The organism is Lysobacter sp. (assembly GCF_035655815.1).
Classification (GTDB): Bacteria; Pseudomonadota; Gammaproteobacteria; order Xanthomonadales; family Xanthomonadaceae; genus Lysobacter_J.
The window spans coordinates 1-49385 of the sequence record NZ_DASRTS010000005.1 but is presented as its reverse complement, the minus strand read 5'-3'; the positions used below and the strand labels follow the sequence as shown (position 1 = coordinate 49385).

50 protein-coding genes, 5 tRNA genes and 1 other RNA gene are annotated in these 49385 nt (G+C 67.7%); 16 read left to right on the top strand and 40 right to left on the bottom strand.

Annotated elements, in window-relative coordinates:
- From lepA to rpoE, 4 genes are all read right to left on the bottom strand, one after another.
- On the bottom strand, positions 1 to 1294 hold a 1294-nt coding region (gene lepA / locus VFE83_RS00865), incomplete at its 3' end, for a translation elongation factor 4 (RefSeq protein WP_324902970.1).
- Positions 1295 to 1413: 119 nt separating this feature from the next.
- On the bottom strand, positions 1414 to 2931 hold the full coding sequence (locus VFE83_RS00860; protein WP_324902969.1) for a DegQ family serine endoprotease: 1518 nt from the start codon (positions 2929 to 2931) through the stop codon (positions 1414 to 1416).
- An 87-nt stretch (positions 2932 to 3018) separates the two neighbouring features.
- Positions 3019 to 3936, bottom strand: coding sequence for a sigma-E factor negative regulatory protein (locus tag VFE83_RS00855; RefSeq protein WP_324902968.1), 918 nt, complete (start codon positions 3934 to 3936; stop codon positions 3019 to 3021).
- Positions 3933 to 4553: an RNA polymerase sigma factor RpoE gene (gene rpoE / locus VFE83_RS00850; RefSeq protein WP_324902972.1), complete on the bottom strand. Its 621-nt coding sequence runs from the start codon at positions 4551 to 4553 to the stop codon at positions 3933 to 3935. The genes VFE83_RS00855 and rpoE overlap by 4 nt, the downstream gene beginning before the upstream one ends.
- A 222-nt stretch (positions 4554 to 4775) precedes the next feature.
- Between rpoE and VFE83_RS00845 the strand changes: the two genes are divergently transcribed.
- On the top strand, positions 4776 to 6860 hold the full coding sequence (locus VFE83_RS00845) for a 3-hydroxyacyl-CoA dehydrogenase NAD-binding domain-containing protein (protein WP_324902967.1): 2085 nt from the start codon (positions 4776 to 4778) through the stop codon (positions 6858 to 6860).
- Positions 6861 to 6922: 62 nt separating this feature from the next.
- Here VFE83_RS00845 and VFE83_RS00840 read toward each other — a convergent pair whose 3' ends face one another.
- From VFE83_RS00840 to VFE83_RS00775, 14 genes are all read right to left on the bottom strand, one after another.
- Positions 6923 to 7252: a low molecular weight protein tyrosine phosphatase family protein gene (locus tag VFE83_RS00840; RefSeq protein WP_324902966.1), complete on the bottom strand. Its 330-nt coding sequence runs from the start codon at positions 7250 to 7252 to the stop codon at positions 6923 to 6925.
- Positions 7253 to 7254: 2 nt separating this feature from the next.
- Positions 7255 to 7620 carry a PilZ domain-containing protein gene (locus VFE83_RS00835; protein WP_324902965.1) on the bottom strand — a complete coding sequence of 122 codons (366 nt, stop codon included), beginning with the start codon at positions 7618 to 7620 and terminating at the stop codon, positions 7255 to 7257.
- The gene (locus VFE83_RS00830) at positions 7617 to 8594 is read right to left on the bottom strand and encodes a DNA polymerase III subunit delta' (protein WP_324902964.1); all 978 of its coding nucleotides are present in this window, start codon (positions 8592 to 8594) and stop codon (positions 7617 to 7619) included. Before VFE83_RS00830 ends, VFE83_RS00835 begins: the two co-directional genes overlap by 4 nt.
- Positions 8591 to 9229, bottom strand: coding sequence for a dTMP kinase (gene tmk, locus VFE83_RS00825; RefSeq protein ID WP_324902963.1), 639 nt, complete (start codon positions 9227 to 9229; stop codon positions 8591 to 8593). Before tmk ends, VFE83_RS00830 begins: the two co-directional genes overlap by 4 nt.
- Positions 9226 to 10305, bottom strand: a complete 1080-nt coding sequence (mltG, locus tag VFE83_RS00820) for an endolytic transglycosylase MltG (RefSeq protein WP_324902962.1) — start codon at positions 10303 to 10305, stop codon at positions 9226 to 9228. Before mltG ends, tmk begins: the two co-directional genes overlap by 4 nt.
- Positions 10302 to 11117, bottom strand: a complete 816-nt coding sequence (gene pabC / locus VFE83_RS00815) for an aminodeoxychorismate lyase (protein ID WP_324902961.1) — start codon at positions 11115 to 11117, stop codon at positions 10302 to 10304. Before pabC ends, mltG begins: the two co-directional genes overlap by 4 nt.
- Positions 11117 to 12478 (bottom strand): aminodeoxychorismate synthase component I, encoded by a 1362-nt coding sequence (locus VFE83_RS00810; RefSeq protein ID WP_324902960.1) that lies wholly within the window; start codon positions 12476 to 12478, stop codon positions 11117 to 11119. Before VFE83_RS00810 ends, pabC begins: the two co-directional genes overlap by 1 nt.
- Before the next feature lie 111 nt (positions 12479 to 12589).
- A complete protein-coding gene (gene fabF, locus VFE83_RS00805) occupies positions 12590 to 13840 on the bottom strand; it encodes a beta-ketoacyl-ACP synthase II (RefSeq protein ID WP_324902959.1) in 1251 nt (416 codons plus the stop codon).
- 164 nt (positions 13841 to 14004) lie between these two features.
- Positions 14005 to 14244 (bottom strand): acyl carrier protein, encoded by a 240-nt coding sequence (gene acpP / locus VFE83_RS00800; RefSeq protein ID WP_031373652.1) that lies wholly within the window; start codon positions 14242 to 14244, stop codon positions 14005 to 14007.
- A gap of 130 nt (positions 14245 to 14374) precedes the next feature.
- Positions 14375 to 15118, bottom strand: coding sequence for a 3-oxoacyl-ACP reductase FabG (fabG, locus tag VFE83_RS00795; protein WP_324902957.1), 744 nt, complete (start codon positions 15116 to 15118; stop codon positions 14375 to 14377).
- Between the two features lie 122 nt (positions 15119 to 15240).
- On the bottom strand, positions 15241 to 16197 hold the full coding sequence (fabD, locus tag VFE83_RS00790; protein WP_324902956.1) for an ACP S-malonyltransferase: 957 nt from the start codon (positions 16195 to 16197) through the stop codon (positions 15241 to 15243).
- Positions 16198 to 16387: 190 nt separating this feature from the next.
- Positions 16388 to 17368, bottom strand: a complete 981-nt coding sequence (locus tag VFE83_RS00785; RefSeq protein ID WP_324902955.1) for a beta-ketoacyl-ACP synthase III — start codon at positions 17366 to 17368, stop codon at positions 16388 to 16390.
- Between the two features lie 183 nt (positions 17369 to 17551).
- Entirely contained in the window at positions 17552 to 17746 is a 195-nt protein-coding gene (gene rpmF / locus VFE83_RS00780) for a 50S ribosomal protein L32 (protein ID WP_206861083.1), read from the bottom strand.
- 18 nt (positions 17747 to 17764) lie between these two features.
- Positions 17765 to 18283, bottom strand: a complete 519-nt coding sequence (locus VFE83_RS00775) for a YceD family protein (RefSeq protein WP_324902954.1) — start codon at positions 18281 to 18283, stop codon at positions 17765 to 17767.
- Positions 18284 to 18418: 135 nt separating this feature from the next.
- Here VFE83_RS00775 and VFE83_RS00770 point away from each other — a divergent pair, with 135 nt between their 5' ends.
- Both VFE83_RS00770 and VFE83_RS00765 read left to right on the top strand, forming a co-directional pair.
- Positions 18419 to 18778 (top strand): hypothetical protein, encoded by a 360-nt coding sequence (locus VFE83_RS00770; protein WP_324902953.1) that lies wholly within the window; start codon positions 18419 to 18421, stop codon positions 18776 to 18778.
- On the top strand, positions 18775 to 19359 hold the full coding sequence (locus VFE83_RS00765; RefSeq protein WP_324902952.1) for a Maf family protein: 585 nt from the start codon (positions 18775 to 18777) through the stop codon (positions 19357 to 19359). The genes VFE83_RS00770 and VFE83_RS00765 overlap by 4 nt, the downstream gene beginning before the upstream one ends.
- 3 nt (positions 19360 to 19362) lie before the next feature.
- Here the strand turns inward: VFE83_RS00765 and VFE83_RS00760 are convergent, their stop codons facing one another.
- The gene (locus VFE83_RS00760) at positions 19363 to 21210 is read right to left on the bottom strand and encodes an ArnT family glycosyltransferase (protein ID WP_324902951.1); all 1848 of its coding nucleotides are present in this window, start codon (positions 21208 to 21210) and stop codon (positions 19363 to 19365) included.
- A gap of 178 nt (positions 21211 to 21388) precedes the next feature.
- Between VFE83_RS00760 and VFE83_RS00755 the strand changes: the two genes are divergently transcribed.
- The 4 genes from VFE83_RS00755 to VFE83_RS00740 are packed head-to-tail and all read left to right on the top strand — an operon-like array spanning position 21389 to position 25780.
- Entirely contained in the window at positions 21389 to 22342 is a 954-nt protein-coding gene (locus VFE83_RS00755) for a MoxR family ATPase (RefSeq protein WP_324902950.1), read from the top strand.
- 54 nt (positions 22343 to 22396) lie between these two features.
- Positions 22397 to 23326 carry a DUF58 domain-containing protein gene (locus tag VFE83_RS00750; protein WP_324902971.1) on the top strand — a complete coding sequence of 310 codons (930 nt, stop codon included), beginning with the start codon at positions 22397 to 22399 and terminating at the stop codon, positions 23324 to 23326.
- Positions 23319 to 25295 (top strand): DUF3488 and transglutaminase-like domain-containing protein, encoded by a 1977-nt coding sequence (locus VFE83_RS00745; protein WP_324902949.1) that lies wholly within the window; start codon positions 23319 to 23321, stop codon positions 25293 to 25295. The genes VFE83_RS00750 and VFE83_RS00745 overlap by 8 nt, the downstream gene beginning before the upstream one ends.
- On the top strand, positions 25295 to 25780 hold the full coding sequence (locus VFE83_RS00740; protein ID WP_324902948.1) for a Slp family lipoprotein: 486 nt from the start codon (positions 25295 to 25297) through the stop codon (positions 25778 to 25780). The genes VFE83_RS00745 and VFE83_RS00740 overlap by 1 nt, the downstream gene beginning before the upstream one ends.
- A 145-nt stretch (positions 25781 to 25925) precedes the next feature.
- Here the strand turns inward: VFE83_RS00740 and VFE83_RS00735 are convergent, their stop codons facing one another.
- From VFE83_RS00735 to dnaX, 4 genes are read right to left on the bottom strand one after another with little or no spacing between them, the layout of a single operon-like run.
- Positions 25926 to 26276 (bottom strand): histidine triad nucleotide-binding protein, encoded by a 351-nt coding sequence (locus VFE83_RS00735; RefSeq protein ID WP_324902947.1) that lies wholly within the window; start codon positions 26274 to 26276, stop codon positions 25926 to 25928.
- Positions 26277 to 26334: 58 nt separating this feature from the next.
- Positions 26335 to 26934 carry a recombination mediator RecR gene (gene recR, locus VFE83_RS00730; protein ID WP_324902946.1) on the bottom strand — a complete coding sequence of 200 codons (600 nt, stop codon included), beginning with the start codon at positions 26932 to 26934 and terminating at the stop codon, positions 26335 to 26337.
- 48 nt (positions 26935 to 26982) lie between these two features.
- On the bottom strand, positions 26983 to 27303 hold the full coding sequence (locus tag VFE83_RS00725) for a YbaB/EbfC family nucleoid-associated protein (RefSeq protein WP_324902945.1): 321 nt from the start codon (positions 27301 to 27303) through the stop codon (positions 26983 to 26985).
- Between the two features lie 60 nt (positions 27304 to 27363).
- Entirely contained in the window at positions 27364 to 29220 is a 1857-nt protein-coding gene (gene dnaX / locus VFE83_RS00720) for a DNA polymerase III subunit gamma/tau (protein WP_324902944.1), read from the bottom strand.
- Positions 29221 to 29368: 148 nt separating this feature from the next.
- Here dnaX and VFE83_RS00715 point away from each other — a divergent pair.
- Both VFE83_RS00715 and ffs read left to right on the top strand, forming a co-directional pair.
- Positions 29369 to 29461: transfer RNA gene (locus VFE83_RS00715), tRNA-Ser, on the top strand.
- A gap of 56 nt (positions 29462 to 29517) precedes the next feature.
- Positions 29518 to 29614: signal recognition particle sRNA small type (gene ffs / locus VFE83_RS00710), an RNA gene on the top strand.
- A gap of 564 nt (positions 29615 to 30178) precedes the next feature.
- Here ffs and VFE83_RS00705 read toward each other — a convergent pair.
- From VFE83_RS00705 to VFE83_RS00675, 7 genes are all read right to left on the bottom strand, one after another.
- On the bottom strand, positions 30179 to 31186 hold the full coding sequence (locus tag VFE83_RS00705) for a gluconolaconase (protein WP_324902943.1): 1008 nt from the start codon (positions 31184 to 31186) through the stop codon (positions 30179 to 30181).
- 19 nt (positions 31187 to 31205) lie between these two features.
- Positions 31206 to 31631, bottom strand: a complete 426-nt coding sequence (locus tag VFE83_RS00700) for a molybdenum cofactor biosynthesis protein MoaE (protein ID WP_324902942.1) — start codon at positions 31629 to 31631, stop codon at positions 31206 to 31208.
- A 653-nt stretch (positions 31632 to 32284) separates the two neighbouring features.
- Positions 32285 to 32524, bottom strand: coding sequence for a MoaD/ThiS family protein (locus VFE83_RS00695; protein WP_324902941.1), 240 nt, complete (start codon positions 32522 to 32524; stop codon positions 32285 to 32287).
- On the bottom strand, positions 32521 to 33012 hold the full coding sequence (gene moaC / locus VFE83_RS00690; RefSeq protein ID WP_324902940.1) for a cyclic pyranopterin monophosphate synthase MoaC: 492 nt from the start codon (positions 33010 to 33012) through the stop codon (positions 32521 to 32523). Before moaC ends, VFE83_RS00695 begins: the two co-directional genes overlap by 4 nt.
- Positions 33013 to 33089: 77 nt before the next feature.
- The gene (gene moaA / locus VFE83_RS00685; protein ID WP_324902939.1) at positions 33090 to 34121 is read right to left on the bottom strand and encodes a GTP 3',8-cyclase MoaA; all 1032 of its coding nucleotides are present in this window, start codon (positions 34119 to 34121) and stop codon (positions 33090 to 33092) included.
- On the bottom strand, positions 34118 to 34876 hold the full coding sequence (locus tag VFE83_RS00680; RefSeq protein WP_324902938.1) for an MBL fold metallo-hydrolase: 759 nt from the start codon (positions 34874 to 34876) through the stop codon (positions 34118 to 34120). The genes moaA and VFE83_RS00680 overlap by 4 nt, the downstream gene beginning before the upstream one ends.
- A 2-nt stretch (positions 34877 to 34878) precedes the next feature.
- Positions 34879 to 35628 carry a 3-deoxy-D-manno-octulosonic acid kinase gene (locus VFE83_RS00675; RefSeq protein ID WP_324902937.1) on the bottom strand — a complete coding sequence of 250 codons (750 nt, stop codon included), beginning with the start codon at positions 35626 to 35628 and terminating at the stop codon, positions 34879 to 34881.
- 22 nt (positions 35629 to 35650) lie between these two features.
- On the opposite strand from VFE83_RS00675, the gene VFE83_RS00670 reads away from it, so the two are divergent.
- Complete coding sequence (locus VFE83_RS00670) at positions 35651 to 36754, top strand: glycosyltransferase family 9 protein (RefSeq protein WP_324902936.1); 1104 nt, start codon at positions 35651 to 35653, stop codon at positions 36752 to 36754.
- Positions 36754 to 37104, top strand: a complete 351-nt coding sequence (locus VFE83_RS00665) for a hypothetical protein (protein ID WP_324902935.1) — start codon at positions 36754 to 36756, stop codon at positions 37102 to 37104. The genes VFE83_RS00670 and VFE83_RS00665 overlap by 1 nt, the downstream gene beginning before the upstream one ends.
- Positions 37105 to 37317: 213 nt before the next feature.
- Here the strand turns inward: VFE83_RS00665 and VFE83_RS00660 are convergent, their stop codons facing one another.
- Positions 37318 to 37725: a DUF6165 family protein gene (locus tag VFE83_RS00660; protein ID WP_324902934.1), complete on the bottom strand. Its 408-nt coding sequence runs from the start codon at positions 37723 to 37725 to the stop codon at positions 37318 to 37320.
- Positions 37726 to 37823: 98 nt separating this feature from the next.
- Between VFE83_RS00660 and VFE83_RS00655 the strand changes: the two genes are divergently transcribed.
- Positions 37824 to 37914: transfer RNA gene (locus VFE83_RS00655), tRNA-Ser, on the top strand.
- A 344-nt stretch (positions 37915 to 38258) separates the two neighbouring features.
- Complete coding sequence (locus tag VFE83_RS00650; RefSeq protein WP_324902933.1) at positions 38259 to 38963, top strand: PP2C family serine/threonine-protein phosphatase; 705 nt, start codon at positions 38259 to 38261, stop codon at positions 38961 to 38963.
- 37 nt (positions 38964 to 39000) lie between these two features.
- Here VFE83_RS00650 and dnaQ read toward each other — a convergent pair whose 3' ends face one another.
- From dnaQ to VFE83_RS00635, 3 genes are read right to left on the bottom strand one after another with little or no spacing between them, the layout of a single operon-like run.
- Positions 39001 to 39741 carry a DNA polymerase III subunit epsilon gene (gene dnaQ / locus VFE83_RS00645; RefSeq protein ID WP_324902932.1) on the bottom strand — a complete coding sequence of 247 codons (741 nt, stop codon included), beginning with the start codon at positions 39739 to 39741 and terminating at the stop codon, positions 39001 to 39003.
- 37 nt (positions 39742 to 39778) lie between these two features.
- Positions 39779 to 40282: a ribonuclease HI gene (gene rnhA, locus VFE83_RS00640; protein WP_324902931.1), complete on the bottom strand. Its 504-nt coding sequence runs from the start codon at positions 40280 to 40282 to the stop codon at positions 39779 to 39781.
- On the bottom strand, positions 40279 to 40989 hold the full coding sequence (locus tag VFE83_RS00635) for a hypothetical protein (RefSeq protein WP_324902930.1): 711 nt from the start codon (positions 40987 to 40989) through the stop codon (positions 40279 to 40281). Before VFE83_RS00635 ends, rnhA begins: the two co-directional genes overlap by 4 nt.
- A gap of 76 nt (positions 40990 to 41065) precedes the next feature.
- On the opposite strand from VFE83_RS00635, the gene gloB reads away from it, so the two are divergent.
- From gloB to VFE83_RS00620, 3 genes are all read left to right on the top strand, one after another.
- Complete coding sequence (gloB, locus tag VFE83_RS00630; RefSeq protein ID WP_324902929.1) at positions 41066 to 41833, top strand: hydroxyacylglutathione hydrolase; 768 nt, start codon at positions 41066 to 41068, stop codon at positions 41831 to 41833.
- Positions 41834 to 41853: 20 nt separating this feature from the next.
- Entirely contained in the window at positions 41854 to 43056 is a 1203-nt protein-coding gene (locus tag VFE83_RS00625) for a lytic transglycosylase domain-containing protein (protein ID WP_414674665.1), read from the top strand.
- A gap of 102 nt (positions 43057 to 43158) precedes the next feature.
- Positions 43159 to 43953, top strand: a complete 795-nt coding sequence (locus VFE83_RS00620; protein ID WP_324902927.1) for an enoyl-ACP reductase — start codon at positions 43159 to 43161, stop codon at positions 43951 to 43953.
- A 211-nt stretch (positions 43954 to 44164) separates the two neighbouring features.
- Here the strand turns inward: VFE83_RS00620 and VFE83_RS00615 are convergent, their stop codons facing one another.
- From VFE83_RS00615 to lon, 6 genes are all read right to left on the bottom strand, one after another.
- On the bottom strand, positions 44165 to 46144 hold the full coding sequence (locus VFE83_RS00615; protein WP_324902926.1) for a peptidylprolyl isomerase: 1980 nt from the start codon (positions 46142 to 46144) through the stop codon (positions 44165 to 44167).
- Positions 46145 to 46277: 133 nt separating this feature from the next.
- Positions 46278 to 46354, bottom strand: a tRNA-Asp gene (locus VFE83_RS00610).
- A 97-nt stretch (positions 46355 to 46451) separates the two neighbouring features.
- Positions 46452 to 46528 (bottom strand) — tRNA-Asp (locus VFE83_RS00605).
- A gap of 55 nt (positions 46529 to 46583) precedes the next feature.
- Positions 46584 to 46658: transfer RNA gene (locus tag VFE83_RS00600), tRNA-Val, on the bottom strand.
- A gap of 62 nt (positions 46659 to 46720) precedes the next feature.
- The gene (locus VFE83_RS00595) at positions 46721 to 46993 is read right to left on the bottom strand and encodes an HU family DNA-binding protein (protein ID WP_324902925.1); all 273 of its coding nucleotides are present in this window, start codon (positions 46991 to 46993) and stop codon (positions 46721 to 46723) included.
- Positions 46994 to 47214: 221 nt separating this feature from the next.
- Positions 47215 to 49385 (bottom strand): endopeptidase La (gene lon, locus VFE83_RS00590; RefSeq protein WP_414674664.1); only part of this gene is annotated, 2171 nt, incomplete at its 5' end.

The window sequence follows — 49385 nt, the reverse complement described above, 5'->3', positions numbered from 1 at the left end:
TGCCGATCTGGGTGCCACGCTTTTCCTCGCACAGCTTGATGATGCTGCCGGTGTACTCCTCGGGGGTGAGGATGTTGGCGCGGATGATCGGCTCGCGGATCTCGGCAATGGCGTTGATCGGCGGCAGCTTGGCCGGGTTGTCCATCATCACGATGGACCCGTCGCTCTTGAGGACCTCATAGATCACCGTCGGCGCGGTGCTGATCAGGTCCAGGTTGTACTCGCGCTCAAGACGCTCCTGCACGATTTCCATGTGCAGCATGCCGAGGAAGCCGCAGCGGAAGCCGAAGCCCATCGCTTCGGAGCTTTCCGGTTCGAACCGCAGCGCCGCATCGTTCAGGCGCAGCTTTTCCAGCGCCTCGCGCAGGTCGGGGTAGTCCTCGGCGTCGACCGGGAACAAACCGGCGAACACGCGCGGCTGCATCTCCTGGAAGCCCGGCAGCGGCTTCGGTGCCGGATCGGCCGCCAAAGTCAGCGTGTCGCCGACCGGCGCGCCGTGTACGTCCTTGATGGACGCGGTGATCCAGCCCACCTCGCCCGCGCCGAGCTTGTCCAGCACCTTGCGCTTGGGAGTGAACACACCGACGTTGTCCACCTGGTGGGTGCGACCGGTCGACATCACCAGGATCTTGCCGCCCGGCTTGATCTCGCCCTGCATCACGCGCACCAGCGAGACCACGCCCAGGTAGTTGTCGAACCACGAGTCGATGATCAGCGCCTGCAGCTTGTCGGTGTCGCGCGGCTTCGGCGGCGGGATGCGGTGCACGATGGCTTCGAGCACGTCCACGACGTTGAGGCCGGTCTTGGCGCTGATCGCCACGGCATCCTCGGCGTCGATGCCGATGACGGCCTCGATCTCCTTCTTGGCGCGCTCGATGTCGGCCGTGGGCAGGTCGATCTTGTTCAACACCGGCACCACTTCCAGGCCCTGCTCCACCGCGGTGTAGCAGTTGGCGACCGACTGCGCCTCCACGCCCTGGGCGGCGTCGACGACCAGCAGCGCACCCTCGCACGCGGCCAGCGAACGGCTGACTTCATAGCTGAAGTCGACGTGTCCCGGCGTGTCGATGAAGTTGAGGAAATAGGTCTGGCCGTCGCGCGCCTTGTACGGCAGCGACACGGACTGTGCCTTGATGGTGATGCCGCGTTCGCGCTCGATCGGATTGGAGTCGAGCACCTGCGCTTCCATCTCGCGGGCCTCGAGGCCGCCACAGAGCTGGATGATGCGGTCGGCCAGGGTCGACTTGCCGTGGTCGACGTGGGCGATGATGGAGAAGTTTCTGATCTGCTGCATGCGGGGGCGCGCGAGGCTGGCCGTTCCTTGAAATCAACGCGCGATTATCGCACACGCCCCGCCGCGGCCGATCCGCGCCCGCCGGGTCTGGCGGGCGTGGATCGGGGTGGACGCAAGACTCAGCCGGCCTTCGCCCCGTCGTCGGCGGTGACCGCGATGAACTGGGTCGCGCCCTGGCGGCGGATCAGCAGCATCACGGTCTGGCCGGCCTTCACCGAAGCCAGCTCACGGTCCAACGCCGAGCTGGAACCGACCGGGGCACGGCCGACCTGCAACACCACATCGCCCGGACGCAGCCCGGCTTCTGCAGCGGCGTCGCCCGGATTGCGGATCAGGACGCCCTCGCCGGAGCGCAGGCCCAGGCGCTGGCGCTCCGCGGAGGACAGGTCCTGCCCGACCATGCCCAGCACGTTGCCGTTGGACGGACGCGCGGAGCCGTCACCGGCATCGGGGCGCGGCGTTGCCGCACCGCCGGCCAGCCCGGTGTCGAGTTCGTTGACGGTGACCGTCTTCTCGACGTTGCGACCGTCGCGGAACAGCGTGACCTTGGCCTTCGTGCCCGGCGCCATCGAACCAATGATCGGCGGCAGGTCGCTGGACTCGTTGATGGCTCGGCCGTCGACCGCGCGGATGACGTCGCCGCGCTCGATGCCGGCCTTTTCGGCCGGGCTGCCGGGCAGCACTTCCGCGACGAGCGCGCCGTTGCTGTCAGGCAGGCCCGCGCTCTTGGCCAGCTCGGTCGTCAACTGCTGTACCTGCACGCCCAGCTGTCCGCGACTGACCTTGCCGGTCGCGCGCAACTGCTCGGCGGCACTCATCGCCACATCGATGGGGATGGCGAAGCTCACCCCCATGTAGCCGCCGGAGTTGCTGAAGATCTGCGAGTTGATGCCCACGACCTCGCCGCTGGTGTTCAGCAGCGGACCGCCCGAGTTGCCCTGGTTGATCGCGACGTCGGTCTGGATGAAGGGGACGTAGCGCTGGCTCGCGTACGGATTGCTGCGGCCGACGGCACTGACGATGCCTGCGGTGACCGAGTGATCGAGGCCGAACGGCGAACCAATGGCGATCACCCACTGACCCGCCTTGGTCGCGTTGGCCGGCGCCATGCGCAGGAACGGCAGGCCCTTGGCGTCGATCTTCAACAGCGCGACATCCGACTGCTCGTCGCTGCCGATCACCTTGGCCGTGAATTCGCGCCGATCCGACAGCGTCACCGTCACCTTGTCGGCACCTTCGACGACGTGGTGATTGGTCATCACGTAGCCGTCGTCCGACATCAGGAAGCCGCTGCCCAGCGAGGTACCGCCGCCGCGGGGACCACGCGGACCGCCCGGGCCGCCGGGGAACGGCAGGTCGTCACCAAAGAAGCGCCGGAAGATCTCAGGAATCTGTTCCTCGTTCGGCATGCCGCGCGCCGCGCGACGCGGCGAAACCTCGGCCTGGATGTTCACCACGGCCGGGCCCACGCGCTGGACCAGCGCGGTGAAGTCCGGCAGGCCCGACACCAGTGATGGCGCGGGCTGCGCGGCCGGCGGCGGCGCGATGGGATTGGCAGGAGGCTGCGCGGTGCACGCCACCGGCAGAGCGGCGACGATCGCACCCACGAGCATGAGCGAGCGAAGCGGACGGTTCATCGGAATCGACCTCGGAATTCAGGGTAAGTGTGGTCATGTGCGCCGTTGCGGCGGCGCGAAAGTGGATGCGGATTGGCTGTGCAGGACTCAGCGGGGCGTGTCGCTACCGTCCGACGGTCCCTGGTCGATCTGCGGCCCCTGCGTGGGCTCGAACGGATAGAACGAGGGCGATGCCGCGTTGCCACCGAAGCTCGCGGTCATCGCACCGCTCCCGGCGGAGTACTGCGGCAGCACCGCACGCGGCCACGGCCGCACGGTCGTCGCCGCATGCTCGGGCCGGAAGGGATTCAATACGGGCACAACCTCGGAGCGCTCGGTACCGGTTGCTGCGATCGCGATTGGCGCGGCGGCAGCCGTCGCAGCGACTGCGGCAGGAACCTGGGACTGCCGGCTGTTGCGCAGCGCGGCCCGCTGGTTCTGGCTGCGCGACGTACGGCGGTCGGCGACGCGGCGCGGAACTTCCGCCACGGCGACGGCGGCGGCACTGAGGCCCAGCGCCGCCTGGTCCGGTGCCGGTCGCGCGGGCGCCGACGGCATCTGCACCGGCGTGGAAGGACGAACGGGCGCAACGGCCGCGGTGGCTCCGGCGCTGGCCACCTGAGTGGCCGCGACATCGGTGGCAGGTGAGGTCGCGGGGTCATCGGTGAACGGTCGCGTGATGAACAGCGCCACCACGGCGACCGAAGCCGCCAGCGCCCCACCGATCCAGCCACGGCGATGGGCCGGCAATCTCACCGGCGCAACCTGCTGCGTTGCGGATTCCTGCGCGATGGCCACGGACACGCGCTCGGCGAAACCGCCGGCGGCCAACCCCGCGGACTGCCCGCGCAGCACGTCGCCATACATCTGCCAGCGGCCCACGGCCTCGCGCCACTGCACGTCATGACCCAGGCGCTTGAGCGCGAAACGCGCTTCGTCGCCCTGCAGTTCGCCATCGAACAGCGCACACAGGACTTCGCGTTCCTGCATCTGGCGATCGTCGGTGGAATGGTGGTTGGAACTCATTGCTTGGCTGCTTCCGAAGTGTCGTTGTCGAGCAGGGGCCTCAGTTCCGCATCGATCGCCTCGCGTGCGCGGAAGATCCGCGAACGCACGGTACCGATGGGGCAACCCATCTTCTGCGCGATCTCCTCGTAGCTCAGGCCGTCCACCTCGCGCAGGGTGATTGCGGCCCTCAGTTCTTCCGGCAGGCCTTCGACCACACGCATCACCGTGCGTTCAATTTCCTGCCGCAGAAGTTCATGTTCCGGTGTGTCGGTGTCGCGCAGGCGTGCGCCGGTGTCGAACTGCTCCGCATCGGCCGCATCGACATCGTCCGTCGGCGGGCGGCGGTTCTGTGCGACCAGATGGTTCTTGGCGGTGTTCACGGCGATCCGGTGCAACCATGTATAGAACTGCGCATCGCCTCGGAAATTCGGCAGCGCCCGGTAGGCGCGTATGAAGGTTTCCTGGGCGACGTCCTGGCACTCGCTCCAGTCGGGGATGTAGCGCCCGATCAGGGCGGTGATCCGATGCTGGTACTTGCGCACCAGGGCATCGAAGGCCGCACTGTCGCCGCGCTGGACACGCCTGACCAGCTCTTGGTCCAACTCCAAGTCTTTTGGCAACGTTGTTTCGGCCATAACCGCGCCGGCGCTCCTGTCAGCTCGGCCATGGCCGAACGAATGGACAGCCCTGTCGGGCGAAAGTTCAATCACGATCATTAATGGGGTCGCCCGGGTCGCCCGCAAGCGGCAACAGTCACGCCCCGCCAACCCGGGCCGCCGCACACTCGCAACGTTGACGCCGGCGAAACATCCTCGGGATGATAGCGGCCTCTCCATACCTGAACGGATGGTGCCGCAATGATTGCTGGCCTCGACGGTCTCCGCTTCCAGCACTGGCAGACCGAGCTGCGCCCCGACGGCGTACTGGTGCTGTCGTTCGACAAGGCCGGCGCACCGGTCAACACCTTCTCGCAGGATGTGCTGATCGAGCTGGACACCCTGCTCGAACGCCTCGCGCTGGACCCGCCGAAGGGCCTGGTGCTGCGCTCGGCCAAGGCCACCGGCTTCATCGCCGGCGCGGACATCCGGGAATTCCAGAGCTTCGACGCCAAGGGCACGGTCGGCGATGCGATCCGCCGCGGCCAGCAGACGTTCCAGCGCCTGGCCGAACTGCCCTTCCCGACCGTCGCGGCCATCCACGGCTTCTGCATGGGCGGCGGTACCGAGATCGCACTGGCCTGCCGCTATCGCGTAGCCAGCAACGATTCCTCCACCCGCATCGGCCTGCCGGAAGTGAAGCTGGGCATCTTCCCCGGCTGGGGCGGAAGCGTGCGTCTGCCGCGCCTGATCGGCGCCCCGGCCGCGTTCGACATGATGCTGACCGGCCGCACGTTGTCCGCTTCGGCCGCGCGCGCCAATGGTCTGCTCGACAAGGTCACCGACGTCGCCACCCTGGTCGACGTGGCCGCCGCGGTCGCGCTGCGTGGCGGTTCGCCGCGTCCCTTCCAGCAGCGCTTCATGGGCTGGCTCACCAACACGCTGCCGGCACGCAAGCTGCTGGCGCCGATGCTGGTGAAGCAGGTCGCACGCAAGGCACGCAAGGAGCACTACCCCGCGCCCTACGCGCTGATCAACAGCTGGGCCAACAGCGGCGGCGGCATCCAGGCGCGCCTTTCGGCCGAACGCAAGGCGGTGGTCAAGCTGGCTTCCACGCCGACCGCACGCAACCTGATCCGCGTGTTCTTCCTGCAGGAACGCTTGAAGGGCCTGGGCGGGAAGGAGCACGGCATTCGCCATGTGCATGTCGTCGGCGCCGGTGTGATGGGCGGCGACATCGCGGCATGGTCCGCATGCAAGGGCTTCAACGTGACGCTGCAGGATCGCGAGCAGCGCTTCATCGACGCCGCGATGACCCGCGCGCAGGCGCTCTTCGAGAAGAAGGTGAAGGACGAGGCCAAGCGCGCCAACGTCGCCGCGCGGTTGAAGGGCGATCTGGCCGGTGACGGCGTCGCCGAAGCCGACCTGGTGATCGAGGCCATCATCGAAAAGGCCGAGGCAAAGCGCGAGTTGTACGCGCAGCTCGAGCCGCGCATGAAATTCGACGCGTTGCTGACCACCAACACATCGTCCATTCCGCTGACTGAGCTGCGCGAGCACATCGCGCGTCCGGTGCACTTCGCGGGGCTGCACTACTTCAATCCGGTCGCGCTGATGCCGCTGGTGGAGATCATCCATCACGACCGCGTCGCGCCGCAGACCGAGCAGCGCCTGGCGGCGTTCTGCAAGGCCATCGACAAGCTGCCGGTGCCCGTTGCCGGTACGCCGGGCTTCCTGGTCAACCGCGTGCTGTTCCCGTACATGCTCGAGGCGGCGACCGCGTTCGCCGAAGGCATCCCCGGCGCGGCGATCGACAAGGCGGCGGTGAAGTTCGGCATGCCGATGGGCCCGATCGAACTGATCGACACGGTCGGCCTGGACGTGGCCGCCGGCGTAGGTGCCGAACTCGCGCCGTTCCTCGGTCTGCCGATTCCGGACGCACTGGCGACCCCGCCGGAAGCCGGGAAGCGCGGCAAGAAGGACGGCCAGGGCCTGTACAAGTGGGAGAACGGCAAGCCGCTGAAGCCGGCGCTGCCGAAGGACTACCAGATCCCGTCGGACCTGGAGGACCGCCTGATCCTGCCGCTGCTCAACGAAGCGGTCGCCTGTCTGCACGACGGCGTGGTCAGCGATGCGGAACTGCTGGACGCAGGCGTGATCTTCGGCACCGGCTTCGCCCCGTTCCGTGGCGGTCCGATCCAGTACATCCGCGAAACCGGCGTGGAGGGCCTGCTCGCCCGCATGTCGGTGCTGCAGCAGCGCTACGGCGACCGGTTCAAGCCCCGCCCCGGCTGGGACAACCCGGTACTGCAGGCGACTGAGGAAACGGCGACGAAAGCCGCCTGAGCTGCGCCGCATCCCAAAACAGAAAACGCGCCCTTATGGCGCGTTTTTTGTTGGTTCCGTGATCACGTGCGCGGCAGATGTTTCGGCACCTTTACTTTCAGCAACCTGACCAACTCCACGTCCATGTAGTCGTAATCGTCGGGAATATCGAGGCAGACCACGCGCGCATGGCCGATGTGCGCACGGAACCGCGACGACAGCTTCGAACGGTGCGCACGCTCCATCACGAAGATGATCTGCGCCCACGTCAGCAGTTCGGGAGTGACCGGAACTTCCGCGTCATGGTTGAGACCCGCCGAAGCCGTTTCGACTCCGGGCCAACCGGCGAAGACGTGTTCCGCAGTCGGACTGCGCAGCCGGTTCTGGCTGCAGATGAACAGGACGTGCTTCACGCCTACATCGTATGCGTCGGCCGCTCCGCATTGAGCGTGCCCGCCAGCAGGGCCTCGATCTTGCCCTTTACCGCTTCGCCTTCGGCGCTGTCGGCGAACTGCACGCCGATGCCGGCCGGACGGTTGCCCTGCGCGCCGACCGGCGTGACCCACACCACCTTGCCGGCCACCGGCAGGCGCTCCGTGGATTCGGGCAGCGTGAGCAGCAGGAACACCTCGTCGCCGAGGAAGTAGCGCTTGGGCGTGGGCACGAAGATGCCGCCCTGCTTGAGGAAAGGCATGTAGGCGCTGTAGAGCTGCGCCTTGTCCTTGATCGCGCACGACAGGATGCCCTGGCGCGCGCCGCCTGCTGCGTTCATACCGCTCATCTCCTAGCCCCCTCGACCCGGCCGCCATTCGCGGCGCGCCAAGCCAGCAACAATTCGGTGACCGCGAGGTCCGCGCGCACCGTGGTGCGCAGCAGATCGCGAGTCCGGTTCGCCTGGTCGAACCACGCGGCCAGACTGCGCGTTCGCACCGGGTCGGTCAAGCCAGCGGCCTCGGCCAGCGCCAGATCCGCGGCATGGCGCAGGCGCAACGCGGCGTCTTCGTCACCGACCCAGCGCTGGGCGGTCTCGACCGTGCCCGCTTCGCCGCGCGCCAGCCGCGCCATGTCTGCCGCTACATCGCGACGCAGCTTCAGCCCGTCGTTTTCCAGCCATTCGTGGGCCAGGCCGGGATGTCCGCGCGCGGCATCCAGCGCCTCGCGCGCGGCGGCCTCGGAATGCCCGCGGCTGCGCAACCACGCGAGTGCTTCGTCCACCTGCGGCAGACGGAATTCGTAACGCTGGCAGCGGCTGCGGATCGTCGCCGGCAGGCGCGTGGGATGCGAGCTGACCAGCCACAGGTAACGCCCTGGCACCGGCTCTTCCAGCGTCTTCAGCAACGCGTTGCACGCAGCGTTGTTGATGGCTTCCGCCGGTTCGAGGATGGCCACCTGCGCGCCGCCATACTGCGGCGTGAGCGCCAACTGCTCGGACAACTGACGAATCTGCTCGATCACGATCTCGGTGCGCAGCCGCGTGCCTTCCTTGTTCGGAATGAACGAGACGAACTGGTAATCCGGATGCGTGCCCGCCGCAAGCAGATGGCAACTGCGGCACTGACCGCAGGGCTCACCGTCCGACAGCGGCTTCTGGCAAAGCAGACGCTGGGCAAGCCGTTCCGCCACGGCGCGCTTTCCCAACTGCGACGGACCGCAAAACAACAGGCCATGCGCAAGACGATCGGCGTCCAGCGCCGCGACCGCCTGGTCGTACACGCGCTGCTGCCAGGGCGCGAACGAGGCAACCGGCGTGCTCATGGGTTGCGCTCCAGCCACTCGCGCAAATGCGCGACGGCTTGCGCCGCCACCACGGCGGCAGGCTGGGTCGCGTCGATCACGCGGAAGCGTTGCGGCTGCAGGCGCGCACGCTCGAGGTAACCGGCGCGCACACGCTCGAAGAAATCGTCCCGCTCGCCTTCGATGCGATCCGCCGCGCCGCGGCCGCGCGCACGCTGCAGTCCGACGTCGACCGGCACGTCCAGCAACAGCGTCATTCCCGGTGCAATGGCGACAACGCGGCGCTCGAGTTCTGCGATGAATTCGATGTCGCCGCCACGGGCCGCGCCCTGGTACGCGTAGCTGGCGTCGGTGAAGCGGTCGCTGATGACCCAGGCGCCGCGTTCGAGTGCAGGCACGATGGTCTCGCGTACGTGCTGCGCGCGCGCGGCGAAGACCAGCAGCAGTTCGGTGTCGGCCGTGGGCGGCTCGTGGTGCGTGTCGAGCAGCAGGCCGCGGATCTGTTCGGCCAGCGGCGTACCGCCCGGCTCGCGCGTGCTGACAACATCGGTGCCGGTGGCGGAAAGCACATCGCGCAATGCGGACAGCACGGTCGACTTGCCGGCGCCCTCGCCGCCTTCCAGCGTGATGAAACGCGAGTACACGCGCAGCGTCATTGCCGCTCCTGCGTTTGGCCTTGCGCGGCCTGTGCGGCACGGCCCTGACGGTAACGCTGAAGGTAGCGCTGCACGTTGGCTTCGTGTTCGGCCAGCGTACGCGCAAACAGATGACGTCCGCTGCCGTCGCCCACTGCGACGAAGTAAAGCTCCTCGCCCGGCGCCGGGCGCGCGACGGCGTGCAGCGCGTCCGTGCCCGGCATGGCGATCGGCGTGGGCGGCAGGCCCGCGCGCGTGTAGGTGTTGTACGGCGTGTCGGTGAGCAGGTCGCGCTTGCGGATGTTGCCGTCGTAGCTTGCACCGATGCCGTAGATCACGGTCGGATCGGTCTGCAGGCGCATGCCGATGCGCAGGCGACGCTCGAACAGGCCTGCGATGCGCGGACGTTCCTCGGCGATGCCGGTTTCCTTCTCCACGATGGAAGCCAGCACCAGCATTTCGTCCGGCGTCTTCAGCACGCTGTCGTCCCGGCGACGGCTCCAGGCATCGGCCAGGGCCTTTTCCATGGCCGTGTGCGCGCGCTTGAGCACGTCCAGATCGCTGTCGCCACGGGTGAACAGGTATGTCTCTGGCAGGAAGCGGCCTTCCGGATGTTGCCCCTCATGCCCCAGCGCCTTCATCAGCGCCCGGTCGTCCAGATCGGTCGTTTCCTGGCGCAGCTCCTTCGAGCGCGCCAGCGCCGCGCGCAGTTCGCGGATGTTCCAGCCTTCGACGATGGTGAAACGACGATGCACGACCTTGCCGTCGCGCATCGCGGTCAACAGCTTGCGTGGCGACGTGCCGGGCTCGAGCGCGTACTCGCCCACCTGCAGCCGGCCAGCTGCGCCGAGCTGCTTGGCGAGGGCGCGCCACTCGATCAGCTCGCCCTGCTCCACGCCGGCCTCGCGCAGCTTGCGCACGACGGTTGGCAACGAGTCGCCCTTTTCGACCAGCAGCGTTTCACCCGCGTCCAGCCCGGACAGCGGGGCGTCGGCAAAGCTCGTATAGCGCTGCCAGAACCAGGCGCCGGCGCCAATGGCGACCAGCAGGAGCAGGATGAAGAAGCCGCGGAAGCGGCGTCCAGATTTGCGACTCACGCAACCTCCGTGGCGAACGCGGGATGCTCGGCGGCCAGGCGACGCTGCAATTGCGCCACCTGCGGATGCGGTCGCCATGAGCGAGCGCCGAGCCGCGCCACAGGCAGGATACCGCGCACGGCATTGCACAGGAAAACCGCGTCGGCCGCTTCGACGTCGATCACAGCCAGCCGGGCTTCCGAGGCACCCAGCGCATCCCGTGCCCACGCCCGGCACACCCCGGCCACGCCACAACGGTCCACTGGCGGGGTCAGCCAGCGGCCGTCGTGCAGCACGAACAGGTTGGCGGCCGTGGCGCACACCACGTCTCCCTCCGTGCTGCACATCAGGCCCTCGTGGATCGACGTGTCGCTCCATTCGCCGCGAGCGAGCACCTGTTCAAGCCGGTTGCAGTGTTTCAAGCCTGCCAGCGCTGGCTGGATCGACAGCGACGTTCCGCACCAGCGCACGGCAAGCCCGTCCGCCGGTGTAGCAGCCGGCAGCGGATGATGCGAGAAGATCCAGGTCGGCTTGGTGTCCACGGGTGGCGCGTAACCGCGCCCACCTGCGCCGCGCGTCAGCAACAGCTTGAGCACGCCGTCGGATCCATCCAGCAGTTGCAGCGCCTGATCGCGCGCACGCGACTCGTCGGGTACGGGCAGACCGAGAACGTGCGCGCCCCGCAGCAGGCGTTGCCAATGCACCGGCCACCAAGGCACGTCGCCGCGATGGGCCCGCATCGTTTCGAACACGCCGTCGCCGTAGGCCAGTCCGCGATCGGCCGGGTCGATGGCATCCACGCGTTGCGCACCACTGAAAACCAGTGCGCGCATCACTCGACTCCCAGCGCCCGCAGCATGCCGCGTGCCTTCGCGCGGGTCTCGTCGAGTTCCCGCTGCGGATCGGAATCGGCCACGATGCCGGCGCCCGTACGGAACCGCAGCACGCTGCCGTCGTCGTCGGCTTCCAGCTCCGCGCTGCGGATCAGGATGTTGAGGTCCAGGTCGCCATCACGGTTGAGCCATCCCATCGCACCGGTGTAGGCCCCGCGGCCCACGCCTTCCAGCTCGGCGATGATCTGCATGCAACGCACCTTGGGACAGCCGGTGATGGTGCCGCCCGGAAACACCGCGCGGATCACCTGCCCTGGCGTGGCCTCCGCACGCAGGCGGCCACGCACGTTGCTGACGATGTGATGCACGTGCGCGTAGCTCTCCACCGTCATCAGCTCGTCCACCTCGACGCTGCCCGGCGTGCACACGCGCCCCAGGTCATTGCGCTCCAGGTCAATCAGCATCACGTGCTCGGCGCGTTCCTTGGGATGGCCGACCAGTTCCTGGATGCGCGCGGCATCGTCGTCGCCGGCGAAGCGCGGACGCGTGCCCGCGATGGGACGCGTCTCCACCATGTCGCCGCGCACGGACACCAGGCGCTCGGGCGATGCGCTGACCACGGCCCAGTCCTCGCCCGCGAAGACGCCGGCGAATGGCGCAGGGTTGTTCTCGCGCAGGCGCTGGAACAGCGACGCCGGTTGCAGCGCCTGGTCGAAACGCGCGCGCCAGCCACGCGACAGATTGGCCTGGAACACATCGCCCGCGGCGAGGTACTCCAGCACGCGCCGCACGCCGTCGGTGAAACGTTGCGGCTCGTCTTCGACCAGGGCGTCCGGCGGTTGCCAGGCCGGCAACGGCGGCATCTGCATCGCCGACTCCACATCCGCCAGCACGCCGGACTGCAGTGCATCGTGCCCCGGCTCGACCACCAGCATGCATTCGCCGCTGGTGTGATCGCGCAGGATCGCCGCCGGACAACGCAGCGCCAAAGCGACCGGAAGGCCGCCATCGGCTGGGGGCAGTTGCAACACCGGTTCGACCTGCGCCGCGGCCTCGTAACCGAAGAACAATGCCCAGCCGCCACGGAACGGCCAGCGCGGCTCGTCGCGCGGCGCGCGTGCGGCCTGCCAGTGTGCGTCGAGCACATCGAAGAAGCTGCCCGGCAGTACCTCGCCATCACCATCACGCACCAGACCGTCGGTGCCGAGCCCCAGCGACGCACCGTCGGCGATGAGCAGCATGTCCCAGCGTCCCTGCGCCGTGCCGTGCGCGGTCGATTCGAGCAACAGTGGATAGCGCGATGGCGCCAGGCGCTGCAGCGAAAGCAGGTCGAGCGACGGTAGGGAGCGGGTCAGGAGCATGGGCGATATTGTCCGCCATCCGGCACTCCACCTGCGCACCGATGGCGTACGCGGCCGGAAACGACGATCCCCGCCGCAGCGGGGATCGTCTCGTTCCACGGGCCCAGGCGCTCAGACGCGCTTGAACACCAGCGTACCGTTGGTTCCGCCGAAGCCGAAGCCGTTGGACATGGCCACGTCGACCTGCACCTGGCGTGCCGTATGCGGCACGTAGTCCAGATCGCAACCCTCGCCCGCTTCGTCCAGGTTGATGGTCGGCGGGATGATGCCGTGGTGCAGCGCCAGCACGGAGAAGATCGCCTCGACGCCGCCGGCCGCACCCAGCAGGTGGCCCGTCATCGACTTGGTCGAGCTGACCATGGTCTTGTATGCGTGGTCGCCCAGCGCGCGCTTGATGGCCAGCGTCTCGGCCAGATCGCCGAGCGGGGTCGAGGTACCGTGCGCGTTGAGATAGCCGACGTCTTCCGCATTGATGCCCGCGTCCTTCATCGCCGCGGCCATGCAGCGCGCAGGGCCTTCGCCGTTCTCGCTGGGCGCGGTCATGTGGAACGCGTCCGAGCTGGCACCGAAGCCGGCGAGCTCGCAGTAGATGCGGGCACCGCGCGCCTTGGCACGCTCGTACTCCTCGAGGATCAGGATGCCTGCGCCGTCGCCGAGCACGAAGCCGTCGCGGTCCTTGTCCCACGGACGCGACGCCTTGGTCGGCTCGTCGTTGCGGGTGGACATCGCCTTCATCGAGCAGAAGCCCGCGACCGAAGTCGGCGACGAGCCGCGTTCGGCGCCACCGGCCACCATCACGTCCGCGTCGCCGTACTGGATCATGCGCATCGCCATGCCGATCGAATGGTTGGCGGTGGCGCAGGCGGAGACGGCGGAGAAGTTCGGTCCCTTGATGCCGGTCAGCAGCGACACCTGGCCCGGCAGCATGTTGATGATGGTGCTGGGCACGTAGAACGGCGACACCTTGCGCGGGCCGCCTTCGTTGTACTTGATGGTCTGCTCTTCGATGCCGAGCAGGCCGCCGATGCCCGAGCCGATCAGCGCACCGATGCGCTCGGCGTTGGACTCGTCGACGGTGATGCCGGCGTCCTGGATCGCCATCAGCGAAGCCGCGACGCCGTAATGGATGAACTCCTCCATCTTCTTCGCATCCTTCGGGTTCACCCACTGGGTGATGTCGAAGTTGCGCACCTCGCCCGCGATGCGGGTGGTGAAGGCGGACGCGTCGAAATGCGTGATCGGGCCGATGCCGGAGCGACCGTTGACGATACCGTCCCAGCTGGAAGCCAGGTCGTTGCCCAGCGGCGAAACGATGCCGAGGCCGGTGACGACGACGCGTCGGAGGGGGGCACGATTGGACATGAAACACTCCGTCTGCGAACACTACGCCGGCGCATGGACCGGCTCATATGACACGGGGCCGCAATGCGGCCCCGGTCTGGATTTTTCAAGTAAACGCGCGCCTCCAGCGAGGCGGCGGCTTTCTTGAGAGCCCGGCCGTGGACGGCCGGCCCCTTGTTCAGGACTTACGACTTGACGTGAGCCTTCACGTAGTCGATGGCCTGCTGCACCGAGGTGATCTTCTCGGCTTCCTCGTCCGGGATCTCGCACTCGAACTCTTCTTCGAGCGCCATCACCAGCTCGACGGTGTCGAGCGAGTCAGCGCCGAGGTCGTCGACGAACGAAGCGTTGTTGGTGACTTCCTCTTCCTTAACGCCAAGCTGTTCGACCACGATCTTCTTGACGCGCTCTTCGATGCTGCTCATGGGTACTCACTCCTCCCGGGACGGGATATTCGACGGAATAGTCTAAATGAATCACGGACGATCGCGAGCATACGCGAAAGCCCTTTGAGTTCAAGCGGTTATGGTGTGAACGGCAGGTAGGCGACACGCCTTACGGCATGTACATGCCGCCGTTGACATGCAGGGTCTCGCCGGTGATGTAGGCGGCCGACGGGCCGGCCAGGAACGCCACCGCACGGGCGATGTCGGCGGGCTCGCCAAAGCGGCCCAGCGCGATCTGGCCCAGCATCGCGTTCTTGGCGTCTTCCGGCAGCGCCTTGGTCATGTCGGTGTCGATGAAACCCGGCGCGACGACGTTGACGGTGATGCCGCGCGAACCGATCTCCTTCGCCAGCGACTTGCTGAAGGCGATGATGCCGGCCTTCGCCGCCGCATAGTTGGCCTGGCCCGGATTGCCGGTCACGCCGATCACGGAGGCGATGTTGATGATGCGGCCCTTGCGCGCCTTCATCATCGAACGCATCACCGCCTTGCTGGTGCGATACACGCTGGTGAGATTGGTGTCGAGGATGGCTTGCCAGTCCTCGTCCTTCATGCGCATCAGCAGGTTGTCGCGGGTAATGCCGGCGTTGTTGACGAGGATCGAGATCGCGCCGATCTCCTTGCCGATCGAGTCGATCAGCGCCTCGACCGATGCGGCGTCGCTGACGTCGAGCACGCGGCCATGACCGCCGCTTGCAGCCAGGCGCTCGCCGATGGCCTTCGCACCACCTTCCGAGGTCGCGGTGCCGATGACGGTCGCGCCCTGCGCGGCCAGTTCGTCGGCGATTGCCGCACCGATGCCACGGCTCGCGCCGGTGACCAGGGCGATCTCACCTTTCAGTACTTGCGTCATGGGGGTTCCTCACCAAGCCTTTGACAGGATCACGCGGATGGAGGCAGGACAGCGAAGCCGAGTTTGCTCGATCCGCGTTGCGTCGCCTGGACCCGCATCAAGAAAAATTCACGCCCGGTCGTTCACGCCCATTCGGAGCGGGCGGATTCGAAGTCGCCCGGCGTACCGATGGCGCGCGTGTCGACTGCCTTGTCGATGCGCTTGACCAGTCCGGCCAGCACCTTGCCCGGGCCGCATTCGGCGATACGCGTAACGCCCTGACCGACCAGTGCCTGCACGCAGCCGGTCCACTGCACCGGCAGATACAGCTGCCGCACCAGCGCCTCGCGGATGGCGTCGACATCGCCGTGCACGCGCGCATCGACGTTCTGCACGACCGGGCGATCCGGCATCCGCCATGACAGGCCGGCCATCGCTTCGGCCAGGCGGTTGGCCGCCTCGCGCATCAGCGGCGTATGCGAAGGCACGCTCACCGCAAGCTTCACCGCCTTGCGTACGCCGCGCTCGCCCAGCATCGCCAGCGCCTTGTCGACCGCGGCCGCGTGGCCGCCGATCACGATCTGGCCCGGCGAGTTGTAGTTCGCCGGCACGACCACTTCGCTGCCGGACACGGCTTCGCAGACTTCCTGCACCAGCGCATCCTCGGCGCCGAGCACGGCAGCCATCGCGCCGACGCCGGCCGGTGCGGCCTCCTGCATCAGCTGACCGCGCAGGCGAACCAGGTGCGCACCGTCCTTCAACGACAGCGTGCCGGCCGCAACCAGCGCGGTGTACTCGCCCAGGCTGTGTCCGGACAACATCCCCGGCTGCGCGCCACCTGCCTGACGCCAGGCGCGCCACACCGCCACGCCCGCGGCGAGCAGCGCCGGCTGGGTGTACTCGGTGCGGTTGAGCATCTCTTCCGGGCCGCCCTGGCTTAGCGCCCACAGGTCCACGCCCGCACCGTCGCTCGCCTCGACGAATGTCTCGCGAACGATCGGATGGAGTTCGGACAGTTCGGCCAGCATGCCGAGCGACTGCGAGCCCTGTCCGGGAAAGACGAAGGCGAGCGCGGAGGCGGTCGCGGTGGAATCGGTCACGCGGGGGTCCCTGCAAAAAGAGTGCGCATGATACGAGTGTTTGCTCTAGGGCGTCTGTACCGCCACGTACTGAAGCAGGCGGTCCATTCCGGAACCGTGAAATGCGACCGCACGTCGCTGCGGGCCGCTGAAACGACAACGCCCCCGCCGGTTCCGGCGGAGGCGTCGCGATGTCGAACCCTGCGGGAGCTCAGTAGCGGATCAGCGCCGAGCCCCAGGTGAAACCGCCGCCGAACGCTTCCAGCAGCAACAGCTGGCCGCGCTGGATCCTGCCAGAACGCACGGCCTCGTCCAGCGCCAGCGGCACCGAACCGGACGACGTGTTGCCGTGGCGATCGACCGTGACGATGACGCGTTCCATCGGCATGTCCAGGCGCTTGGCCGTGGCTTCGATGATGCGCAGGTTGGCCTGGTGCGGAATCAGCCAATCGATGTCGTGGCGATCCAGGCCGTTGGCCTCCAGCGTTTCCTCCACGACCGAGTCCAGCGCCTTCACCGCATGCTTGAAGACCTCGTTGCCGGTCATCAGCACGCGCACTCCGGCGTTGTGCTCTTCCGGTTTGAAGCCGACAGACACGCCGACCGGATTCCACAGCAGTTCCTTCTTGCCGCCGTCGGCGTGCATGTGGGTGCTGAGGATGCCGGTTTCGCTATCGGCCTTGAGCACCACTGCGCCGGCGCCGTCGCCGAACAGCACGCAGGTGGAGCGGTCGCTCCAGTCGAGCATGCGCGTCAGCGTTTCCGAACCGACCACGAGCACGGTCTTCGCCGCACCCGAGCGGATGAACTTGTCGGCCACCGTCAGCGCATAGACGAAGCCGGTGCACGCCGCATTGACGTCGAACGCCGGACAGCCGTTGGCACCCAGGCGGTGCTGCAGCAGGCAGGCGGTGGACGGGAAGATCAGGTCGGGCGTGGTCGTGCCGACCACGATGAGGTCGAGCTCCTTCGCATCGACGCTGGCGGCTTCCAGCGCGCGCGTGGCGGCGTGGTAGGCCAGGTCGCTGGTGGTCTCGCCTTCGGCAGCGATGTGACGCTCGCGGATGCCCGTGCGGGCCGCGATCCATTCGTCACTGGTATCGACGATCTTGGCCAAGTCGTCGTTGGTCAGCACCTTCTCGGGAAGGTAGCTGCCGGTTCCCGCGATGCGGGAATAAATCGTTTGCGTCATCGCCACTCCGCTGCACAGCCGTGATGGGCCCGGACGGGCACCTTGCCGGGAATCCCCACCGGCCAGGCCGGTGCGGGAACTCCGCCGTTGCCGAGCGGGACCTGACGGCGGCAGACGGCCCGGGTCCGGCGGCGGCCGCGCGGGTCGAGCGACCGGCGCGCGGCGCGGCGGTGGGCGAAGAGATTACTCTTCGTCGACGACCTTGGACTTGGTGTCGATCACCTTCTTGCCGCGGTAGTAACCATCGGCAGTGACGTGGTGACGCAGGTGGGTCTCGCCCGTGGTCGGGTCGGTGGCCAGCTGCTTGGCGGACAAAGCGTCGTGCGAACGACGCATGCCACGCTTGGACGGGGAAACGCGGGACTTCTGGACAGCCATGGTCTTGCTCCAAAAAAACTAGTTCGAATGTTTCTTCAATACCGACAACGCAGCGAATGGATTCGCGCGTTCCGGCTCGCCGGCCTGTTCGGCCGCGGGCCAGTCGCGTTCCACCGCTTCCGTGCCGGGCATGATCGGCACGACCGGAACGGCGAGGATCAACTCGTCCTCGACCAGTTCGACGGTCCGCAGCTGGCCGTCATCCGGCACCAGCAACGGCTCGTATCCTGGCGGCAGCGCAGCCTCTTCCGCTTCGTCGCGGATCAGGCCAAGCCGCTGCACGATGCTCACCGGCAACAGGAACCGCTGCAGGGTGCGCTGACAGGTCAGCGGCAACTCGGCATCGATGCGAAGCTCGACGTAAGGCACCCGCAGCGGATCGCGATCGAATTCGAGCGCGAAGCGTACGTCGCCTTCGGTGTCGGCTAGGCTGTCCCGCAACCGTGCCAGCGTGGACAACGGCACGCGGCCTTCGACGCCGCGCCGTGCCGCCACCATGCGCCAAGCATCCAGAATCTCGGGCAGGTCCGCTGACATAAGCTGCGGAATGTTAGGGAGTCGCCCCTTCCATGTCAAACCTGAACCTGCGACTTCACACTATCGGCGCGCGCGATTTGCCGCCCGGAAAGGCCGGCGTCAGACTGGCGCCATTCCGTTCAGCGATCCGCCATCGTGACCATCACCCTGATCCTGCTGGTGTCTGCGCTCGTTGTAGCGGCGCTGGCGTTCGCCCGCTACCGACCGGGTCGTCGCGAGCGGGCCATGCGCGAGGTCCTGGACGCCGCCGACGCGCTGGAGGCCCAGTTGCGGGTTGCGCGTGCCGAGATCGAAGCCGTGGCCGGCACCGGTGGCGACGACCCGGTCGGCGAAGCCATGCGCGAGATGCTCCGCCAGCGCCTGTGGCTGCGCGACCACGGTCGCGAGGCCAGCCTGGAGCAGCTGGACGAGGTCCGCACGTCCATCGACGCCGCCCGTGGCCGGATCGACCAGCAATTGTCCCGCATTGCCCAGGCCCGCGTCCCGACCGCATGAGTGCCCCGCCCCGCCTGGTCCTGGGTTCGACCTCCCGTTACCGCCGCGAGTTGCTGGAACGGCTGCGGGTGCCTTTCGACGTGGCGCGTCCCCACACGGACGAGACCCCGCAGCCGGGCGAGACACCCGAATCGCTGGCGCGCCGGCTGGCCCGGGCCAAGGCCACCGACGTCGTCGCCCGGCATCCGGAGGCCTGGGTGATCGGCTCCGACCAGGTGGCCGAGTTCGATGGGCGTCCGCTCGGCAAGCCGGGCACGCACGAAGCCGCCACGGCGCAGTTGCAGGCGATGTCAGGACTCACGGTGCGGTTCCTGACCGGGCTGTGCCTGATGCGCAGCGACGGCGAGATCCTGGAGGCGCTGGACTTCACCGTGGTGCGGTTCCGGACGCTGGGGGCGGACGAGATCGAGCGCTACCTGGCCGCCGAGCAGCCCTACGACTGCGCCGGCAGCTTCAAGTCCGAAGGGCTGGGCATCACGCTGTTCGACGCGATCGAGACCCACGATCCGACCGCTCTGGTCGGCCTTCCGCTGATCGCCACCGCGCGCCTGCTGCGCGAGGCCGGCTTCGCCCTGCCCTGACGGCTACTCCTCCAGCACCACCGGCTGCTCGGACCACGTCTCGACACTGCCGTCCCGCCCGATCAGGCGCAGGCCAAGCCAGTGGCGACCGGCCTCTACTTCGCGGCCTGTCAGGTCAACCTTCGCATCGAAGCCCACCTTCGGATGCTGCGGGTCGTTGGACACGGGCCACACGCGTTGCAGGCCGGGGAAGTCTCGGCCGTAGTCCGCCTTGGCGACGACCCCGCCGTCCAAGGTGATTTCGACGCCGGCGAGCCCTGTCCCGTCCTTGAACGCCCAGCCATGCACATCGAATCGACGGCCTACGCGGGCCCCGGTTGTGGGCGCGTCGATCCAGGCCATGGACGGCGTAGTGCATAGCCCGCTCGCGCGCTGCCCTTCCAGCGCGAACAACAGGAAGCGCTGGCGCCCGTGATCGATGTTGAGCACCTGCGGCGGTGGCAGCGGGCCGACCATCGCGCAGAGTTCGTGGTAGCGATCAAGCAGGTCCCGGTACTTCACCTCGCTCGCGCCGACCACCAGCAGCACGGCCGTATCGCTCCAGGCTTCGCGCCCCGGCGTGTGCAGGTTCCACAGGCGCAATTGCGGTGCGCGACCGTGCTTGTGGTTGATCGGATGGTCCAGCACCCGGATGCGGTGATCGCCCAGCGCGAAGCCGAGCTCGGCGCCGATCTTGAAGTTGTCGGCCACGATGCGCGTGTCCGTCGGCATGGCGGCCAACCGCTCGCGCACGGCATCGGCCAGCGGCTTCCAGCCGGCGAAGTTGGACGGATACCATTTCTCGGCGGCCGTGCTTTCGCGCCATTTCGCGTTCGACACGGCGACGTAATAGGCCAGCTGCGCAGCCAGACCGGCGCCCGCAAGCACCATCGTGGCGATGCGCCAGCCGCGCGGCCACGTCGCCAGTACACCGGGCACGAGCGGCAGCAACGCGAGATAGCCTGGCAGGGGCCAATGGAAACTCACCCGCTCGGTGTCGGCGAAGAACCCGAGTGCAAAGAAGCCCGTCACCACACCCGCGCCGAGCAGCGCGAAGTAGCGCGAAACCGTGGACGCGCAGCCAATGCTGCGGCGAGCGGCGAGGAACATCGCCGCGAACAGCAACGGCGTCACCAGCAATGCCTGGATGCCGATGAACAGGATGCCGTCGGCGTGAAACGCCCAGGGATGACGATCCACCAGCTGGAAGCGGAGTCCCGCATCGGCGTTGTCGAGGTTCCACGCCACCAGGGGCGCCCAGGCCGACGCGCCGAAAGCAATCGCGACCATCACGCGCACGTCGCGAAGCGCACGCCGGCCATCCTCGAGCATGAGCAACGCGATAAAGCCCACGGCGATCACGGCGATGAAACGGTAATGACACAACGCACCCAGCGCGAGACCCGCGGCCAGTTCGAGCGCGGCGGCAGGACTGACCTGGCGCAGCAGGCGTGCACCTGCGTCCAAACACAGCAGCGTGGCCAGTGCCATCGCCGCATCGGGCAGCGCCATCAGGCCGAGCGTGCCGGCCAGCGGCAGCAACAGGGTGAGGATGCCGGCCTGCCATCCCGTCTTCGCGCCGAACTCACGCGAGGCGACGTGGACCATCAGCAACGGCACGCACGCCGCGATGATCAGGAACGGCAGCCGCAGCGCAAGAGTGTGATCGCCGCCCACTTCCACGCCGAGCCGGGTGAGCCATGCAGTGAGGCCGGGCAGGTCCGAATAGGCCGCCGCCAGGTGCTGGCCTTCCTGCCAGTAGAAGGCTTCGTCGACGAACAGCGGCAGTCGCGCGGCGACCGCCAGCTTGATCAGTGCGATGGAAACCCAAAGCACCCAGAACGTGCGCCGTGCCTGTACTGCATCCCGCATCCGTTCTTGACCTCGCTACACTCAGGTGGAATCGGCGCGTCCGCGATGGCGGGCCAACAGTACGGCACCCGCAGCACCCGCGTCGCAACACCGGCAGGCAGACTGATCCGGCATGCTTCGGGCATCCGCGCGCAGCGTTGCAACCGGCGGCCGCAACAGCATCCAGGAGACACGCACGATGGCGGTACCCCTTACGACGGCGCCCATGCTAACCGATGGTCTTCGCCAGTCCCTCGACCGCGCGCAGACACAGGTCAACGCACTGGTGCTGGGCAAGCCGCACGAGGTGCGCCTCGCGTTCGTCGCACTGCTCGCCGGCGGCCATCTGCTGATCGAGGACCTGCCCGGACTCGGCAAGACCACGCTCGCGCATGCGCTGGCGGCGACGCTCGGGCTGGAATTCCAGCGCGTGCAGTTCACTTCCGACCTGTTGCCGGCCGACGTCGTCGGCGTGTCCGTGTACGACCCGCAGTCGCGCGAGTTCCAGTTCCATCGCGGCCCGGTGTTCACGCAGGTGCTGCTGGCCGACGAGATTAACCGGGCGCCGCCGCGCACCCAGAGCGCGCTGCTCGAGGCGATGGCCGAATACCAGGTGACCGCCGACGGCACGACGCACGTACTGCCAGAGCCGTTCTTCGTGATCGCCACGCAGAATCCGGTGGACCTGTCCGGAACCTATCCGCTGCCCGATTCGCAGCTCGACCGCTTCCTGTTGCGCCTGAGCCTGGGTTATCCCGGCGAAGCGGCCGAACGCGACCTGCTGGCCGGCGACGACCGCCGCGACATGATCGCCATGGTGATGCCGCTGCTGGGCAGCGAGGATGTGCTCGCCGCGCGGCGTGCGGCACAGCAGGTGCATGCCAGCGATGCGCTGATCGCCTACGTGCAGGCGCTGCTGGCGCGCAGCCGTCGCCATCCTGGCGTGCGCGTTGGCCTGTCGCCGCGCGCGGGCCTGGCGCTGCTGCGTGCGTCGCGCGTGTACGCGATGCTGCTGGGTCGCGCGCATGTGCTGCCGGAAGATGTGCAGGCGCTGTTTCCTGCCGTGGCGGCGCATCGGCTCGTGGCCGAAGTCGACGCCGGCAAGGACGCGGCACTGGCGAAGGCCATCCTGCACGCGGTACCGGTGGACTGATCCATGCCGGTCGCCGCCGCACGGCGCCTGTACGCGCGTTTCCATGCCTTCGCGATGGTGTGGACGCGCCCGCGCGATCCCGAACCCCTGCCCGCGCGACTGCACCGCCGTCGCATCTACGTGTTGCCGACGCGTTTCGGCCTGTTCTTCGCCGCCGCGTTGCTGACGATGCTGGCCGGCGGACTCAACTACAACAACAACCCGGCGCTGCTGCTCGGGCTGGTGCTCGGCGGCGCGGGAATGGCCAGCCTGATCGCGGCGCAGATGCAATTGTCCGGAATGGACGTGGTCGCGGTGGAAGCCGAACCCGTCGCTGCAGGCATGCCGCTGGGCGTCCGCGTGCACGCGCGTGCACCGGCCGGACGCGTGCGCCGCGGACTGCGGCTGGATGACGACGGTGCGTTCGATGCCGAACCGGACGTGCTGAATCTCGACAAGGGCACGGGCGAAGCGCATCTGGAAGTTCCCACGCAGGAACGCGGCTGGCTCGATCTGCCGCGGCTGCGGCTGTCCACCACGCGCCCGCTCGGCCTGGCGCGCGCCTGGGCCTACGTGTGGCCGGAGACGCCCCTGCTCGTGTATCCCAGTCCCGAACCGCACGGACCGCCACTGCCCGGCGGCCGCGGCGACCGCGTGCAGGCACGCCTCAATCCGGCAGGCGACGACGTCCATCACCTTCGCGGGTACCGTGCCGGCGATGCACGCCGCGCGATCGCATGGAAGCCATCCGCACGGCGCGACACGCTGATCGTGCGTGAGTTCGAGGAACCCATGGGCGCCGAAGTCGTGCTCGACTGGAACGCCGCCACCGGGCTTCCCTACGAGGCTCGCATCTCGCGGCTGGCACGCTGGGTGGACGAAGCCGAGCGCGACGGACGTCGCTATCAGCTGCGCGTGCCGGGCCAGCCGGCGCTCGGTCCCGACCGCGGCGCGCGCCATCGCCACGCCTGCCTGCGCGCCCTGGCGCTGATGCCGCATGTCTGACACCGCCATCGCACTCGATCCCTCGAACCGCCGCTGGGCGCTGCTGGCCGCCGCCGTCTGCCTGTTGCCGCTGCTGCTGCAACTGCCCTTCCAGGTGGCGTTGGCGGTGGGCGCAAGCGCGATCGTGGTGGCGCTGCTGTCTTGGCGTCGCCCGGTGCCAGGTCCACTGCGGCTGCTCATCGCGGTGGGTCTGATCGCCGTGGTGCTCAGTCTCAGCCGCTTCTCGATCGGGCGCGACACCGGCTGCGCGTTGCTGGCCGCAATGCTGGCGATCAAGCCATCGGAAACCTTCGCCTTGCGCGATGCGCGCAGTCTGCTGGGCTTCGCGCTGTTCGCGCCGTTCGCTACGTTCCTGCTCGACCAGGGACCGGTGTCGCTGCTGCTCGGCGTCATCGGCGCGTTGCTCGTGTTGTCCACATTGCAGCGCCTGGCGGAAATGGAATCCGGCGACGTGCAGACCGTGCCGATGCGGCAGCGACTGTTCGGCGTCGGCCGTCTGCTGGCGGTCGGACTGCCGCTGGCACTGGCGACGTTCTGGCTGTTCCCGCGCCTGCCGAATCCGCTGTGGGGCATTCCCGAACGCGCGATGGCGCGCACCGGCCTGTCGGACCGGATGAGCCCGGGCGATTACATGGACCTGCTCGGCGACGATCGCCCCGCCCTGCGCGCCCGTTTCTTCGGGGCGATACCGCGGCAGGAGCAGATGTACTGGCGTGGCCCCGTGTTGTGGGATTTCGACGGCCGTACCTGGACCCAGCCGCGCTGGCATCCGGACCTGCCCGCCACGCCCGTGGAGCCGGGCCGCGAGCGGTGGGACTACGAGATCGAGCTGGAACCGACGGATCGCCGCCAGCTGGTCGCGCTGGACCTTCCGCTGGCCACGCCGAGCGGCGCGCAATCGAGCCTGGACCACAGCCTGCAGACCGCACGTCCGCTCACCTCGCTCACCCGTTGGCGCCTGCAGTCCGCGCCGCCGGCGCAGTACCAGGCGACGCTTCCGCGGGAGTTGCGCCAGTTCGCGCTGCAGTTGCCCCCCGGATTCAATCCGCGCACGGTCGCCCTCGCCCATCAATGGCGGAACGAGGCCGGGCCTTATGCCGACGAGGCCATCGTGCGCCGTTCGCTCGACTGGATCCGGCGCGATTTCGCCTACACGCTCACCACGCCACTGCTCGGCCGCCATTCGGTCGACGAGTTCCTGTTCGACCAGAAGGCCGGCTTTTGCGAACACTTCAGTTCGTCCTTCGTGGTGCTGATGCGCGCGGCGGGAATTCCGGCGCGCGTGGTCACCGGCTATACCGGCGGCTACCGCAACCCCATCGGCGGTTACTGGCTGGTGCGCCGTTCCGACGCACATGCCTGGGCGGAAGTCTGGCTGCGCGGCCGCGGCTGGGTCCGCGTCGATCCGACGGCCGCGGTCGCACCCGAACGCATCTACGACACGGTGGAATCGCGAGCACCGGGCGCGGAAGGCATGCTTGGCGGGCTGGGCGCGGCGCGTTCGCTGATCGACGTGGGCGACTGGGTCCGCCGCGGCTGGAACGATTTCCTCATCGGCTTCGACGCCGAGCGTCAGCAGCATCTGCTGCGGCCGTTCGGCATCGAGCGCATCGAGACCCGCACGATGATCCTGCTGCTCGCGCTCGCCGTAGCGTTGGGATTGCTGTGGATGCTCTGGCTAAGCCGGCACGACGAACGCGAGCGCGATCCGGTGCTGCGTGCCTGGCATCGGCTCAGCCGCCGCTATCGCCGCTTCGGGCTGGAACGCGAGCCGTCCGAACCGGCATCCGCGTGGGCCGCACGCGTGGCCGCCGCCCGACCGGACCTGGGGCCGGCCCTGACTGCACTCAGCCAACGTTTCAGCGATTGGCGGTACGCTGGTGGCGAACCGGGGGGACGTTCAGCCAGTGCCTTGGCTAAGGCGCTGCGAGCTCACCGCCCGCCCGCGAATGCTCGAGGAGAACGCTGATGAACGTCCGTCTCGCCATGCTTGCCACCGCCGCAGCCCTGCTGGCCGCCTGTGCATCGGCACCCCAGCCCCTCCAGGGCGAATTCAACCCGATCACGCCGCGCGACGCCGCCATCGGCGACAGCACTGGCGCCTCCGTGCGCTGGGGCGGCCGCATCGTCAACGTCGAGCCGCAGGCCAATCGCACCTGCTTCGAGATGATCTCGACCAGCCTGGGCAGCTCCGGCCGTCCGTACTGGGGCAGCGACGATACGGGCGGCCGCTTCATCGCCTGCCGCACGGGCTTCTACGATCCGGCGATCTTCGAGAAGAACCGCGAGGTCACCTTCATCGGCCGCGTCGCCGGCTACGAGAACCGCCGCATCGGCGAGTACGACTACCGCTTCCCGCGCGTGGAAGCCGATGTCGTCTACCTGTGGCCTATCCGCGAAACCGTCGACGTCGTGCAGTACCCAGCTCCGTGGCCGTGGTGGGGTTGGTGGTAAGCCGCCTGTCCGGTCGTTCGTGAGCAAGACAGAAAAGGCCGCCGGGAGGCGGCCTTCTTCGTTTGGTGGCAACTTCCGTGGCGACTACGGCGTCATCGCACGCAGGGCGCGTACGAACGTGGCGCCGCCATCCTATGGACGTGCATCAGCGCGGCGTACCGAACCGCCCCAGCGGCGCACCGGCGAGCAGGTGCAGGTGGATCTGAAAGACCGTTTGCCCGCCGTGACCGTTGCAGTTCATCACGATCCGATAGCCATCCTCGGCGAAGCCCTCTCGCCGGGCGTACTGGGCCGCGGCATGCGCCAGCCGACCGACGATCACCGCCTGGTCTTCCTGGAGGTCGTTGAGGGTGGCGACATCGGTCTTCGGGACGAACAGCACGTGCACCGGCGCCTGTGGCGCGATGTCGCGGAAGGCGATGAGGTGATCGTCCTCGTAGACGATGTCGGCCGGGATCTCGCGGCGGATGATCTTGTGGAAGATGGTCTCGGACATGTCGGCGCTCGCTGCGGTTCGAGCCGCAGATGATGCCGCATGCGCGGCGCAGGCGCCGCTAATCCGTCATCTCACTGCGGCTGCCGAACGCGTGGGATAGCGTGCCGCGATCGACGTACTCCAGTTCGCCGCCCAGCGGCACGCCGTGCGCGAGGCGACTGGGCCGCACGCCGTGCTGGCGCGCCAGCTGCGCGAGATAGTGCGCGGTCGCTTCGCCTTCGACGGTGGGATTGGTGGCGATGATCAGCTCCTGCACCTCGCCTTCGCCCAGGCGTGAGGCCAGCAGGTCCAGGCCGAGCTCGCGCGGGCCGATGCCGTCGAGTGGTGACAGCCGTCCCTGCAGCACGAAGTACTGGCCGCGATACCCGGTGGCCTGCTCGATCGCGAGGCGGTCCGCCGGCGACTCCACCGCGCACAGCAGGTGCGCGTCGCGCGATGCGCTGGCGCAGGTGGCGCAGACCGCCGTTTCGCTGAAGTCGCGGCAGCGCTCGCAATGGCGGATGTTCTCCATCGCCGAAGCGAGCGCGACCGACAGCCGCTGGCCACCGGCGCGCTCGCGCTCGAGCAGGTGGTAAGCCATGCGCTGTGCGGATTTCTGACCGACGCCCGGCAGCACGCGCAGCGCGTCGATCAGTTGTTCCAGAAGGGAAGACGTCACGGAAACCCTGTGCGCGCCGCCGCTCGAAGCAGCAGGCGCGCGCGATCGTCAGAACGGCATCTTCATGCCGGGAGGCAGCGGCATGCCGGCGGTGGCCGCGGACATCCTCGCCTGCGACTCGGAGTTGACCTTGTTCACCGCATCGTTGAAGGCGGCGGCAATCAGGTCCTCGACCATTTCCTGGTCGGACAGCACGCTCGGATCGATACGGATCTTGCGGCACTCCATGCGGCCGGTGATGGTCACACTGACCATGCCGCCGCCGGCGTTGCCGGTGACTTCCAGCTTGGCCAGTTCTTCCTGCGCGCGCTGCACGTTTTCCTGCATCCGCTGCGCCTGCTGCATCAGTTGGGCGATGTTTCCACGCATGTTCTTTCTCGTTTCGTGAGGAGCGATGGGGGAGCGCTGCGGCTGACGCAGCGCGATCGGTCAGTGTTCGTCGTAGGGACGGATCGAGTCGGGCACGATCTTCGCGCCGTGCTGCGAGATCAGCCGCTGCACATCAGGATCGCCCATGAAGCTGGCTTCGGCCGACGCCTGGCGCGCGTCGCGGGCGCGCTCGTTGCGCTGGTGCAGGGATTCGGCGCGCGCACCGTCGACGAAGCGGATCTGCGGCGGGGCGCCCAGGGCCGGGGCCAGTGCCTCGGCGACGAGGTTGACCAGTGCAGTGCTGCGCAGGTGTTCGTCATTGGCCGACAGCGAAAGGCTGAGCACGCCCTCCGCGTAGCCGACGAAGCCGGCGTGCTCGGCCAGCATCAGGGCCGGGCCGCGCAGGTTCGAGGCTGCCACCAGCGCGTGCCACGCGTCCGGATCCGCGATGGCGGCGACGTGCTGGGTGGGCGCCATCGGCCGTGCCGGTGCCGGTGGCGCGACCGGAGCTACCGGTGCGGCGGACTCGCGCGACACCGGTTCCACCTTCCACGGCGGAGTGTCGTCGATGGCCGCCGGGGGCGGACGCCGGGGTTCGGCGCGCGGCGTCTCGCGCACGACCGGTTCGGGTCGTGGCGACTGCGCGAAGGGATTGGGCGCCGGTGCGGGACGCGTCGGCGCCGCATCGGCCAGCGGATTCGGCGGCGGCACGCGTGGTGCGGCCGCGGACGGCGCGGCGGTCGCGACGTTGCGCTGCGCGCTCTCGCGTGCGCCCGGCGATGACGCCGTCGGCGCACGTGCGCCCTCACCTTCCGCCGGACGGAACGCCAGCATGCGCAGCAGGCTCATCTCGAAACCCGCGCGCGGACTGGGCGCCAGGGGCAGGTCGCGGCGGCCGTTCAGCGCCATCTGGTACCAGAGCTGCACCACTTCCGGACGCAGGCTCGTGGCCAGCGAATCCAGGTTTACCCCGTCGGCCTCGACCTGCGCTTCCGGCACCAGCTGGCGCACCTGCACGCGATGCAGGGCATCGCTGAAGGCGTCCAGCACGCTGGCCCAGTCCGGCGAGAACTCCGCCAGCGTCGCGACCTCGCCCAGCAGGCGTTCGCCGTCGCCTTCGGCCAGGGCCGACAGCAGCGCGCCCACGCGGGTACGATCGACCGTGCCAAGCATCGCCGCGACACCCGCATCGGCCAGCACGCCACCCGAACCATCCGTCCCGGCACTCGCACCGGTATAGGCGATGGCCTGGTCAAGCAGCGACAGACCGTCACGCAGACTGCCGTCGGCCGCCTTGGCCAGCTGGCGGATCGCACCGGGCTCGGCCGGAATGCCCTCGGCCTGCAGGATGCGCGTCATCTGGCCGTTGATCTGCTGCTCGTCCAGGCGCTTGAGGTTGAACTGCAGGCAGCGCGACAGCACGGTCACCGGCAACTTCTGCGGGTCGGTGGTGGCCAGCAGGAACTTCACGTGCCCCGGAGGCTCTTCCAGCGTCTTCAGCAGCGCGTTGAAGGCCGACTTGGACAGCATGTGCACCTCGTCGATGAGGTACACCTTCACCCGGCCGCGGCTGGGCATGTACTGCGCGTTGTCGATCACCTCGCGCACATCGTCCACGCCGGTGTTGCTGGCCGCGTCGATCTCCAGCAGGTCGATGAAGCGGCCGGAGTCGATGTCGCGGCAGGCGGCGCATTCGCCACACGGCTCGGCCGAGGTGCCGCGCTCGCAATTGAGCGACTTGGCGAAGATGCGGGCGATGGTGGTCTTGCCGACTCCACGCGTGCCGGTGAACAGGAATGCATGGTGAACGCGGCCCGAATCGAGCGCGTTGGTCAGCGCGCGGACCACGTGCTCCTGCCCGACCAGTTCGGCGAAGCGCTTCGGACGCCACTTACGGGCGAGGACGAGGTAGGACATGCCTTCATTCTGCCATGCCCCATCGCGCCGGCTGCGACGGAAGCGCCGAGCTTGTCCGCGGACGGGCCGGCAGCTAGAATTCGCGATCCCTGGGGCAGACCGGACGCGGGCAGGACGCCGCATTCAGGCCGCACGAAGTACCAGGAATGGAGAGGTGTCCGAGTGGTTGAAGGAGCACGCCTGGAAAGTGTGTAAGCGTCTAAACCGCGCTTCGGGGGTTCGAATCCCCCTCTCTCCGCCAGTTACCCGAAGCCCCGCCGCGAGGCGGGGCTTTTGATGAAAGTCTCTATGGTGGCCCCGTCGGCCCCTCGCGACGCTAGATCGAAAACCCCGCCAGGGCCGGAAGGCAGCAACGGTATCGATTGACGCGGGCGCCGAGGTCAGCCGGCGGGGTCATCGCCCGTTTTGGGCAACGCCCGAAACGGCCCACGATTTGCTGCGCAAACCGCGGGTCCCGCTATGTACTTCCGATCCCCGCGCTGCCGCGCACCCCTTACCAAGGGGCTGTTGCTCCAGTGGTGCGCTGCGATCTGACCCGCGCCTCCTTTCTTCCGCGCCCCTCCATCGTCATCCCGGCGAAGGCCGGGATCCAGGCTGTCGCGATCAGCCGAAGGAAGCGCCGTCATTCCAGCGAAAGCTGGAATCCATCTTGATCCTGCGGCAGGTGCGACCTGTTCGCACCTCTTACCGTCATTCCGGCGAAAGCCGGGATCAAGGCTGTCGCGCGCCCCTTACCAGGGGGGCTAACTCCGAGTGCCATGCCTGCGACCGGGCACCAGCGCTGGCCACTGCTTTTTGCCCGTCATTCCCGCGAAGGCGGGAATCCAACCTGCGGCCGTCGCAGCTCTTGGCAAAGCTCCGAAGCAAATCGTTTTGCAGTTACGCGACGTCCATGGATTCCCGCCTTCGCGGGAATGACGGCTAACAGCGCGGCGACCTGCGTCAGCAGTCGCGCGCCCTACTCCACGATCCCCAACGCGTCCGGTTCGCGGCCGGTCTTCCAGTGGTCGATCACCTTCCATTGCGTGGTATCGATCACCGCGATCTCGTCGCCGCCGCTGATGGCGGCGTACACGCGCGGTCGCTTCGGATCGGCAATGACGCCGATCGGCAACGCGGCGCGACCCAGCATGGTGTCGCGGTACTGCGCATCCGGTCTCGACAACGCCACCGTATGCGCGACCTGCTTGCTGTCCGTATCGATCACTGACAGCGTCGCGGCGCGCGCGTTGGTGGCCAGCGCGTATCGGCCATCGGCGGTGAAGGCCACGCGGATCGGAAAACCCGGGCTCGCGATCGTGTGCCGGATCGCCAGCGTCGCCGGATCGTGCACCGTCACCGTGCCGGCCTCGCGGTTGCTCACCCACACCTCACCGGTGGCCGGATGCACGGCAACGCCTTCCGCGCCCGCGCCCGCGGCGACTTCATGCGTCCTGGTGCGGGTGCCCAGATCCACGCGACTGACCGTGCCCGCATCGATCTTCGTGACGAACGCGACATCGCCGTTCTTCGCCAGCGCGACCATGTGCCCGCGCCCCTCGCCCAGGTCGATCGCGTGTTTCACGCGCCCCGCCGCGACGTCCACCAGCAGCAACTTGCGCGAACCTTCGGTGGTTACCACCGCGCGCTTGTAACCCGGCAACAGGCGCATGCCGTGCGGCTTGGTGTTCTCGCCCAGATCAACCATGCGCGTGCGGCCGGACTTGAGATCGATCGCCGTGATGGAGTTTCCCGGCGTGGACGAACCGTAGTTGCTGACCAGCGCGAAACGGTTGTCCGGACTGACGACGATCTCGTGCGGGCCCTTCCCGGTCGCGAACTCGCGCGATCGGGCACCGTCCTTCGTCGATAGCTGCCACACCGTATCGGCCGACTTGTTGCCGACCAGCAGGTCGGTCGCGGAAGCGGGCTGCGAGAACGCCAGCGCGGATGCGACGGAAAGCGAAAGCACGACGGAACGGATCATCGTCAGCTCCTCGATCGGATCAGGATTGCGGGTCGGGATGCAGCCAGCCGGCGTCGCCTTCGGCGTAGCGCTCGTGCTTCCAGATCGGCACGCGCTGCTTCACCTCGTCGATGATGTAACGGCATGCGGCGAAGGCAGCGTCACGATGCGCCGCGCTTACGCCCACCCATACCGCCAGCTCGCCGATGGCCAGGTCGCCGATGCGATGCACGCAGCGAACATCGAGCACGTCGAACTTCGACATGGCCTCAGCCAGCACCTTATCGCCTTCGGCTTCGGCCAGCGCTACGTAGGCCTCGTACCGCAGCCCCAGGACATCGCGGCCCTCGTTGTGGTTGCGTACCCAGCCTTCGAAGCTGGCGTAGCCGCCGACGCGGTCGTCGAGCAACTCGGCGCGCAGGTGTGCGGTGTCGATGGGGGTGTCGGCGAGCGCGAATCGGTTCATGCGGTGGATTGTGGCATTGGAAGCGGGGTGTGGCGTTGAGGCGCGTTGAAGTGGGCTGATCGCACGCGGCCTCTCCTTCCCCCTTGTGGGAGAAGGTGCCGCAGGGCGGAAGAAGGGCGCAGCGGGCGCTGTGCTGGGCACTTGCGAAGGCGCGAGCCAGTGGCTGCCTGGTAACACTGCGGATGGTGCACTTCGGCCGTCCTTGGCGTCACGTATCGGCTCCAGGGAGCCCGGCCCGGCCATCCATGGCCGGGCGTTCGCGGATGCGCGAGCCAGTGGCTGGCTGGTAACACTGCGGATGGTGCAACTGCGGCCGTCCCTGGCGTCACGTACCGGCTTCGGAGAGCCCGGCCCGGCCATCCATGGCTGGGCGTTCGCGGATGCGCGAGCCAGTGGCTGTTCTCATGCATTTCGGATGGCGTGTTACGGCCATCCTGGCGTCACGTATCGGCTCCGGAAAGCCCGGCCCGGCCATCCGTGGCCGGGCGTTCGCGGATGCGCGAGCCTGTGGGCTCTCTCTCACCGCTTCGTGTGGCATGTCGCAGCCGTCCCTGGCGGCACGCACCGGCTTCGGAACGCCCGGCCCGGCCATCCGTGGCCGGGCGTTCGCGTGCGCAGCCGATGCGAATAACGCATCGGCTGAACGCGCACGCTCACCCACCGCTCACCGGGGGGATGAAGGCCACTTCGCTGCCATCGACCAGCGGATCGTCCCAGCGCGCGAAGGCACCATCCACCGCTACGCGCAGGCGCTCGACCGGCAATGCGAAGCCATGACGCTCCCGCAGGTGCGTGTACAGGGCGCGCAGGTCGCCGTCGGCCTCGACGGTTTCACCTTCGACCCGCGCGGTGTCGCGGAGGCTGGCGAAATACAGCACGTTGACGCGGGTCATCGGCCCACTCCGAAATCACGGCGGCCACCCTGCTTTCCGAGCAGCTTCGCCGGGCCGAGCACAATACGATGGGACAGCGCCTTGCACATGTCGTACACGGTCAGCGCGGCAACGGTGGCGCCGGTCAGCGCTTCCATCTCCACCCCGGTGCGATGCGTGGTCTTAACCGCGCATTCGATGGACAGCGTCGCATCGCCGTCCCAATCGATGACGATGCGGCAGCCATCGATGGGGAGTGGATGGCAGAACGGAATCAGCTCGTGCGTGCGCTTCACCGCCATGGTGCCGGCGATGATCGCGGTTTCCACGATGCCGCCCTTCGCGCTCTTGAGTCCGGACTCGCGCAACTGGCGCGCGACGTCGGCCGGGAAGCGCACACGGCAGGCGGCGACCGCCTGACGCTGCGTCACCGCCTTGTCGGAGACGTCGACCATGGCCGGACGGCCCTTGGCATCCAGGTGGGTCAGAGTTTTGGCTGGCTTTTTCATGGAGTCATTCTGTCGGACGGACGGTTCGTCCGGATGGACGTTGCAGGGCGGGCTCTACCAAGCGATCGAATCGACGCTCAGCCGCCGACCAGGAACATCTCGACATGCCGCCGCGAAGCGCTCATCGCGCCGCGTACCTCGCTGTAACGATCACGGCGGCGCATCCACAGCGCCGCCACGTGTTCCCGCAGCGCGGCTTCGCCCTGCGACAGCGTGGGGCGCAGATCGTGGCCGTCGGAGGCGAACAGGCATGTGTACAGGCGCCCGTCGGCCGAAACACGGGCCCGATGGCAATCGCCGCAGAACGGCTCGCTCACGGAGCTGACGAAGCCCACCTCGCCCGCTCCGTCGGTGAACGCGTAACGCGAAGCGACTTCGCCGCGGTAATTGGCGCCCAACGGGCGCAGTGGCCAGCGCCCGGCGATGCGATCACGCAATTCCGCCGACGGCACGACACGCTCGCGCACCCATCCATTGCATGTGCCCACGTCCATGTACTCGATGAAGCGCATCACATGACCGGTGCCGCGGAATCGTTCGACCAGCGGAAGCACCTGGTCCTCGTTGAGCCCGCGCTCCACCACGCAGTTGAGCTTGATCGAACCGAACCCGGCTGCCTGCGCGGCCTCGATGCCCGCCAGCACGGTGGCGATCTCGCCACGGCCACCGGACATCTGCCGGAAGCGATCCGGATCCAGCGCATCCAGGCTCACGGTGAGCCGCCCAAGTCCGGCCTCGCGCAACGCGCGTGCCTGCGGCGCGAGCAGCGAGCCGTTGGTGGTCAACGCGATGTCTTCGATGCCCTCGATCCGCGCCAGCCGTTCGATCAGACGCGGCAGGCCCTTGCGCAGCAGCGGCTCGCCACCGGTGAGGCGCAGCTTGCTCACGCCCAACTGGACGAAGCCACGCACCAGCGTTTCGATCTCGTCGAACGACAGTCGCGTCGCCGAATCGAATCCGTAATCGTCGGGCACGCGATCGGCCGGCATGCAGTACGGGCAGCGGAAATTGCAGGCCTCGATCACCGACAGGCGCAGGTCGTGCAGCGACCGCCCGCGCAGGTCCAGCGGCCGCGGCGAAATCAGGGTGCTCGCGGCGGGGGCGTTCATGCGACTTCGATCTGCCGGAGCGACGGCTCGCGCAGTGGCACCACCTGGCCCGGGTGCGCGACGCGGTAGCCGCGAGCCGTGAGGATCTTGCCTTCCTCGCGGTTGCCGTAGTGGTACAGCAGGCAGCGGTCGAGCAGCCCGGACGGATATTCGCGTTCCAAGTCCTCGATGCCGCTGTGCGAAGGATTGCCGTGCAGGGCGCAGTCGTGCGCGATCAGCTCGCCGGCATCGGCAAAGCGCGCCAGCATCTCCGGGATCGGCCGGGTGTCGCCGGTCCACACCATGCTGCCGTGCAGGCGCAGGCCGTAGGCGGTTTCAGGCCAATGGTGGCGCGTGGGGAACACCTCCATCCGCACGCCGTCATGCCAGAACGCATCAGCGACCGGGATCACCTGGAAGGCGTCCCAGAAGTTCACGCCGCCCTCGGCCAGCGCGTTGGGATAGTCGCCCACGCGCTGGTGCAGCAGCGGCACCACCGGTGCCGGCACGTACACCCGCACCTTGCCGCGGCGGGTATCGTCAAAATACGTCGAAACGAACAGCCGCTCGAAGCCGGCCACGTGATCCAGGTGCGTGTGCGTGATGAACAGCGCCTGCGGTGTCACGCCATAGTGGGCCACGTACGCGGTGAGTCCCTCGCCGCCGCAGTCGATGGTCAGCCACGGGGCGCCATCGCGCTCGATGGTCGCCATCGCCGACCCGAGTTCGACCGCGGATGCATTGCCCACGCCGTGCAGACGCAATTGCCACGCCATCGTCAGTAGCCTCGTTCCCAGGCCCGATCGTACGCCAGGCGAAGGCGGGCGAAATCACGCTCCACATCCGTCACCGGCCGCGTTCCACGCAGCTTCAGCAGCGAGCGCTTCAGGCGCGCCAGATTGCGCTCCCGCCAGCCGGTGGCCGGGATTCGGATGCGGCCACGGTCCAGGTCGATGATCCAGCCGCGGCCGGTGGTGGTGAACAGCAGGTTATGCGCGTTGAGATCGGCGTGATCCAGCCCCGCGCGATGGGCGCGTGCGACCAGCCGCCCGGCCTCTTCCCACGGTGCGCCATCGCCCGCCACGGCAGCGCGGTCGGCAAGCGAGCGCACATCGTCGAGTCGTTCGAGCAGGATCGCGGCGCGGTAGAACGCACCATCGCGCCGGTAACACGCGGCGATGGGGCGCGGCACCGGGACGCCGCGCTCGGCCACCGCACGGGTCAGACGGAATTCGGCGAAGCTGCGCGTGCTGGCCGCCCCATGCCACCAGTAGCGGTCGCGGCTCACGCGTGCGGCCAGGCCGCCGCGCAGATAACGCCGCAGCAGGGCGGGACCGAATGGCGCATCGATGAACCATGCGCCGCCACGTCCACCGCTTTCCACGGGGCGTGCGCGCTGCTGCCAAAAGGACGGCACGAACCATTCCGGGCTTGCTTGCCGCACCCGGTTACGGTCGAACAGAATGGCGCCAAAGCCGCTGTCGTCGCGGAACGGCGTCAACTCCTCGGCAGCATCGAACCCCGTCATCCGCCGGAGTCTAGCAATTCACGTGACCGCTGCATCCGCCCAAGCGCCCTCCGCGCCTGTCTCCATCTGTCTGTTGCGCCTGTCGGCATTGGGCGACGTGACCCACGTCGTGCCGCTGGTCCACACGTTGCAGACCGCCTGGCCGCGGGCACGGCTGACCTGGGTCATCGGCAAGGGCGAGCACCGCCTGCTGGCCGGCCTGTCCGGCGTGGACTTTGTCGAATACGACAAGAAGACCCGCCTGGCCGGCATGCGCGCATTGCGTTCCGAGCTGAAAAAACGGCTGGGCAGTGCGCCCCGGTTCGACGTTCTGCTGCAGATGCAGGTCGCCGCGCGCGCGAACCTGCTGTCGGGCTTCATCCCGGCGCGGCGCCGCATCGGCTACGACCGCTCGCGCTCGAAGGACCTGCACGGGCTCTTCATCAACGATCGCATTCCCGACCGGCCGGGCATCCACGTGCTCGACGCGATCGGCAGCTTCTGCGAACCCTTGGGCCTGCACCAGAACAACGTCCGCTGGGACTTGCCGGTGCCGGACGAGGCACGCGAGTGGGCTCGCGCCCAATGGCCGCAGGACGGTGTGCCCACGCTGCTGATCTCGCCCTGCTCCAGCCACGTGCTGCGCAACTGGCGCAGCGAACGCATGGCCGCCGTGGCCGATCACGCCGCCGAACGCGGCTGGCGCGTGGTCCTGTGCGGTGGCCGCAGCGAGCTGGAACGCCATACCAGTGACGCCATCCTCGCGGCGATGCGGCATCCCGCACTCGACCTGGTCGGCAAGGACACGCTCAAGCAATTGCCGGCACTACTGGAACGCGGGCACCTGCTCATGACGCCCGATTCGGGCCCGATGCACATCGCCAACGCCATGGGCACCAAGGTCCTGGGCCTGCACGCGGCCAGCAACCCGGCGCGCAGCGGCCCGTACAGCGATCGGCGCTACTGCGTCGATCGCTACGACGATGCGGCGCGCAAGTACCTGGGCAAGTCCGCGTCCGAACTGCGCTGGGGCACTAAGATCGAACACGAAGGCGTCATGGACCTGATCACGGTGGACGACGCGATTGCCGCGTTCGAGCGCTATTGCGCCGACCATCTCGCCACGGGCATGACGGAGGAACGCTGATGGCCGCCTGGTTCACAGTCGTCGCACCGCTGCTGCCGGAGCTGATCCGCGCGGCGCGCCCCATGTTCACCCGCAGCCGCGAACCCTCGCAGATCCCGCAGCAGATCCGTGAACTGCAGGACGCCGTGGACCACAACGACCAGGCCATCAAGACCCTGGCAGCGGAAATGGATCAGACGCTGGCCGCGCTCAAGCAGGGCTCGGCGCAGCTGGAAAACACGCTGCAGGAACTGCGCCGGCAGCATTTTGACCAGGAGCGGCGCCTCCGGCGTCTGGAATGGATCGCCGGCGCATCCGGAACCGTCGCGGTGCTGGCGTTCGCAGTAGCTGCGTACGCCCTCGCTCGTTGAGCGGCGACCCGACGGTCTCACGTCAGCGCGGCTGCGCGATGTCTCCACTCACCTGAAGCCGGCGCCAGATCGACAACTGCGAGCGCTGACGCCGGCGTTCGCGGTACACCGCGGCGATCAGCGTGGCCAGCAAGCCTGCACCGATTTGCGCGGAGCCTAGGTGAAGCCCTGTGGCGCCCCACCTTCCCAGGCAAGACGTGTCCCAGCGATGTCTCAGGGCGCCGCGCCGGTCTTGTAGTCCTGGTAGGACTTCTCTTCGACGTAGGCCGAGCCCAGCGCCAGGTTGATGTCTTTCTTGATCCGTGCGCGCTCGTCGTTCTCGAAGTACACGCTGCGGGCCAAGCGGATGAACTCTTCGTCGAAGGCCTGCGCCTTCTCCTTGATGCGGATGTCGTCCTCGATCACCCACAGGCGCTCGTTGACGGCCTTGAGCTCGGCCCGCAGCCGCGCGATGTCGTTGCCGGCGGCGGGGTGAGCCATCCAGGTCTGTTCCAGCGCGGACAGCTCGTTGCGGACGTTGGCCAGCTTGGCTGGATCGCTCATGCGCTCGGACTTGATCTGCAGGATCGCGATCTTGTCGAGCAGCTCGCCAAAGGACACCGGGACCAGGATTTCGGACATGACGTCGCCGTTCATTCAGGGGGCTACAGTGTAGCCGGCCGGCGGGATGGCTTGCCGCAGGGCGGCGGCGCCCGTAGAATTACCGGCTCACTGCACCCGGAGAGGTGGCAGAGTGGTTGAATGTACCTGACTCGAAATCAGGCGTACGTTTATAGCGTACCGAGGGTTCGAATCCCTCCCTCTCCGCCAGACAAAAAGAAACGCCCCCGCAAGGGGGCGTTTCTTTTTGTCTGGTGAAGTGGCGAGGACCTAGTGAGAACCCTCCGGTTCGACAAAACGGCAGGAGGCCGATTTGGACAGCCGAAAGCTGCCTGGAGGCGCGAGCGCCGGTAGGCGAGCGCCATGGATGGCGCGAGTCCATCCCTCCATCTCCGCAGGCGGCAAGCGCGAGAGGATGCGAAGCGGACCGTTTCGCCCGCGCGCCCTCCACACACGCCCAATGCCGCATAAACGCATCCTTGCCTAGCGGCCGCTGCCCGCCGATCATTCCGTTACCGCCTGAAAGACCGACGAGCGACCGGCACCATCGACGCATGATCGAATTCGGACACCTGACGCACGTCGGCCTGCGCCGCGAACTCAACGAAGACACCTATTACGGTGACGGCGAGCTGGGGTTGTGGCTGGTGGCCGACGGCATGGGCGGGCACGAGTATGGCGAAGTCGCCAGTGCACTCGCGCGCGAGACCATCGTGCGCGAGATCCGCGACGGTACGCCGCTGGCGCAGGCCATCCGCATCGCCGACGAAGAGATCATCCGCACGTCCAAGCGTCGCAACGATGCCCTGCCGATGGGCACCACCGTGGTGGCGGCCCGCATCGTCGGCAACCGCTTCGAGGTGGCCTGGGTCGGCGACAGCCGCGTGTACCTGTGGCGCGATGGCCACCTGGCCCAGCTCTCGCAGGACCACAGCTACGTGCAGGAGCTGATCGCCAATGGCGCGATCACACAGGAGCAGGCGCGCAGCCACCCGCATCGCAACGTCGTGACCCAGGCACTGGGCGTGACGGATCCGCGCCTTCTCAACGTGGAAACCATGACGGGCGAGCTGAAGCCCGGCATGCAGCTGCTGCTGTGCAGCGACGGCCTGACCGAGGAAGTGGACGATCGCGGCATCGCGCGCGTGCTGTCGCAGTCGGACTGCAGTGCGCAGGAATGCGTCGATACGCTGGTCGCCGCGGCACTGGACGGCGGCGGTTCCGACAATGTCACCGTGATCCTGGTGCGCAACCACTGACGCAGGCGCGTCGGGCTGCGGACATCAACTGCCTGCGTCAGGCGATTTCCAGCGCTTCCGCTTCTCCGGCCTCGATCACCGCGAAGCGGTCCCACACCGCCTGGCCGGCCTTCTTGCGCAACTTCTCGAGCCGCGCCTCGTGCGCGGCCAGTTCTTCCACGCTGATTTGCACGCGCGGGCGGGCGGCGTTGGGATCGGTGCGGAACTGCACGATCTCCGCGGCGGAAGCCGCCGCGTCCATCGCGAAGCCGATCTCCTCCTGGCCGGACGTCAGCGCCAGGTACACCTCGGCCAGGATCTGGGCGTCGAGCAGCGCGCCGTGCAACTGGCGGTGCGAGTTGTCCACGCCGAGCCGCTTGCACAGCGCGTCCAATGAATTGCGCTGGCCAGGGAAGCGCTGCCGCGCGAGCAGCAACGTGTCCTCGACCGTGCAGCGATCGGCAATGGAGCCGTACTGCGGCCCGAGCAGGCGCAGCTCGTTGTTGAGGAACCCCAGGTCGAACGCGGCGTTGTGGATGATCAGCTCGGCGCCGCTGATGAATTCCAGGAACTCGTCCGCGATGGCCGCGAATTCCGGCTTGTCCGCCAGGAACTCCAGCGTCAGCCCGGTAACCTCCTGCGCGCCCTGCTCGAAATCGCAATCCGGCTTGAGATAGACGTGGAAGGTGCGGCCGCTCGGACGGCGCTCGATGTATTCCACGCAGCCGATTTCGACGACGCGGTTGCCGCGTTCCCAGCTCAGGCCGGTGGTTTCGGTGTCCAGGATGATCTGCCGCATCAGGCTCATTCTCACACGTTCGCGCAAAGGATATCCGTCAGGACAGCGACGACGATGCCGCCGCGCGCAGGATCTGCGCCTGGCTGCGTGCCAGTACGTCCACGCGCTCGTTGTCCGGGTCGCCGGAATGCCCCTTCACCCACTTCCACTCGATGCTGTGGCGCTGCGCGGCGGCATGCAGGCGCTCCCACAGGTCGCGGTTCTTCACCGGTTCGCCAGCGGCGGTCTTCCAGCCGCGCCGTGCCCAGTTGTTGATCCACTCGGTGATGCCCTGCCGCACGTATTGCGAGTCGGTATGCAGTACGACCTGGCACGGCTCGCTCAGCGCTTCAAGCGCCATGATCGCGGCCATCAATTCCATGCGATTGTTGGTCGTCATGCTCTCGCCGCCGGACAGCTCGCGCTCGCGGCCGCGGTAGCGAAGCAGCGCGGCCCATCCGCCCGGACCGGGATTTCCCAGGCAGGCGCCGTCGGTGTGGACTTCGATCTGTTTGCGGGCCGCAGTGGCGGATGAAGCGGACGTCGTGGCGGCTGGATTCATTCGTCCATTATCGCCGCGTCGCGTCGCACCAGGTGGGATCGCGGGCTTCCTGTCTGCCAGCGCAGGTTGCGCAACGGCTTGGGCGGGATGAGTGCGTGCACGCGCTTGTTGACCGTGAGCGCGATGCCCGCGCGCAGCCGGTCCGCCGCGCCGACGCCAATTTCGCCGTGCGCCACGCGCCAGTGCGGCCCGAGCCATTGCAGACTCACCGTATCCACCGCGAAACCAGTGCGGCGCAACGCCGCCTGCCAGCCGCCCGGGTCATGCGCGCGCAGGCCCGTTCGGGCCCAGCGCGCGCGGTACGGACTCCAGGGATTCAGCGCCGCGAGCCACAGCGTGCCGCCGGGCATGAGCACGCGACCGCACTCGTCCAGCACGTCATCAATCGCGAAGCCGTCGTCCAGCGCATGCTGCAACAGGATCGCGCCGACCGACTCGCTGGCGAACGGCAGTGGCAACGCACACCGCACGGCGCCTTCGAAGCCTCCGCGATGCCGGCGCAACAGCACGCCGCGTCCACCGGGAATGTCCGGCGGGGCGGCACCCGGGGCGCCCAGCCAAAGCCAGGGTGCCGCGGGACACGACGCCAGGACGCGCGCCATCGCGGTCTCTTCCACCGCCAGCACGCCCTGCCCCGCCTCGCTGCCGAACCAGGCGAGCGGGGCGGCGGTGGTCTCGGGTTGACGGGCGGACGACGGGGCGGGCATGGTCGGGCCGGTTCGCAGTGCAGGCCCCGATTGTGCGTCACGGCCATGCCTGCCCGCCAAGCCTCTGGAGAACCCCGTGCGCCTGGAACCCCTGCCCGCACTTACCGACAACTACATCTGGGCCCTGGCCGACGACGACGGCGCCCGGGCCATCCTGGTCGACCCCAGCGAGCCCGGCCCGGTCTTCGCCGCCGCCGAGCACGGCCTGCGCCCGGCCGGCGTGTTGCTGACCCACCACCATCACGACCACATAGGCGGCGTCCCGGCGTTGCTGGAACGCTGGCCGAACCTACCGGTCTTCGCCCCGGACGACGACCGGGTGCCGTCAGCCTACCGGCGTGTCCGTGATGGCGAGACCATCGAGCTGGCAGGCTGGCGCTTCGATGTCCTGAGCGTGGCCGGGCACACGCGCAGCCACGTCGCCTACCACGGCCACGGGCTGCTGTTCTGTGGGGACACCCTGTTCAGCCTAGGGTGTGGACGCATGTTCGAGGGCACGCCCGAGCAGATGCACGCCTCGCTGAACCGTCTGGCCGCCCTGCCCCCCGGCACCCGGGTGTGTTGCGGACATGAGTACACGTTGGCAAACGCGGCCTTCGCCCGCGTGGTAGAACCCGCCAACCCGGCGCTGAAGCGCCGCATCGAGGAGGCCCAGGCCATGCGCGAGTCCGATCGACCGACCCTGCCCAGTACCCTGGCCGAAGAGTGCGCGGCCAACCCGTTCCTGCGTGTCGACGAAGCCGGGGTACGCGCCTCGCTGACCCGGCACCTGGGCCGCGCGCCTACCGACAGCACCGACGCATTCGCCGCGCTGCGGCGCTGGAAGGACGGGTTTGCCGCGTGACGGCCGCCCGACGATGGTGCCTGCGCACGGCCGGGCTGTGCCTGGCACTTACCCTCGCCTGCCCCGCACTTGCTCAGCAGCCGGAGGCGAAACCGGACGCAACGGGTGATTCGCAGCCGCTCGGCACGTCGGCTGCGACGACGACGCGCAACGGCCTGGAGATCTATCGCGCTTTCCGCGAGGGCCTGGCCGAGCCCGAATGCGACGCCGATGCCACCTCGCCACGCTGGCGCCAGCATTTCGCGCACGTGCCCAAGCGCCTGGCGGCCAGCGGCGACGACGTGCTGCCGCTGTTCGGTTACGTGGTCGACGCCCTGCGCGAAGCGAGCATTCCGACCGAGTTCGCACTGATCCCCTTCGTCGAAAGCGGCTATCGCCCCGGCGCCCGCAGCGCTGCAGGCCCGGCCGGCCTATGGCAGATGATCTCGGTCACCGCGCGCGACCACGGCGTGCCGATGCGTGCAGGCTACGATGGGCGTCTGTCGCCGGTGGATTCGACACGCGCCGCCGTGCGCTATCTCAAGACGCTGCACGGCATGTTCGCGGGCGACTGGCGCCTGGCGGGCATGGCCTACAACGCCGGCGAATACCGCGTGCTCAACGCGCTCAAGCGCAGCGGCCAGGTCGCCCGCGACGCCAAGCCGGAAAAGCTCGTTGGCCTCTCCGATATCACCACCGCCTACGTGCGGAAACTGCACGCGCTGTCATGCCTGATCGAACAGGCGGACGATCGCGAGGAATGGATGCAGGCGCTCGACCGCGACGTGCCGCGCCTCGAAACGATCGAACTGCCCGACAACGTTCGCAACCTGGACCAGTGGGCGTCGCGCAGCGGACAAGACGCGAAACAGCTGCGCCGCCTCAACCCGGTGTTCGCCGAGGGACGTGTCACCGCCGCGGCCGGTTCCCCGGTGCGATTGCTGGCCGTCGCAGGCGCCGCGCCGACCGTCGCCGATGCCGACGTGACTGCGCAGCCGTCGGCACAGCAGTCGTCCGCGGCGGACAACGCGGTGGTGAGCACATCATCGGCACCACGCCGACACACGGTTGCCCGTGGCGAGAGCCTGTGGACCATCGCGCGCCGCTATCAGGTTGCGACGCGCGATCTTCTGCAGCGCAATGGCCTGGCCAAGTCCGCCGTGCTGAAGCCCGGGCAAACGCTGGTCATCGATGCGCTGGACGCGCCGCCCAGTCCGCCCGCCGCCGCAGCCGGCTCGCCCTGAGCACCCTACGCCGGCGCATCGCCGCACCACCGCGCCGGCCGCGGCTACACTAGAGTCTTTGCTCGGCCGCGAGGCGGCCGCGATCATCAGAAGGGAACGGCCATGGGTTTTCTGCAAGGCAAGCGCGCACTCATCACCGGTATCGCCAGCGATCGCTCGATCGCAAGCGGCATCGCCGAAGCCATGCACCGCGAAGGCGCGCAGCTGGCCTTCACCTACCAGAACGAGAAGCTGAAGACGCGCGTCGAAGCCGCCGCCAAGGAATACGGCAGCGACATCGTGCTGCCGCTGGACGTGAGCGATGACGCGCAGATCGCCGCCTGCTTCGAGCAGCTCGGCCAGCGCTGGACTGACGGCTTCGACATCCTCGTGCACGCCATCGCCTTTGCGCCCCGTGAAGCGATCGCCGGCGAGTTCCTCGACGGCATGACCCGCGAGAACTTCGCCATCGCGCACGACGTGTCCGCTTACTCGCTGTCGGCGCTGGCGAAGGCTGCGCGCCCGCTGATGAAGGGCCGCAACGGCGCCATCGTGACGCTGAGCTACCTTGGCGCCGAGCGCGCGCTGGTGAACTACAACCTCATGGGTGTGGCCAAGGCCAGCCTGGAGGCCTCGGTGCGCTATCTGGCACTGAATCTCGGACCGGAGGGCACCCGCGTCAACGCGATCTCCGCCGGCCCGATCAAGACGCTGGCCGCGGCTGGCATCGCGGGCTTCCGCAAGATTCTGGGCCACGTCGAGGAGAACGCGCCGCTGCGCCGCACCGTCACCATCGAGGACGTCGGCAACGTGGCGGCGTTCCTATGTTCCGACCTCGCCGCGGGCGTCACCGGCGAAGTCACCTACGTCGATGCCGGTTACAACATCCTGGGCATGACCGGAATCGGCAACGAGTAAGACGGAAATCCGCGTCGATCAGGAGTGCGCAGAACTTGGACTGCAGTTTGCCTGGAACTGGGCGCCCTCTGGCTGTGCTGAAGTGAGCGGTCTCCAGCAGGGCCGCAAGCGTCGCCAGCGTTTAGTTACGCGGAAGCATCAACGAAAAAGGCCCGGCGATCGCCGGGCCTTTCTTTTGCCGTTCGAAGCGTCGATCAGAGGTTCTGGTCGATCATAGGTTCTGCTCGACCACCGCGACCTTCACGCGCTTGCGCAGGTCGGCGATCAGCGCCTGCGCGTCGTTGCCGCCGCCGATCTGCGCGATCTGCTGCAGCAGCATCTCGCGCTGCGGTGCCGGCATGGCGGCGACGTCGCCCGGCGAAACCTTGTTCACCGTGAACAGCACGATGCGGCCGTCCGGCATGGTGGCCTGGCCCGCGGCCACCTTGCCCGCGGCAGGCGCCGGCAGCGCGAAGATCGCTTCGGACACCGCAGCATCCGGAATCGGCGCACCGCGCGGCACGCCGGGGATCGTCTGCGGCGGCGGCAGCTGCCGGCTCGTCGCAATCGCATCGAGCGTGGTGCCCTGGCGCACCTGGGCCAGCAGCGCCTCGGCGTCCTTGCGTGCCGCCTTGGCCGCACGGTCGGCGCGGACCGCGGCGATCACCTGCTCGCGCACCTGTGCCAGCGGCTGCGCGCGCTCCGGCTCATGCGCGGTCACGCGAATCACCACGCTGTGGCCCGGCGCGATCTCGATCGGATCGCTGATGGTGCCGTCCTGGATGGCGTCTTCGGAGAACGCCACGCGCTGCACGGCCGGATTGGCCGCGATGCCCTGCGCATTGGCACGCGAGAACGGACCCAGCTTCTGCAGCGGAAGGTTCAGTTCACGCGCGGCGGGCGCGAGCGACGACGGGTTCTTCAGCGTCAGGTCCACCAGGCGGCTGGTGAGCTCGCTGGAGACGCGCTCGCGATCGGCCTCGGCCTGCTCACGCGCGAGTGTCTCGCGGGCCTGCTCGAATGTTTCCTGCGCGCCGGCCTTCACCTCGCGCAACTGGATCACGTGCCAACCGAAGTCGCTCTTCACCGGGTCGCTGACCTGGCCCGCCTGCATCGCGAACAGGGCGTCCTCGAACGGACCGACCATCATGCCCTTGCTGACCCAGCCCAGGTCGCCGCCGCCGGCCTGCGAGCCGGTGTCATCGCTGTTGGCGCGCGCCAAGGCAGCGAAATCCGCCCCCGGAGCCTTGGCCTGCGCGGCTAGGCGAGCCGCCTTCTCCTGCGCCGCCTTCTGGGCAGCCGCATCGGCACCTTCCTCGACGCGGACCAGGATATGCGAAGCCAGACGCTGCTCTGCTTCCACGAAGCGGTTCTTTTCCTGCTCGTAGCGCTGGCGCAGTGTGGCCTCGTCCGCCGCCGCAGGCACCGGCAGCGTTGCGCTGTTGACCTCGACGAATTCGATCGAGACTGTCTCCGGCGCGCGGAACTGCGAAGCGTGGCTGTCGTACCACTGCTGGATCTCGGCCGCGCTGACGGCTGCGGTATCGGCGGCGGGCGCTGGCAGCATGAGCAGGCTCACGTCGCGCGTCTCGCCCATCAGCCGGACGAGGCGATCCATCTCCGCGGAGGTAACGAAGTTACTGGTGCCCACGCCCATTGCCAGCATCGAACGCTGCAGGTCCTCGCGCACGGTCTGCTCGAACTGCCGCTCGCTCTGCGGCGGCACCAGCGAGGCCAGCGCCAGCTTGTAGCGCTCGTAGTTGAACTTGCCGTCGACCTGGAAGCCCGGCACTTCCTGGATCGTCTTGCGCACCATCGCATCGCTCACCACCAGACCATGGCGCTGCGCGGCAATCTGCTGCACGCGCGCATCGATCAGGGTGTCGAGGATGGCGCGCTTATTGTCGACGCTCTCGAACGCGCGCGCGTCGAACGCTTCGCCCTGCTGCGCGCGCTGACGCTGGCGCTCCTGTTCGAAGCGGCTGCGGAATTCTTCGACAGTCACGGTCTCGTGTTGCCAGAACACGGACACCGGCCACCACGACGGCGCGGAGGGCCACCACTTCGGCGGAGCGTCGATCCGCGCGACCGAACTGTCGGTGCGCTGGCCGAGGTACTGCTCGATGCCGACGAAGGCGAAGGGGATGATCAACAGACCCAGGATCACCGTGGCGATCCAGCCGGAGGTCTTTTCGCGGAGTTTCTGCAGCATGTCCAGGTCGCGTGAAAGCGGTCAGCCGTGCAGTGTAGGGCCGGTCTCGACCGGGGTCGAGGGCCGGCGCGCCGCGGATCGGAAATCGCCTGCCGGAAAAGAAAAAGCCCACGCATGCGTGGGCTTTTGAAAGTGGCGGAGTGGACGGGACTCGAACCCGCGACCTCCGGCGTGACAGGCCAGCATTCTAACCGACTGAACTACCACTCCGCGCTTTGAACCTTGGCCACCGGGCGCCTGTCGCTGCATTTCCGGTGCCTTCATTAATTATAAACAAAGGCGCCGTTTCCGGCGCCTTTGACGAAACTGGCGGAGTGGACGGGACTCGAACCCGCGACCTCCGGCGTGACAGGCCAGCATTCTAACCGACTGAACTACCACTCCGCATGCTTCAAAAACCGTACTTCCAAACTCTTCAATCAACCCGCGGGGCGCTTGATGGTGGGTGCTGAGGGTTTCGAACCCCCGACCCTCTCCTTGTAAGGGAGACGCTCTACCGCTGAGCTAAGCACCCGATTTCAGCGTCTGCCGGTCTCCCGGCGGGCTGAGCCGACTGCGACGTCGGCGGCGAGTTGATTAGTTTACGGCATCCTTCAGCGCCTTGCCAGCCTTGAAGGCCGGATTCTTCGAGGCCTTGATCTTGATCGTTTCACCGGTCTTCGGGTTACGACCCTGGCGAGCGGCGCGCTTGCGGACCTGGAAGGTGCCGAAGCCGACCAGCGTCACCGCGTCGCCCTTCTTGAGCGCCTTGGTGACGACGCTGATCATCGCGTCGACGGCGTTCGCGGCGTCGGTCTTGGACAGCTCGGCAGCTTCGGCCACGGCGCCGACAAACTCAGCCTTGTTCATTCGTATTGACTCCCTGTGCGGATGAAACCGCATGTTCGGAAAATGCGGTATGTAATCGAAGGCAATCCCCCGATCGACCTTGCCGCGCAGCCATTGCGTTGCACAATGCACTGCGCGGCCCGCAATCGTTATACCAGCGGCATATAGGTGCCGCAAGCCTGAAAGCTAGCTGTGGCGCGGCTTCCAGCGGTATTGGACGCACATGGGAACAGCGATGCGGATCAGTGTTTGACGTCCGTTTGCGTGACCGGTTTGGCGCCTTCGCGCACCGGTACATCACCCGCGCCCGATGACGCCGGAGCCGGCGCAGGAGCACGTTCGAGCGCGACACCGAGCACTTCGTCGATCCACTTCACCGGGATGATCTTGAGCCCTTCGGTGACCGACTTCGGCAGGTCCGCCAGATCCTTGCGGTTCTCCTCGGGAATGATCACGGTGCGGATTCCACCGCGCAGGGCCGCAAGCAGTTTTTCCTTCAGGCCGCCGATGGGCAGCACGCGACCGCGCAGCGTGATCTCGCCGGTCATCGCGACGTCTGCCTTCACCGGGTTGCGCGTCAGCATCGACACCAGTGCAGTCGCCATCGCGATGCCGGCACTGGGGCCGTCCTTCGGCGTGGCGCCTTCCGGAACGTGCACGTGCACGTCGTGCTTCTGCAGGAAGTCCAGGTCGATGCCGAGCTGCTCGGTGCGCGCACGCACGACCGACAGCGCCGCCGACGCCGATTCCTTCATGACGTCGCCCAACTGGCCGGTAAGCAGCAGTTGTCCCTTGCCCGGAACGAGCGTCGATTCGATCTGCAGCAGGTCGCCGCCGACTTCCGTCCACGCAAGACCCGTGACCAGCCCGATCTCGTTCTGCTCCTCGGCGCGCCCATAGTCGAAACGGCGCACGCCCAGGTACTTGTCGAGGTTCTTCGAGGTGACGTTGATCGGGCCTTTGCGCGCAGCCTTCTTCGACGAACCCGCCAGCGCGATCTCCTTCACCACCTTGCGGCAGATCTTGGCGACCTCGCGCTCGAGGCTGCGCACGCCGGATTCGCGCGTGTAGTAACGCACGATGTCACGCACCGCCCCCTCGGCGACCTTCAGCTCTTCCGGCTTCAGGCCGTTGGCCTTGATCTGCTTGGGCAGCAGGTAGCGCATCGCGATGTTGAGCTTCTCTTCCTCGGTGTAACCCGGAATGCGGATCACTTCCATGCGGTCCAGCAGCGGACCCGGAATGTTCAGCGAGTTGGAGGTCGCCACGAACATCACTTCGGAAAGGTCGAGGTCGACTTCCAGATAGTGGTCGTTGAAGGCGTGGTTCTGCTCCGGATCCAGCACTTCCAGCAGCGCCGAGGACGGGTCGCCGCGGAAGTCCATCGACATCTTGTCGATCTCGTCCAGCATGAACAGCGCATTGCGGCTGCCCACCTTGTTGAGGTTCTGCACGATGCGGCCTGGCATCGAGCCCACATAGGTACGGCGATGTCCGCGGATCTCGGCCTCGTCGCGCACGCCGCCCAGCGCCATGCGGACGAACTTGCGGTTGGTGGCACGCGCCACCGACTGGCCCAGCGAGGTCTTGCCGACTCCGGGCGGCCCGACCAGGCACAGGATCGGCGCCTTGACCTTGTCGACGCGCTGTTGCACGGCGAGGTATTCCAGGATCCGTTCCTTGACCTTCTCCAGACCGTAGTGGTCTTCGTCCAGCACGCGCTCGGCGTTGGCCAGGTCGTTATTGACCTTGCTCTTCTTGCGCCACGGCAGGTTGACCAGCGTGTCGATGTAGTTGCGCACGACCGTCGCCTCGGCCGACATCGGCGACATCAGCTTGAGCTTCTTGAACTCGGCCTCGGCCTTCTTCTTGGCCTCCTTCGGCATGCGGGCGGCCTTGATGCGCTTGTCGAGCTCCTCGAGATCGGCGCCCTCTTCGCCTTCGCCCAGTTCCTTCTGGATGGCCTTGACTTGCTCGTTCAGGTAGTACTCGCGCTGGCTCTTCTCCATCTGCCGCTTGACGCGACCCCGGATGCGCTTCTCGACTTGAAGAATATCGACTTCATGTTCGAGGAGGTCGAGCAACTTCTCGAGCCGCTTGCCCACTTCGGACAGGTCCAGCACGGACTGCTTCGCGTCAAGCTTGAGCGGCAGATGCGCGGCGATGGTGTCGGCGAGGCGGCCCGCGTCGTCGATGCCCGCGATGGAGGTCAGGATCTCCGGCGGGATCTTCTTGTTCAGCTTGACGTACTGGTCGAACTGCTGCGTCACGGCGCGGCGCAGCGCTTCGACTTCGGGCTGATCGTCCGCCTCGGGCGGGATCGGCATGACTTCGGCGGTGAAATGCTCTTCGCCGTCTTCGATGCTGCGCGTGGTGGCGCGCTGCAGGCCTTCGACCAGCACCTTCACCGTGC

Excerpts from the sequence above, each read along its gene's own strand:
- VFE83_RS00860 (WP_324902969.1), bottom strand. The coding sequence starts at position 2,931 with ATGAACCGTCCGCTTCGCTCGCTCATGCTCGTGGGTGCGATCGTCGCC.
- VFE83_RS00855 (WP_324902968.1), bottom strand. The coding sequence starts at position 3,936 with ATGAGTTCCAACCACCATTCCACCGACGATCGCCAGATGCAGGAACGC.
- rpoE (WP_324902972.1), bottom strand. The coding sequence starts at position 4,553 with ATGGCCGAAACAACGTTGCCAAAAGACTTGGAGTTGGACCAAGAGCTG.
- VFE83_RS00845 (WP_324902967.1), top strand. The coding sequence starts at position 4,776 with ATGATTGCTGGCCTCGACGGTCTCCGCTTCCAGCACTGGCAGACCGAG.
- VFE83_RS00835 (WP_324902965.1), bottom strand. The coding sequence starts at position 7,620 with ATGAGCGGTATGAACGCAGCAGGCGGCGCGCGCCAGGGCATCCTGTCG.
- VFE83_RS00830 (WP_324902964.1), bottom strand. The coding sequence starts at position 8,594 with ATGAGCACGCCGGTTGCCTCGTTCGCGCCCTGGCAGCAGCGCGTGTAC.
- tmk (WP_324902963.1), bottom strand. The coding sequence starts at position 9,229 with ATGACGCTGCGCGTGTACTCGCGTTTCATCACGCTGGAAGGCGGCGAG.
- pabC (WP_324902961.1), bottom strand. The coding sequence starts at position 11,117 with ATGCGCGCACTGGTTTTCAGTGGTGCGCAACGCGTGGATGCCATCGAC.
- VFE83_RS00810 (WP_324902960.1), bottom strand. The coding sequence starts at position 12,478 with ATGCTCCTGACCCGCTCCCTACCGTCGCTCGACCTGCTTTCGCTGCAG.
- fabF (WP_324902959.1), bottom strand. The coding sequence starts at position 13,840 with ATGTCCAATCGTGCCCCCCTCCGACGCGTCGTCGTCACCGGCCTCGGC.
- acpP (WP_031373652.1), bottom strand. The coding sequence starts at position 14,244 with ATGAGCAGCATCGAAGAGCGCGTCAAGAAGATCGTGGTCGAACAGCTT.
- fabG (WP_324902957.1), bottom strand. The coding sequence starts at position 15,118 with ATGACGCAAGTACTGAAAGGTGAGATCGCCCTGGTCACCGGCGCGAGC.
- VFE83_RS00785 (WP_324902955.1), bottom strand. The coding sequence starts at position 17,368 with ATGACGCAAACGATTTATTCCCGCATCGCGGGAACCGGCAGCTACCTT.
- rpmF (WP_206861083.1), bottom strand. The coding sequence starts at position 17,746 with ATGGCTGTCCAGAAGTCCCGCGTTTCCCCGTCCAAGCGTGGCATGCGT.
- VFE83_RS00775 (WP_324902954.1), bottom strand. The coding sequence starts at position 18,283 with ATGTCAGCGGACCTGCCCGAGATTCTGGATGCTTGGCGCATGGTGGCG.
- VFE83_RS00765 (WP_324902952.1), top strand. The coding sequence starts at position 18,775 with ATGAGTGCCCCGCCCCGCCTGGTCCTGGGTTCGACCTCCCGTTACCGC.
- VFE83_RS00760 (WP_324902951.1), bottom strand. The coding sequence starts at position 21,210 with ATGCGGGATGCAGTACAGGCACGGCGCACGTTCTGGGTGCTTTGGGTT.
- VFE83_RS00755 (WP_324902950.1), top strand. The coding sequence starts at position 21,389 with ATGGCGGTACCCCTTACGACGGCGCCCATGCTAACCGATGGTCTTCGC.
- VFE83_RS00750 (WP_324902971.1), top strand. The coding sequence starts at position 22,397 with ATGGTGTGGACGCGCCCGCGCGATCCCGAACCCCTGCCCGCGCGACTG.
- VFE83_RS00745 (WP_324902949.1), top strand. The coding sequence starts at position 23,319 with ATGTCTGACACCGCCATCGCACTCGATCCCTCGAACCGCCGCTGGGCG.
- VFE83_RS00740 (WP_324902948.1), top strand. The coding sequence starts at position 25,295 with ATGAACGTCCGTCTCGCCATGCTTGCCACCGCCGCAGCCCTGCTGGCC.
- VFE83_RS00735 (WP_324902947.1), bottom strand. The coding sequence starts at position 26,276 with ATGTCCGAGACCATCTTCCACAAGATCATCCGCCGCGAGATCCCGGCC.
- VFE83_RS00725 (WP_324902945.1), bottom strand. The coding sequence starts at position 27,303 with ATGCGTGGAAACATCGCCCAACTGATGCAGCAGGCGCAGCGGATGCAG.
- dnaX (WP_324902944.1), bottom strand. The coding sequence starts at position 29,220 with ATGTCCTACCTCGTCCTCGCCCGTAAGTGGCGTCCGAAGCGCTTCGCC.
- VFE83_RS00705 (WP_324902943.1), bottom strand. The coding sequence starts at position 31,186 with ATGATCCGTTCCGTCGTGCTTTCGCTTTCCGTCGCATCCGCGCTGGCG.
- VFE83_RS00700 (WP_324902942.1), bottom strand. The coding sequence starts at position 31,631 with ATGAACCGATTCGCGCTCGCCGACACCCCCATCGACACCGCACACCTG.
- VFE83_RS00695 (WP_324902941.1), bottom strand. The coding sequence starts at position 32,524 with ATGACCCGCGTCAACGTGCTGTATTTCGCCAGCCTCCGCGACACCGCG.
- moaC (WP_324902940.1), bottom strand. The coding sequence starts at position 33,012 with ATGAAAAAGCCAGCCAAAACTCTGACCCACCTGGATGCCAAGGGCCGT.
- moaA (WP_324902939.1), bottom strand. The coding sequence starts at position 34,121 with ATGAACGCCCCCGCCGCGAGCACCCTGATTTCGCCGCGGCCGCTGGAC.
- VFE83_RS00680 (WP_324902938.1), bottom strand. The coding sequence starts at position 34,876 with ATGGCGTGGCAATTGCGTCTGCACGGCGTGGGCAATGCATCCGCGGTC.
- VFE83_RS00675 (WP_324902937.1), bottom strand. The coding sequence starts at position 35,628 with ATGACGGGGTTCGATGCTGCCGAGGAGTTGACGCCGTTCCGCGACGAC.
- VFE83_RS00665 (WP_324902935.1), top strand. The coding sequence starts at position 36,754 with ATGGCCGCCTGGTTCACAGTCGTCGCACCGCTGCTGCCGGAGCTGATC.
- VFE83_RS00660 (WP_324902934.1), bottom strand. The coding sequence starts at position 37,725 with ATGTCCGAAATCCTGGTCCCGGTGTCCTTTGGCGAGCTGCTCGACAAG.
- VFE83_RS00650 (WP_324902933.1), top strand. The coding sequence starts at position 38,259 with ATGATCGAATTCGGACACCTGACGCACGTCGGCCTGCGCCGCGAACTC.
- dnaQ (WP_324902932.1), bottom strand. The coding sequence starts at position 39,741 with ATGCGGCAGATCATCCTGGACACCGAAACCACCGGCCTGAGCTGGGAA.
- rnhA (WP_324902931.1), bottom strand. The coding sequence starts at position 40,282 with ATGAATCCAGCCGCCACGACGTCCGCTTCATCCGCCACTGCGGCCCGC.
- VFE83_RS00635 (WP_324902930.1), bottom strand. The coding sequence starts at position 40,989 with ATGCCCGCCCCGTCGTCCGCCCGTCAACCCGAGACCACCGCCGCCCCG.
- VFE83_RS00620 (WP_324902927.1), top strand. The coding sequence starts at position 43,159 with ATGGGTTTTCTGCAAGGCAAGCGCGCACTCATCACCGGTATCGCCAGC.
- VFE83_RS00615 (WP_324902926.1), bottom strand. The coding sequence starts at position 46,144 with ATGCTGCAGAAACTCCGCGAAAAGACCTCCGGCTGGATCGCCACGGTG.
- VFE83_RS00595 (WP_324902925.1), bottom strand. The coding sequence starts at position 46,993 with ATGAACAAGGCTGAGTTTGTCGGCGCCGTGGCCGAAGCTGCCGAGCTG.